We start from the raw sequence: 57,671 nt of genomic DNA, 5'->3' as shown, positions 1-57,671 counted from the left end.
CTGCGCGTCGCCCCGCCGGGTCGCGCCGCCGGCCGCTCGAAGTTGCGTGTGCGCCGCTCCTCGGCGTCGTCCTCGTCCAGATAGCTGTGGCGCGGCGCGTGGATCAGGGCCTCGGCCAGCGGCGAGGGCCGCGAGGTCTCGACCGCGTGGACGGCAATCTCGCCGGTCTCGATTCGCGCCAGCAGGCATTGCAGTCCACCTAGGTCCATGTAGTCATCCAGACAGTCGGAAAGCGCCTGCTGCACCAGGGGATGATCGGGTACTTCCCGCGCGCCGCTCAGGTTCTCCAGGCAGGCCAGTTGATCGGGAAACACGCAGGCGATCAGGTTCTCCGCCTGGCTGCGCTGGCGCTGCGAAGGCAGCGGCCCGTTCGGGCCGTTCTTGAGCAATACCAGGGCGTTGTTGGCGCACCAGCGAAAACGGGTGACGAACAGCGGCGTGTCGAGCATCGCCTGCGTGAGCACGTCGGCGACGTTGTGCGACTTTACGAAACCCGCCACCGCCGCCAGATCGAACTGGCTGGTCACGCCCAGCGAAATCAGCACGCCGTCGTCGGTGGCCGCGGCCTGCAGCTCGAAGTTGAACTGCCTGCAGAAGCGCTTGCGCAGCGCCAGGCCCCAGGCGCGGTTGATGCGCGCCCCGGCGAAGGTATGCAGCACGATATGCCGATCGCCGCCGGGGTCGGAAAACTGCTCGATCACCATGCGATCCGGCGCCGGCAGGGCCCCGAGCAACACGCGTGATTCATCCAGCAACGTCAGCGCCTGCGGATGCGGCGGCGAGCGCCCTTGCCCCGCAATCACGCGCAGCATGGCCTGTGCCATCTCGCTGCTGCGACCGGGCCCCTCCCCGAACCAGAACGGCAACTCGGCCGGCTCTTCCTCGGCCGGCTCCACTCGCACCAGTCCGGTCAGAACGCGCAGGATCCGCCAGGGACGATTGCCCAACTGCAGCACCTGTCCCGGCGAGGACTCGAAGGCCACCTCCTCGTCGAGCCTGCCCACCACATCGCCGGTATCGGCGCGCACCACCTCGTACTCGAACCACTCGGGAATGGTGCCGGCATTGGTCAGTACCAGGCGGTCGGCCTCGGCATGCGCGCGGTAGCCGCCGCGCTCGTCGGCGATCAGCAGGGGGTCGAGCTGCTCGTCGGGCATCAACCCGGGCCGGTCGGCCAGTGAGGCCAGCAGGGATTCCAGGTCCGCCTTTCCAATCCCGCGGTACGGCCAGGCCGAGCGCACCACCGCCAGCAATTCGTCGACTTTTCCAACCCCGTTGGCGACGAGGGCCACCAACTGCTGCGCCAGTACATCGAACGGCGCCTCCAGCGGCTCTACGGCATCGACGCCGCCGTCGGCGATCACATCGGCCAGTGCCCGCGTCTCGACCAGTTGATTGAGCGTGAGCGGAAACAGGTGCATGCACGGCCGCCGGCCCGGGCGATGCCCGCTGCGTCCGGCACGCTGGCGCACCAGGTTGGCCGATCCGGGCACGCCGATCTGGCAGACGCGGTCCACGTGCCCCAGGTCCAGCCCCAGTTCCAGCGAGGCGCTCGAAACCAGCACACGCAGTTCACCGGCCTTGAAGCGCGCCTCGATCGCCTCGCGATGCGCCGTATCCAGGCTGCCGTGGTGGGCGCCCACCTGCTTGGGCTGCCCGGCGGCTTCGAGCAGCTCGTCCAGCGTCGCGGCGGTGCGCTCGACCCGCGCGCGGGTCTGGCAGAACACCAGCAGAGAACGATCGGCCGCCGCCAGTTCGGCAATGCGGGCGTGGATCTGCTCCCAGTGCACGCTGTTGGGATACGGCCCCAGCGGCATTCCCGGCAGTTCGACTTCCAGCTTCACCGGTCCGGGCGCATCCGGGGCCACGATCTCGCACTCGGCCGACCCGGCCAGGAAACGGGCCTGGATTTCGGCCGGATGCGCCGTGGCCGACAACCCGACTCGCTGGACGGGCCGCCCCGCCAACCGGTCCAGGCGCGCCAGCGACAGCGCCAGGTGGGCCCCGCGCTTGTTGCCCGCCAGGGAATGCAGTTCGTCGACCACCACCGATTCCACTGTACGCAGCAAGGCTCGCCCGCCACGGCTCCCGAGCAGCACAAACAGGGATTCCGGCGTGGTGGAGAGAATCTCGGGTGGATTGCGTCGCTGCCGGTCGCGCTCGGCCCGCGGGGTATCGCCGCAGCGCAGTCCGATCCTCGGTGCATGCCCGCTGACCGGAACGACAGCCCCGAGCAAAGGCGCCAGGTTGTGCGTCATGTCCCGCGCCAGCGCCTTCAACGGCGCAATATGCAGCGCCCGAACCCCGCGGCCCGGCCGGCTCACCAACCCTTCCACCAGCGGCCGCCACGCCGCCAGGCTCTTGCCCTGCCCCGTCGAGGCAATCACCAGCGCATTGCGACCTTCCCGCAACACCGGCCAGGCCGAGCGCTGCACTGCCGTGGGCTCACCCACCGAGTTCGCGAACCAGGCATCGAGGGCTTGTTGGGCATCGAATAGGGACATGCGGTCATTATGGTCGCGGGGTCTTCTCAAAAGGTGATAAAAGGCTTAACTGGTTCGCTGGTTCGCTGGTTCGCTGGTTCGCTGGTTCGGCAAAGTATCGGCGGCCCGCCATCCTGCCGCGGCGAAGCCGCCCCGCAAAAACGGCCGGTTGCCGAACCAGATAACAAGCAAACAAGCCAACCAGCCAACAGTGTTCCGTAAAATTGCCCTCATGTTGTCCAAGCACCCCATCACTCCAATACCTCTGCACAATGGCCGACTGGGCCTTTGCGGCTGCCCGGGCGGTAGCGGTGCCTTCCTCGGTCGGCCCGAGCCGGATTCCGGGCTCGACGCGCTGGCAAAATGGCCGGCGGCCACCGTGGTCACATTGATGGAATCACGGGAACTCGAAACGCTGGGGCTCGACGACCTGCCGGCACGGTTACGCGAACGATTTCCGCTCTGGCTCCACCTGCCCATCCGCGACGGCGACATTCCGGGCAATCGCTGGATGGATCGCTGGCAATTCACCCGCCTGGTCATCGCCGCCCTGCTGGCGGAAGGTGACAACGTGGCGATCCACTGCCTGGCCGGTGTCGGACGCACGGGAACGGTGGCGGCGATGTGCCTGGTCGACGCCGGATTCGGTGACGGCCGAAAAGCCATCGACCACGTGCGCGCCGTTCACAATGTCCATGCCGCGGAGACGCCCGAACAGGAAGCCTTCGTCGAACACTATCGCCCGTCATCGATTCTGACGCCCGAAAAAGTCCACGAACAGCTCGCCGACTTTGTCGAACAAGCGGGTCTCGACCCGATCCTGGACGATAATGACCGGCTCGACCGAGGGCGAGCCGCAAGACTTCTCGGGTAACTGGATGGACGCGCATCCCCGCCGAAACCTGAGCCACGCCATCGGCATCGACGACGCGCCGTTTTCCCGCAGCCATCGAGGCGATGTGACCGTCATCGGTGCAATCTTCGCGGGCGACCGGCTCGAAGGCGTACTCAGTTCGAAAGTCCGCCGCGACGGTATCAACGCGACCGACCGCATCGCGACCATGATCGACGACAGCCGGTTCCGGACCCACCTCGGCGTGGTGCTGCTGCAGGGCATCGCCCTGGCGGGGTTCAATGTGGTCGACATCCATGCGCTCAACCGCAGGCTCGACTTGCCGGTGCTGGTGGTCGCCCGCCGTCCACCCGACATGGAAAGCATCCGTCGGGCGCTGCTGGAAAGGGTTCCCGGCGGACGCAGGAAATGGCGCCTGATCGAAAAGGCCGGACCGATGGAACCGGCCGGGGGGCTCCGGATTCAGCGCGCCGGCCTCGATCCCGGCCAGGCACGGGCCGTGCTGGACCGCTTCAGTCACAACAGCAAACTGCCGGAACCCATTCGCACCGCCCACCTCATCGCGGCCGGGGCCACTACCGGCGAGTCTAGGCACCGACCGTAAGGATCGTTTACACCTACGACGGACGAGTGGTTCGCTGGTTCGCTGGTTCGCTGGTTCGGCAATAGTGTCGGTTACTCGCGATCTCTTCGCGGCGTAGCCGCCCCGCAAGTTCAGCAGTTGCCGAACCAGCCAACAAGCTAACAAGCCAACCAGCCAACAGAACCCCTGCTAAAGTCACCCCCATGTCCGCCGACTCCACAGACGCCGAACCCAACCCAGCCGCCCGGTGGCAATTCTGGATCGACCGCGGCGGCACGTTCACCGACGTGATCGCCCGCACGCCCGACGGCGAGCTGCGGGCGGCCAAGCTGTTGTCGGAAAACCCCGACCATTACGACGACGCCGCCATCGAGGGTGTCCGGCGCATGCTGGAACTTGGTGCCGACGCGGCCATCCCGGACGAGCGCATCGAACACGTGCGCATGGGCACCACGGTGGCGACCAACGCCCTGCTCGAGCGCAAGGGAGAGGCGACGGCACTGATCACCACACGCGGCTTTCGCGATGCGCTCAGGATCGGCCACCAGAGCCGGCCCGACATCTTCGCCCTCGACATCCGCCGGCCCGAACAGCTTTGCGACGAAATCGTGGAAATCGAAGAGCGCATCGACGCCGAAGGCAATGTCCTGCTTGACCTCGACGGCGACCGGGTCCGCGAGCAACTGGCCGCTTTGCGCGAAGAGGGCATCCGCGCCCTGGCCGTGATCCTGATGCACGGCTACCGCCATTCCGACCACGAAAAACGCATCGGCGAAATCGCCGACGAGCTCGGCTTCGAACAGGTCAGCCTGTCGCACGAAGTAAGCCCGCTGATCCGCTTCATCGGCCGCGGCGACACCACCGTGGTCGACGCCTATCTCTCGCCGGTGCTGCGCCGCTACGCCGACCGCGTTGCCGCCGAACTGGGTAACGTGCGGTTGCAGTTCATGAAGTCCGACGGCGGGCTGACCGGCGCGGCCAGCTTCGCCGGCAAGGACGCCATTCTCTCGGGTCCGGCCGGCGGCATCGTCGGCAGCGTGCGAACCGCCGCCATGGCCGGTCTGGAACGCGTCATCGGCTTCGACATGGGCGGCACCTCCACCGACGTGTCGCACTACAGCGGCGAATTCGAGCGCAGCCTCGAGACCGTCATCGCCGGCGTACGATTGCGTGTACCCATGCTCGAGATTCACACCGTCGCCGCCGGTGGCGGTTCGAAGTTGCATTTCGACGGCTCGCGCTACCGCGTCGGCCCCGACTCGGCCGGGGCCGATCCAGGCCCGGCCTGTTATCGAAAAGGCGGCCCGCTGACGGTCACCGACTGCAACGTCATGCTCGGCAAGCTGCAGCCGGACTTCTTTCCCGGGACCTTCGGCCCCGACGCCGACCAGCCCCTGGATGCCGACATTGTCCGTGAGCAATTCGACGAGCTGTGCGGCGAAATCCGCGAGGCCACCGGCGACACGCGGCAGCCCGTCGAAGTGGCCGAAGGCTTTCTCAGTATCGCCGTGGCCAACATGGCCAACGCCATCAAGAAGGTCTCGGTACAGCGCGGCCACGATGTCACCCGCTACGCACTCAACTGCTTCGGCGGCGCCGGCGGCCAGCACGCCTGTCGGGTGGCCGACGAGCTGGGCATCGAAACCGTGCTGATCCATCCGCATGCCGGCGTGCTTTCGGCCTACGGCATGGGCCTGGCCGATGTCACCGCCCACCGCGAATTCGCCGTCAACGCGCCCCTCGACGAGGCCCTGGCCAAAAAGCTGGCATCAACCTTCGAAAAACGCGCCGAAGACGCCGTCACCGAACTGCACGAGCAGGATTTCGCCGATGAGGCCATCGAGGTCGAACGGACCTGCCGAGTGCGCTACGCCGGCACCGACACCAGCCTGCCCGTGGCCTTCGGATCGTTCCAGGCCATGACCCGCGCTTTCACCGACGCCCATCGGCAGCAATTCGGTTTCGCCATGGAAGAGCGCGACCTGGTGGTCGAGGCCGGACTGGTCGAAGCCGTCGGCCGGAGCCGTGCACTCGAGGGCGAAGCGGAGATCGACTCCGACCGGGCACCCGCCGAGCCGATCGATCGCGTCGAGACCTTCATGGACGGCGAACCCCGGTCGGACACACCGGTATACCGCAGGGACGAACTGGCCATGGATCAGGCCGTGGACGGCCCGGCCATCGTCATCGAGCCCAATTCCACCATCGTGGTCGAACCGGGCTGGCGCGCCGCGCTGAATCGCCACGGCCACCTGCTGCTCGAACGCCGCGAATCCAGGCGGGCCCTGCAGGCGGATACGGAAGCGGACCCGGTGCTGCTGGAAGTCTTCAACAACCTGTTCATGTCGATCGCCGAGCACATGGGCGCGACCCTGCAGCAGACCGCCTGGTCGGCCAACATCAAGGAGCGGCTGGACTTCTCCTGCGCCCTGTTCGACGAGCAGGGCCGACTGGTCGCCAACGCACCGCACGTGCCCGTGCACCTGGGCTCGATGGGCGAGAGCGTGCGCGCGGTTATCGAAGCATTCGCCGACGATATGCACCCCGGCGACGTCTTCCTGCTCAACGACCCCTACAACGGCGGCACCCACCTGCCCGATCTCACCGTGGTCAGCCCCTGCTTCGACAAGGACGGCAGCGAAATCCTGTTCTACACCGCCAGCCGCGCCCACCACGCCGACGTCGGCGGCATCACGCCCGGTTCCATGCCGCCCGAGAGCAGGACCATCTTTGATGAAGGCGTGCTGATCGGCCCGATGCGCGCCGTCAAGCGCGGCGAACTGTGCCGCGACGAACTCGAGACCCTGTTCACCAGCGGCGAGCATCCGGTACGCAACCTCGACCAGAACTTCAGCGACCTGCACGCCCAGATCGCCGCCAACAATCGCGGCCTGCGCGAGCTCAGCGGCATGATCGAACAACTCGGCCTCGCGGTTGTACGCGCGTACATGCATCACGTACAAGACAACGCCGCCGAACAGGTCGCCCGCGTTCTCGATCGCCTCGACGACGGCCACTGGATCAAGCGGATGGACAACGGTGCGCAGGTCGAGGTCACCGTCACCGTCGACCGGGCATCACGCCGCGCGAAGATCGACTTCACGGGAACCAGCGATCAGACCGGCGACAACTTCAACGCCCCGCGCGCCGTCACCCGCGCGGCCGTGCTCTACGTACTGCGCACCCTGGTGGCCGACGACATCCCGCTCAACGACGGCTGCATGGCGCCCATCGAGCTGGTCATCCCCGAAGGCAGCGTGCTCTCGCCCGTGCATCCGGCGGCGGTCGTGGCCGGCAATGTCGAGACAAGCCAGGTCGTCGCCGATGCCCTGTTCGCCGCCATGGGTGTGCTCGCCAACGGCCAGGGGACCATGAACAACCTCACCTTCGGCAATGATCGCTACCAGCACTACGAGACGCTCTGCGGCGGCGCCGGTGCAGGCGACGGTTTCGACGGCGCCGACGCCGTGCACATCCACATGACCAACTCGCGGCTGACCGATCCGGAAATCCTCGAAACCCGCTTCCCGGTCCGGCTCGAATCCTTCGGCATCCGCCCCCACTCCGGCGGCAAGGGAAAATGGCGCGGCGGCCACGGGGCCGAACGCCGCATCCGCTTTCTCGAACCCATGACCGTCGCCATCCTGGCCAACTCCAGACGAATCGCCCCCTCGGGCATCGAGGGCGGCGACGACGGGGCACTCGGAAAGGCATGGATCGAAAAGGCCGACGGCAACCGACAGGATCTCTCCGGAACGGATCGGACCGAAGTCGACTCGGACGACATGCTGGTCCTGCAAACGCCGGGCGGCGGCGGTTATGGCGAGGGGTGAATTGGCCCGCGGGTTTCGGCTTCTGTGGTCTGTGGTCTGTGGTCCGGAAACCGTAAACCGGAACCCGTTGTTTCCCCTGAAACCTGAAACCGCAATCACAATCGCATGCAGGCTGAATCAACCAGCGAACAAGCAAACAAGTCAGCGCCGCGCCAGCGGCCAGGCTACCCCCGCTCGACCGAAATCTCCTCGGCCTCGAGCAAATCCCGTAGTGGCTGGTCCAGATGCTCACGCAGCGTGACCGGCTCCACCCAGGAGGTAGGTCGCACGCGGCACCAGCCGTCACGGCCATCCTGCTTGATATCCAGCAACGCCTTGTCGGCCAGCGTGACGGTCTGGCTCCAGCTCAGCGCCGAGGGATGATCACGGAAGGGCGGATACTCGGCCACGCCCATCGAGGCCGTCAATCGGACGACCGTGCCGCTGTCGAGCAGGAATTCGTAGCCGCGAATTTCCTCGATGAGTCGAGCGGCCACGCGGTTGACTTCGCCGGCGAACATGGGCCGAAAGACGATCAGGAATTCCTCACCGCCCCAGCGCACCACGTAGTCACCGGTGCGCACCAACTGCACGAGCAGTCGTGAGAATTGCCGCAACACCTCGTCGCCGGCGTCGTGTCCGTAACGGTCGTTGACTTCCTTGAAGTGGTCGATATCGATGACGGCGAATGTCATCACCGATCGGCCCATCTCCGGCTTCGAGAGTTCACGATGGAAATGCGCCAGATCGGCAGGTAGTTGCGAAGCCAGGTAACGCCTGTTCCACAAGCCGGTGAGCGGATCGGTCATGCTCGCCGTCTCCAGCCGGGCGCTGTAGTCGCGGAGATGCTCGTTGGCCACGCGCAATTCATCGGTTCGCTCGGCAACGGTCGTCTCCAGCATGCGCTGCCGCCGTTGCATGCTCCGGAGACGATAGTTGAAACCCAGCCAGATCAACATCAACAAGACGATCAGCAGGAAGATCTGGAACCAGACGGTTTCCCAGAGATACGGTTGAATGCGAAATTCGAGTGATGCCGGCTTTTCCACCCAGATCCCCGCATTGTTGCTGGCACGCAGCTGCAGCGAATACCGACCGGACGGCAGGTTGGTGTAAAAAGCCTGGCGCTGCATCGGCTCGTCCAGTTTCTGCCATTCATCACGGAACCCCTCCAGGCGATACTCGACTCGCACGCTGGTCGGATCCTGGTAGCTCATCACGGCAAAACCGAACGCCAGGTCGCGCTTGTCGGCCGGCAGGTCGAGAGACGTTCCGGGCTCGAGCTCTCGCCACTGAGCATCGATCCGGATGCGGTCGACATGGACGCGGGGCGGCGCTGCATTTCTCTTGATTCGCTCGGGCACCAGATGGACGATGCCGCCACGCGTGGGCAACCAGAACTCGCCTTCGTGCATGAAACCCTTGGCATTGCCCGCACCGTTGCAGCAGTAACCCTTCTGGGCCCCGGTTACATCGCCACGCTCGTGCAGGACCATGCGTCCGGGCAGGGCCTCGATCTCGCCATCAAGATACGACTGGATGGAATCGAGCGGCAGTTCGTAGATACCCCGAATACCCGCCACCCAGAGTCGACCATCGGCTTCGCCGAAAGCAAAGGGACTGTTAACCGGCAACCCGTCTTCGACGCCGAACTCATGCCAGGTCGAACCCCGGCCGATGTAGAGTTTTTCGTCGAGCGTTCCCGCAGCCAGGCGCCCGTCGGACAGCTCCATGATCGCCGTGACGTCCCGTTCGCTTGCCACGCCCTCGACCCGCTCGAATCGATCGCCCTGCCAGTAGAGCAGGCCGCGCCGCGTTCCCACCAGTAACGTGCCATCCTCCGTCTTGTAGAGCAGGCGAACGTCGCGCCCGCCCAGGTCGCCGCTGGGCGCCATCCGGTGCATGCGCTCGCCGTCCCAGCGCCACACGCCCTCGGTGGTGGCCAACCAGTAGTCTCCCCGGAAACGAATGATGCCGTTGACCTGCGCACTGTCGAGCGGGCTGAATGCCGGCGGCTTGTCGATCCGGCCCTCCGCGCGGTTCCACCAGTACAACCCGGTCCGCGTGCCCACCCAGACGCGGTCTTCCTCCGGCAACACGGAGTAGGCATGCGGATGCGGCTGTTCGCTGCCCGCCGTGAGCTGTTCGAATCGCCCGTCCCGATAGACGGCCAGGCCATCCATCGTGCCGGTCCAGACATTGCCTTGTGCATCCCGCGCGACGGTCCAGACCAGGCTGTTATGCAGCCCTTCGGGCTTGTCGTAACGAAAGACCCAACCGTTCCACAGCCTTGCCAGGCCGTCCCAGCGAGACCCCAGCCACAGATTGCCTTCGTGATCCTCGGTCATGTCGAGCACGCTGCCGTGCGCATACGGCGCCTCGTCAGGTACCGACTCGATGAGTTCGCGACCCTGGATACGCACAAGCCGGCCGGCGGCGCCCAGCCACAGATTGCCGTCGCGGTCGGCATGCAGGGCCTCGATGACCGGGTCCTCGAGCCGCCCGGGCACTTCGAAGCGCTTCCAGGCATCGTCTTCCAGATACAGCAGGCCGCGCGTGGTTGCCGCCCAGATACGTCCGTCGTAATCGATGAACTCGTTGACCAGCGCGGGTTCGAGCTCTCCTTTCAACGGCATCGACTGCCAGGCGCCGTCGCGCTGGACATGAATGACGCCATAGCCACCGGCAAAAATCCGGTCGCGATGGGTGAAAACCGAGCGCAGCGCATCCTCGGGATCCCCGGAGAATTGCACGAAGGCATCGTCGGCCAGGCGCATCAGCCCCTGATCAGAAGCCAGCAACACTTCACCGTCGGCGGTCTCGGCGAACTGGAACGCATCGATCTCGCGCCCGAACCCGTCGTCCACGCCGTGGAATTCACCGTCCCGGAAAACGGCCGCGCCCTTGTAGGTGCCGGCCCAGATGCTGCCACGAGAATCAACGAACAGAGTCTGGATGAACATGCCCGGCATTTCGGGCGAAGTGCGCGGATCGAACACGGTAAAGCGAACGCCGTCGAAGCGGGCCACACCCGCCTGCGTGCCTGCCCAGATGTAGCCCCTGGGCCCCTGCACGACCGCGTTCACGGAAATCTGCGGCAGACCCTCCTCGAGGCTCCAGGTATCGCTGACGTACTGGTGAAAGGCCTTGTCGGGCGCCAGCGCATGCGCCGGCACGCCGGCCAGTGTCGCAACGAACAGGCCGAGCACAACAAGCGATTGCGTGCCGAAACGATCCAAGTCTGGCTCCCCTCCAGATCTCGGCCACCCAACCCCGGACGCCACGCCGAAGCGACGAGGATACCGCAAGCCGGAAAGGCACGCGAATGTGGGAGTTATCTGTGGTCTGTGGTCTGTGGTCTGTGGTCTGTGGTCTGTTATCTGTTGTCTGTGGTCTGCGGTCTGATTCAGATTACTGACCACAGACTACCGACAACAGACCACCGACCACCGATTCACAGTTTCCCTTCGAGCTCCGGCACGAGTTCAAACAGGTCGCCCACCAGCCCCAGGTCGGCCACCTCGAAGATCGGGGCTTCGGGGTCCTTGTTGATGGCGACGATGGTGCCGGCGTCCTTGATGCCGGTCAGGTGCTGGATCGCGCCCGAGATGCCGATGGCGAAATAAAGCTCCGGCGCGATGATCTTGCCGGTCTGGCCCACCTGCAGTTCGTTGGGGACGTAACCCGCATCGACCGCCGCGCGCGAGGCGCCCACGGCCGCGTTGAGCTTCTTGGCCAGGGAATAAATGATGTCGAAGCCCTCGCTCGAACCCATGGCGCGGCCGCCGGAAACCACCACCGATGCAGTGGCCAGGTCCGGACCCTCGCCTTCACCGCCTTCGACGCTCACGAAGCGGGTGTGGCCGGGATCCTCGGCCTGCGATTCACGCGACTCGATCTCGGCCGAGCCGCCCTCGCCGGCGGCGGCGAACGAGGCCGTACGGATTGTGGCCACCACCGGCTGGTCGTCGGCAACCTTGACCGTGACGACGGCGTTGCTGGCGTAGATCGGGCGCTTGAAAGTTCGCTCGTCGATCACTTCCTGGATATCGGAGACCTGGTTGACGCCGATCAGGGCGGCGGCACGCGGCAGCACGTCCTTGCCGTAGGTGGTCGACGGCATCAAAATGTGAGAGTAGCCTGCCCCGGACCCCGATCCGGGGTCGCCGGCCAGCGCCTTGATCTCCGGCGCCAGTCGTGCGGCCAGGAAATGCTCAAAGTCGGCGTGCCCGATCGTGAGCACGCGCGTCACACCCTCGAGCTTCGCGGCCTGCTCGGCCACGCCCGAGGGATCGACGGCAAATACCGCCACATCGATGTCGTCGATGCCCATGTCCCGGGCACCGGTCAGCGTCTTGGCCGTGGCGGCACTGAGTGTTTCGCCGTCGTGTTCGGCAATGATCAGAATTCTGGACATTACAGCAACCCCTTCGCCTTGAGTTCGGACACCAGCTCGTCGACGGATTCGACCTTCTTGCCGCCACCGCGCTTGGGCGGAGGCTCGTAGGAGACCGCCTCGATACCGCCGGCCCGCTCCACGTCCAGTTCCTCGAGCGAGAGCGTGTCGAGCGGCTTGCGCTTGGCCTTCATGATTTCCGGCAGCTTGACGAAGCGCGGCTCGTTGAGGCGCAAGTCGGAAGTCAGGACCGCCGGCAGGTCGACCTCGATGGTCTCCAGTCCGGCATCGACCTCGCGCGCCACCGTGGCCTTGCCGTCGGCCAGTTCGACCCGGGAGGCGAAGGTGGCCTGGGGCCGGTCCCACAGCGCGGCCAGCATCTGGCCGGTCTGGTTGGCGTCGTCGTCGATCGCCTGCTTGCCCAGGAAGACAATGCCCGGCTCTTCCTTCTCGACCAGCTTGAGGAAAGTGCGGGCGGCTGTCAGTGGCTGCACATCGCCGTCGGCCGACACCTGGATGGCGCGGTCGGCGCCCATGGCCAGGCCGGTGCGCAGCTGCTGCTGCACCTCGTCGCCGCCGATCGAGGCGACGATCACTTCCTCGGCTTCGCCGCGCTCCTTGATGCGCAGGGCTTCTTCCAGTGCAATCTCGTCGAACGGGTTGATCGACATCTTGACGCCGTCGGTCTCGACGCCGCTACCGTCGCTCTTGACCCGAACGCGCACGTTGTAATCCACCACCCGCTTGAGGGTGACCAGAATCTTCATGGGCGTCATTCCTGTGTCAGGCTGTGAGTGGAAAGCACTCTATTGTAACGGCTCGAACCGCCTGTGGTCTGTATTCTGTGGTCTGTGGTCGTCTGACTACGGGCTACAGACAACTGACCACCCACTACAGACCACTCATAATCGGCCTCCAGCTTCTGTACTCCGGCATCCTGATGTATCCTGTTTGCGGCAAAAGGGTGGTACATCAAGCAACCGGGGCAGACCGATGCAACACGAGCGTCTCTGGCGGGTGGTTTTCTGCAAGCCCGCCCAGGAAAGACGGGCAGAAGCGCAGCTCGAAAACCAGGGGTTCGAGGTTTTCCTGCCGCGCATCCGAGTACGCACCCGCTCGCGCGGAGGCACACGCATGCGTGTGCAACCCATGTTTCCTCGTTATCTGTTCGTCAACCTCTGCGCCCACGCCGAAGATTGGAGTACCATCCGCTCGACGCGCGGTGCGATCGGCCTGGTGCGTTTCGGCGATCGGGTACCCAGCGTTCCGGACGAGTTCATCGAAATGCTGCGGAATCGCCAGGGCAAGCTCGGTGCCGTGGACATGAGCGAGGCGATGGAAATCCGCCCCGATGACACCGTCGAAATCACCCACGGCGCAATGACCGGGCTGCGCGCCGTATTCCAGGCCCGCAGCGGCCAGGAGCGGGTAGTGGTTCTGCTGAAGCTGCTCGAACACGAAAGGAAGGTCGAACTGCCGGCCAACGCGATAAGAAAGGTCGTGTAACTTGTTGGCTGGTTGGCTGGTTGGCTGGTTAGCTGCCCAAGGTTATCCGGGTGCCGCGGAGACCGCACGGCGCAGCCGTCCCGCAAAGAATTGGAATGCCGAACTAGCAAACGAGCCAACGAGCCAACAAGCTAACCGACTCTAGAGACGCCTCATTTTGAAATAGGGCAACAACGCGAATCGAAGACAAAGAACTGGACTTGCCAACCCCATGTGCGGAATCGTAGGCGCCACGACAGCGCGCAACATCACCCCCATCCTGCTCGAAGGCCTGCGCCGCCTGGAATACCGCGGCTATGACTCGGCCGGCGTTGCGGTACTCGACGGCGACGCCATCGAGATCCGCCGCGCCGTCGGCAAGGTCGAAGCCCTGGCCGATTCCCTGGCCGCCGATCCGCTGGAATCGCACACCGGCATCGCCCACACCCGCTGGGCCACGCACGGCAAACCCACCGAGGCCAACGCCCATCCGCACCGCTCGGGCCATCGCCTGGCGGTGGTCCACAACGGCATCATCGAGAATTACGAGCAACTGCGCCACGAACTGCAGTCGGCCGGCTTTCAGTTCGCGTCCGAGACCGACACCGAGGTGATCGCCCATCTCATCGCCCGCGAAATGGATCAACAAGACGATTTCGTCACGGCCTTCTCGCGCGCGGTGGCTCGTCTGGAAGGCGCCTACGCCCTGGCCGCCGTCACGCCGCAGGACCCCGAAGCCATCTACCTGGCACGCATGGGCTCGCCGCTGGTCATCGGTGTTTCCACCGAAGAGAGCTACATCGCCTCCGATCCCCTGGCCCTGCTGCAGGTCACCGACCGCTTCATCCACCTCGAAAACGGCGACCTGGCCCGCGTCGACCGCCAGGGCGCGCGCCTGTTCGATCTCGAGGGCAACACCCTCGAACGCGAAGCCGAGCGCTACGCCCACGAGGACCAGGTGGCCAACAAGGGCGACTACCGCCACTTCATGCTCAAGGAAATCCACGAGCAGCCCGAAGCCGTGGCCAACTCCCTGGCCGACAAGCTGGGCAGTCACGGCGTGCTGACCGAATCGCTGGGCCCGGAAGCCAACGCCATCCTGCCGAAGATCGAGAACATCCACATCATCGCCTGCGGCACCAGCTATCACGCCGGCCTGGTGGCGCGTTACTGGATCGAGTCGATCGCCGGCATACCGGTCAACGTGGAAGTGGCCAGCGAATACCGCTACCGTGAGCCGGTGGCGCCGCCCAACACCCTGTTCATCGGCATCTCGCAATCCGGGGAGACGGCCGATACCCTGGCCGCCCTGCGCTTCGCCAAGGAAAACGACTACCTGCAGACCCTGGCACTGTGCAACATGCCCGGCTCCACCCTGGTGCGCGAATCGGGCCTGAGATTGCTCACCCATGCCGGCATCGAGATCGGCGTGGCCTCCACCAAGGCCTTTACCACCCAGCTCGCCGCCCTCTACTGGCTGGCGCTGGTGCTGGGCCGGGCCCGCGGCCGGCTCGACGCTGCCGACGAGGAAAAGGCCGTGGCCACACTGCGCGCGCTACCGCGCCTGATGGAAGACGCCCTCGAACTGGAAGAAGACGTCAAGCACGTCGCCGAGACTTTCGTCGACAAGCATCATGCCCTCTTTCTCGGTCGGGGAACGCACTTCCCCATCGCCCTGGAGGGCGCTCTGAAACTCAAGGAAATCAGCTATATCCATGCCGAAGCTTACCCGGCCGGCGAGCTCAAGCACGGCCCGCTGGCCCTGGTCGACGAAGACATGCCCGTGGTCACCGTCGCACCCGACGACCATCTGCTCGGCAAGCTCCGCTCCAACCTCGAGGAAGTCCGCGCCCGGGGCGGCCAGCTGATCAACTTCATCGCCGAAAACGTCGACATGCACGACGGTGAGGGCACGACGAACATCCAGGTTCCCGGCATGAACGACAGCACCAGCCCCATCATCGCCACCCTGCCGCTGCAACTGCTGGCCTATCACGTCGCCCTACTCAAGGGCACGGACGTGGACAAACCGCGCAACCTGGCGAAGTCGGTGACCGTCGAGTAGATCGGGGCCGCGCTCCCGACGTAAGAGCAGCAAACCAACCCCCCGCCAAGAAGCAGAAGAAATGACCGAAATCGATACCTCTGACGAAGCCAACACGGAACCCGATATCGACTGGTCGCTGACCGCCCAACAGCTCTGCGACCTGGAACTGCTCACCAACGGCGGCTTCGCACCGCTGACCGGCTTTCTCGATCGGGCCGACTACGAATCCGTACTGACCGACATGCGCCTGGCCTCGGGCACCCTGTGGCCCATGCCGATCATGCTCGACGTGCCAGAGAACACGGCCAGGCGCCTGGACAAGGGGCAGATCCTGGGCCTGCGCGACGCCGAAGGCGTACTGCTGGCGACAATGACCGTCGGCGATATCTGGCAACCCGACCGGCACGCCGAGGCCGAAGCGATCTTCGGCACCGACAACGTCAATCACCCCGGTGTGGCGCGACTGCTCGAACGCACGCACCCCTGGTACGTGGGCGGGCGGGTCGAACTGATCCAGCCGCCCATCCATTACGACTTTCCGCACCTGCGCCACACGCCGCAGGAACTCAGAATGCAGTTCGAAAAGCGCGGCTGGGAACGCGTCATCGCCTTCCAGACGCGCAATCCCATGCACCGCGTCCACCAGGAACTCACTTTCCGCGCCGCCCGCGAAATCGAGGCCAACCTGCTCATCCACCCGGTGGTCGGACTGACCCAGCCCAACGACGTCAACCACTACACCCGGGTGCGCTGCTACGAACACATCCTCAAGCGTTACCCGGAACAGACCACCGCCCTGTCACTGCTCAACCTGGCCATGCGCATGGCCGGCCCGCGCGAGGCGCTGTGGCATGCGCTGATCCGAAAGAACCACGGCTGCACCCACCTGATCGTCGGCCGAGACCACGCCGGCCCGCGCAACCCCGCCACGGGCACGGGTTTCTACGACCCGTATGCAGCGCAGGCGCTGATCGCCGAGCACGAGGACGAGATCGGCCTCCAGATGGTGCCCTTCCGCGAAATGAAATACGTCGAGTCCCGGGCCCAGTACGTGCCCGTCGACGAGATCCAGCCCGACGACCAGGTGCGCGAGATCTCCGGCACCGAGGTACGCCGTCGCCTGTCCGAGGGACTCGACATCCCGGAGTGGTTCAGCTACCCGGAAGTGGTCGCCGAACTGCGCCGCACTCATCCGCCACGCGCCCGGCAAGGCGTGACCATCTTCTTTACGGGCCTGTCGGGTTCGGGCAAGTCCACCCTGGCCAACGCCCTACAGGTCAAGCTGATGGAACTGGGCGGGCGCCAGATCACCCTCCTCGACGGCGACATCGTCAGAAAGCATCTCTCGAGCGAACTGGGCTTCTCGAAGGAGCACCGCAATCTCAACATCATGCGCATCGGCTTCGTCGCCAGCGAAATCACCAAGAACGGCGGCATTGCCCTGTGCGCACCCATCGCTCCATACGCGGCGACGCGCCGGGAAGTCCGCGACATGATCGAACCGCACGGCGGATTCATCGAAATCCACGTATCGACGCCGCTGGAAGTCTGCGAGCAGCGCGATCGCAAGGGACTGTACAAAAAGGCCCGCCAGGGCATCATCAAGGAATTCACCGGCATTTCCGATCCCTACGAGGAACCCGAAAACCCGGAACTCGAGATCGATACCACCGAGCTTCATCCGGAACGAGCCGTACAGCAGATCCTCCTGAAGCTCGAGCACCTGGGCTACCTGACCGGCGAGAGCCATTGACGGCAGGTACACTCTCTCGATGCCCCGACAATCAAACGATCCCAAAAACAGCAACGACAACCCTGTACTGGTCACCGGCACCGCGGGGTTCATCGGATCCCACGTGGCCCGAAACCTGCTGTCCAGCGGCCACCGCGTCATCGGTCTCGACAACCTCAACGACTACTACGACCCGGGCCTGAAGTCGGACCGTCTGGCCCTGTTTCGCGACGAGAAAAACTACACGCACATCACCGGCGACCTGGCCGACCGTGACCTGGTCGAGGCTGTTTTCTCGATACACCGCCCCAGGCAGGTCGTTCACCTGGCTGCCCAGGCCGGCGTGCGCTACGCCGCCGAGAATCCGCACGTCTACGTCGGCAGCAATGTCACCGGAACGCTGCACATTCTCGAAGGTTGCCGGCACCATGATGTCGAGCACCTGGTCTTCGCATCCACCAGCTCGGTCTACGGCGCCAACACGAAAATGCCGTTTTCCGAACACGACAGCACCGAACACCCGCTGACGCTGTACGCGGCCACCAAGAAGGCCAATGAAGCGATGGCCCATTCCTATGCCCATCTCTACGGCATTCCCTGCACTGGGCTTCGCTTCTTTACCGTCTACGGCCCCTGGGGGCGCCCCGACATGGCGCCGATTCTCTTCGCACGCGCCATCGCGGCCGGCGAGACCCTCAAGGTATTCAGCCACGGCCGGCACAGTCGAAGCTTCACCTACATAGACGACGTGGTCGAAGGCGTGGTCCGGATCCTCTCCAGGCCACCCACACGCGACGAGAACTGGGACGCACAAAACCCCGACCCGGCCACCAGCGGCGTGGCGCCTTACCGCATCTACAACATCGGCCATGAGCAACCCATCCAGCTGATGGATTTCATTCAGGCGCTCGAGCGCAGCCTGAAAAAGAAGGCGAAAATGGAAATGCTGCCGCCCCAGCCCGGCGACGTGCCCGACACGGCCGCCGATGTATCCGACCTCATGGCATCGATCGATTACAAACCGAAAGTCGGTATCGAGGAAGGCGTGGACCGATTCATCCGGTGGTTTCGGGACTACTACAACTCACGTTGAGGCCGAAAGAGGCCGGTTGCCTCAATCAGCCGCCATGTATGCGGGAAACGAGCGCCCCTCGTTCGACCAATGCCACACCGTCCCCGCCGTGCTCGAATTCCAGCCAGGTGAATTCGATACCGCGTTCGAGCAACAGTGTCTCGAGCCCTTCGGCGGCTTCGCCGACTTCGACGATCAGCACACCGTCTTCCTCGAGATGATCGGCCGCCGTGTCGAGCAGGCGGCGGACCAGGTCGAGGCCGTCTTCGCCGGCTTCCAGGCCCAGCGCAGGTTCCCAGCGGTACTCCTCGGGCAGTTCGGCCATCGAAGCCGTCGGAACGTAGGGCGGGTTGGCGAGGATGACGTCGTAGCGTCGTCCAGCCAGGGCATCGAGCAGGTCGGATTCGATCACTTCGACGCGATCGCTCACGCCATGGCGCTCGACGTTGCGCCGTGCCAATGCAATGGCCTCGGGGCTGATGTCGACCGCGTCCACCTTGACCTGGGGCCAGTACACCGCCGTGGCGATCGCCAGACAACCCGACCCCGTGCCGACGTCCACCACACGCCTTAGCTGGTTCGGCTCGACCCACGGTGCGAATCCCTCCACGATCAACTCGGCCAGCGGCGAGCGCGGCACGAGCACGTTCTCGTCGACCTCGAAGGCCAGCCCGGCGAACCAGGCCTCGCCGATCAGGTAGGCCAGCGGTTTGCGCGTTTCGATCCGCTCGGTCACCAGGGCTTCGAAACGTTCCCGCTCTTCTTCCGACACCTTGCGAGCCAGCGCTTCGTCGCCGAAATCCGGCGCGAGGCCGAACACGTGTGACGCCGCCCAGCAGGCCTCGTCGATCGCGTTGTCGGTACCGTGGCCGAAGAACAGGCCCGCCGATTCCATGTCGGTTGCGGCCTGGCGGATGAGGGTCTCGACGTTGTGTGCAGGCATTGTGACTTCTTGTTGGCTTGTTAGCTGGTTTGCTTGTTGGCTGGTTCGGCAACCGAAGGTGGTGCGGGGCGGCCAAGCCGAGTTCAATCAGGGGCAAGGCATCGGGCTTGTCCGGCGTATCGCAGCGTAGCTGCCCTCCATCCCGCGCAGATGCCGAACCAGCCAACCAGCAAACAAGCGAACCAGCGAACGAATTCAAGGTGAGAGCCGGCCTGTAAGCCGGGTTCTGTCGGGGACAGTCATTCATCTGGGGCGGCTGTCGCCAGCCGCCTCTAGCGGCCTACCCGGGTGCGGCGCGGGCCACGCCATGGCACCCCTATTTGGCCTTGCTTCGGGTGGGGTTTGCCCTGCCACGACTGTTGCCAGCCGCGCGGTGCGCTCTTACCGCACCATTTCACCCTTACCTGTGCCTTGCGGCCATCGGCGGTATATTTTCTGCGGCACTTTCCGTCGGCCCTTGCGGACCGCCCAGGCGTTACCTGGCACCCTGCCCTGTGAAGCCCGGACTTTCCTCCACGCCCAAAAGGCACAGCGACTGTCCGGCCGACTCTCAAGAGCGATTATGACACCGATGTCGGTATTCTGGTTTGCTGGTTGGCACGATTCATGTCGCCCCGGCCCCCGGATCAAGTCCGGGGCAAGCTCCGCGAAGCGAAGAGCCGGGGCCTCGCACATCGGACGATGGCAGGGCCCTGATCCATCAGCCGGCGTGCGAGATCCCGGATAACGCCTTCGGCGTTTCCGGGACGACAGAACCCCCTTCACTGTCCCCCGGTCGAAACGCCCCATCTGTCGTCCTAGTTCCCCCGCTGGATGCGGTCCTTGGTGAGATTGTCGGTGCCGATCAACTCCGCGCGGAAGGTGCCCAGGGGAATACCGCGGGTATAGCGATAGATTTCGCGGCGGCCGCGGTCGTCGTTCGCCGGCACGAGGTGAAGGCGTTCGACTTCTTCTTCGCGGCGGTAGCTGACGAGGTCGCTTAGATCAATGAAGGCACCGGGCCCCTGGAACTCGAATTCCTGCACGAGGGATTCCACATCTTCCTCGAAACGCATGTTCTCGATCGGCCAGCGCACCACATACTGGTTGTCGGTCGTAATAACGATCGGCAAGGCACAACCATCGGGATGGCCGCGAACTTCGCCTGGGTCGCCGTCTTCGTAATTAACCAGGAACAGCAGGTAGCGCGGCATCTCGGTGAACAACTCGACGTCCTCGAAGTAGCACTTGCCTTCGCCGAAGCCCTCCTCGACCACCTTCAGCCGTTCGATCGGCGCTGGCACCTTGTAAGGCACCAGGACGTCGAACCAGGAAGCACCCCCGACGGGGACCTCGCGCTTTTCCTCGTACTTGTAGATATCGAGCTGGGCCAGGGCGACGTAGTCGGACTCGGCCGCACGCTGCGACGGCGTGGTGACCGGCTCGGATTCGGACGTCTCATCGGATTCGGACGATTCCTGTGCCGCCAGCGGCGCCGCGAGCAACAGCAGGAAAGACAGGAATACAGTGGCGCTTGTCATGACGATTATGTTTTTCATGCAAGCTTTAACGCATGCAGCGCCTGATAAGTTCACCGCCATTGTGCCACTCTCGGAGAACCGCCGCCCCAGCCAATGCGTTTGGAGCATTAGAATTTCGGTCATTCGAATTTGTTTGGTACTTGGTGCTTCGGATTTGGAATTTTTCAAGGCGGGCCCAGCCCCTTGGGCCACGGAATCGCCAATCCGGATCCCTCGACTCACTTCATCAGGTCAGTGCCTGCCCCATGCGTACCCGCTGTTCGGGCAACAGATCGCTCCGCCAGCCTGGAAAGTCCTTCGGCGTGAGCACGATGACGGTCGAGCCCCAGTGGAAACGGCCCAGTTCGCCGCCGCGGGCAAGCTCGCATCCGTCTATGGCCCGTGTGCGGATGTCCGCGCCGGGGCGACGGTCTTCGGCGCCACCCCAGACGGTCTCGATGCCAGCCACCAGCATGGCGGCAACCATCACCACGGCCACCGGGCCGTGCTCGGTCTCGAGCATGGCCACCATGCGCTCGTTGCGGGCAAAAAGCCGCGGCACGACCCGGGTGGTGTTGGCCGAGACGCTGAACAGCCGCCCGGGCACGCGCACTTCCTCGACCACCTTTCCGGCAATCGGGGAGTGCACCCGGTGGTAATCGTTGGGGGAGAGATAGACGGTGACGAAGTGGCCGTCCCCGAACGGCCGCGCTCGCTCGGGCGAACCCAGTAATTCGGTGGCCGTATAGTCGATGTCCTTGGCCTGGAGAATGGTGTCGTCCGCCAGACGACCGAGCTGACTGACGGTGCCGTCGGCAGGACAGACCAGACGATGCGGCTCGTCGGCGATGGGTCGTGCGCTCTCGTCGAGCGAGCGGGTGAAGAAGTCATTGAAGCAGTCGTATTCGGCCGGGTCGCTGCGTTCGGCTTCCGCAAGATCCACGCCGAACAACTTCACGAACACGCGAATGAAGGGCTGGCTGAACCAGCGCCAGCGACACGACGACAGTCGCCAGGCGATGGCCGTGAGCAGTTTCTGCGGCAGAACGTATTGCGGCCACACCAGCAGCCGCACCGACAGCGGCCCCTTCATCGAGCCAGCGCGAACAGGTCTGCGGTGATGGCCTGGCGATCCAGGGGCGGCGCGAAGCGGCCATAGAGCCGGCCCCGGGGATCGACGATCAGGATCGATGCCGAGTGATCCACGGTGTAGAAACCGGACTCGGGATCGGGCTCGTCGAGGGCGTAGTAGATGCCGAGATTCTTCGTCAGGGACTTCAGCTCAGCTTCCGAACCCGTGGCGCCGATGAAGGACTCGTCGAACCAGCCCACATAGTCGCGCAGCGCCTCCGCGTCGTCCCGCTCGGGATCGACCGAGATGAACACCACCTGCGGCTTCGATTCCGCGCCCTTGGTGTCGAGGTCCTCGATCGCGGCATCCAGCACCGCCAGGGTATCCGGGCAGATATCCGGGCAGTTGGTGAAGCCGAAGAACAACAGCGACCACTGCCCCTTCAGACTCTCGGGGGTAAACGCCTCGCCGCCGCCGGTACGCAGCTCGAAGTCCGGCAGCGGCCGGGCTTCGGGGAAGGCCTGCGCGGCGCGCAATTCCTGCGTGCGATCGAACAGAATCGAGGAGACCACGATACCCGTGGCGATCGCCGCCAGGGCGATCACGATCATCAGGAAAATGCGGCCGGAGGCCGACCGGGCGGAAATGGTTGGGTACATGGGACGATTATATCGGACGGGTGGGTTATTAGGTTTCCGGGTTCCGGGTTCGGGGGTTCAGAGTTCGGGAAATTTTGTCGCCCCGGAAATCGCGTAGCGCAGGCAATGGAGGAAGGCCGGTTTTCGCCGTCAGGCGAAAGAAGGGCTTCCGGAATGCCGGTAGCGCGTGATTATCCGGGGCCTCGCGGCGTTCGGGTGGCATTGAGTCTGGCCGTGCCAGCGCAAGTGTGCGAGGTCCCGGATCGTTGTCCGGGACGACAAACCTGAGAAAGGCTAGTACCGCTCGACAAAGAAATCCGTGGTCTTCTTCAGCGCCTCGGCCCATTTTTCTTCCAGCGGCGGTGTGAGGCGGTCGTCATGTTCGCGCACGGCCTGCAGCAGGCTCTGCCGCCAGAAAGTGTAGAGTTCCGGCTTGACCGGCACGCGCCCCTTGCGGGAATGGACCTCGGCCATTTCCTCGAGCGAACGCTCCACGATCTTCGAGCCGCCGGCGTAAGTCAGCGCAATACTGATGCCGCGGCGCAGCGCCTTATTCTGCTTGGTCCAATCGGTGTGCGAGAACATCGGCTCCATTCGCGGGTCACTCTCGAGCAGCAGCCCGTAGAAGCGCGTGATGAACCCCTTTTTACGCGTGCAACGACCATAACTGGCCTGCACGTCCGCGTAGATGTCGGACATGTCGGTTTTCTTCCTGAATATTAGCCGGCGCGCATGCTAGGCAAGAAGGCCCTCGCGTTTATTGATCATGATCAAGGAAGAACTCCGAACGATCCCGCGGATGCCGAACCAGCCAACCAGCAAACCAGCGAACAAGCCAACGCGCGGGACGCGTTAGCGTCCAAGCAGTCTCATCCACCACCAGAAATTGACCACGCCGATCAACGCGCCGGCGACGTAGGTGAACGCGGCCGCGGTAAGGATGCGGCGGGCGGCCCAACGGTCTTCACGCTTGAGGTAATCGCCCTTGTCGAGCAACGGCAGGGCGCGGCGAAAGCTGGCGTCGAACTCGGTCGGCAGGGTAATCAGGTGCACGATCACACCCGATGCCAGCGAGGCGACCGCCATGGCCAGCAACAAGAGCCCCGCGCGCGGCAGGCGCAGGGCCAGCATGGCGACCGGGGCGAGTACGAGCAGCACCATGCCGAAGCGCTGGAAACGCTGCATCGTCTTGACCAGGCGGGTGCGCCACAACAGCGGCCGGTAGCCGTCGGCATGCTGAATGGCGTGGCCCACCTCGTGCGCCGAAACCGTCACGGCCGTCAGCGAAGCCCCGCCATAGTGCTCCGGGCTCAGCCGGACGGCGCGCGCATCGGGATCGTAGTGGTCACCCCCCGAATCGGTCTGCTCGACGGCCACCGACTCGAGTCCCAGCCGGTCGAGCAGATGCCGCGCCAGCTCGCCGCCGGTGCCCTCGTAACGGTCATCGGGCTTGCGGTACTTTGCCAGCACGCGCTTGACCCACCACTGGGGCAGGAACACGACGGCGGCGATCAGGATCAGGATGACGATGGGCATGGGGTGGCGGATGCGGCCGGTGGGTCCGAAGGTGGGGCGATTTTAGCAGGCAGGGGTGATTTGGTTGGCTGGTTCGCTTGTTGGCTGGTTCGGCGCGGATACCGTTGCGGGGCGGCTGCGCCGCGAAGTGACAGCAGAAACTGAAATCTCGTCCGTCAGGGTTTGACTCCGGCCTGCACGTTTATGAGTCGCGGTCGCGGCTGGGGTGGACAACGCTATAAGGCTGCACCATGGCCCTCGCGGCGAAGCCGCCCACCAATGCGTCCGGTTGCCGAACCAGCAAACAAGCCAACAAGCAAACCAACCAACGCGTGCTTATTTCCTGCGCGCTTCGATCAGCGCAAACGCCTCCTGGCGATTAAGACCCGTGAGCCGCGCCAACACCTTCGCGGCGCGGGACGGGGGCAACTCGCGGGCGAGTTCCTCGGCCAGGACGGCCGGATCGATGACGGGTTGCGCGTCTTCGCTGCCGGCGACGACCAGGACGGCTTCGCCGCGCTGCTGGTCGGTGTCGGCAACGAGCCAGTCGTGGAGCGGCTCCAGTTCGTCACGTCTGACGGTTTCGTGCAGTTTGGTCAGTTCACGCGCCAGCGTGGCGCGCCGCTTCGGGCCGAAGACCGTGATCATGTCCCGGAGAACATCCGGAAGGTCGCGGGCCGGCGTATAGAAGACGAGCGAGGCCGTCTGACCGGACAACGCCTGAAGCCGCTTGCGGCGGGCGCCGGGCTTCGCCGGCAGGAAGCCCTCGAACCAGAAGCGGTCGGTGGCCAGGCCGGCGATCGACAGCGCGGCGGTGGCCGCGCAGGGGCCCGGCACGGTGCGCACGGGAACACCGGCCTCATGCGCCGCGGAGACAAGCCGATAGCCGGGATCGGAAATCAGCGGCGTTCCGGCGTCACTGACCAGGGCGATGTCGGTACCCGACGCCAGACGCTCGATCAGGCGATCGACCACGCGCGCCTCGTTATACTCGTGCAGGCTGACCATCTCCGCACGCTCCGCGCGCCCGCCCAGCAGGCGTGAAGACACGCGCGTGTCCTCGGCGGCAATGACCGGCACCGATTCGAGCAGGGATTTCGCACGCGGCGAGAGATCATCGAGATTGCCGATGGGCGTGGCGACCACCCACAGCGTGCCGGCCTCGCTCATCAGTCGAAGCGCAGGTGCTTGACCGAACGCCCCTCGTCACGAATCTCCTTGAGCGCTTCGATACCGATGGCGATCTGCTTGTCGACGTAGTGCTGCGTGACGGCTCGATCCGAGGCGTCTGTCTTGACGCCGTCGGGCACCATCGGCTGGTCGGAAACCAACAGCAGCGCGCCGGTCGGAATGGAGTTGGCGAAGCCGGTGGTAAAGATCGTGGCCGTTTCCATGTCGATGGCCATGCAGCGCGTCTTGCGCAGGTACTTCTTGAAGTCCTTGTCGTGCTCCCACACCCGGCGGTTGGTCGTGTAGACCGTGCCCGTCCAGTAGTCGAGGCCGTGATCGCGGGTGGTCGAGGAGACCGCGCGCTGCAGTTTGAAAGCCGGCAGTGACGGGACTTCGGGCGGAAAATAGTCGGCCGAGGTCCCCTCGCCGCGAATCGCGGCGATCGGCAGGATCATGTCGCCGAGCTTGTTCTTCTTCTTGAGCCCGCCGCACTTGCCCAGGAACAGGCAGGCACGCGGATGAATGGCCGAAAGCAGGTCCATGATGGTTGCGGCATTGGCTGATCCCATGCCGAAGTTGATGATGGTGATGTCTTCGGCGGTTGCGGTGCGCATGGGCCGGTCCCTGCCCTGCACTTCCACCCCCATGGCGGCGGCGAACTTGTCGACGTAGTTGTCGAAGTTGGTCAGGAGGATGTGTCCGCCGAAACCATCCAGCTCGGTGCCGGTATAGCGCGGCAGCCAGTTTTCGACGATGCTTTGTTTTGTGTCCATTTAAATAGGGTTCAGGGTTCAGGATTCAGGGTTCAGGAAGAACTGGCTCCGGGTTTCGGGTTCCGAATCACGGTTCACCGACCACGGATCACCGACTTCGATTAACCTATCATGCCTTTGTTGTCGCGTTGTATCTCGCAAGTAATGGTTTCTTCGAACAAATGGCCCGGGTTGCTGATTGCCCTGGGCATTGCCGTCGGCGCCTGGGTGGTAGTGCGCCTGGTCGCCCTGTTGCCGCCGCCGGTGGGTTCGCTGCCGCTGAGCATGATGCTCGTGGCCATCCTCGCCGGGCTGGTGCTGGCCGGACCGACACATCGCCGCCCTGCCTGGAAACCGGGCCTGGATTTCGCTCGCGGACCGTTGCTGAAGATCGCCGTGGCCCTGATCGGGCTGCGGCTGAGCCTGGCCGATCTCGGGCAGCTCGGCGCCCAGGCTTTTCCGCTGGTGATCCTGGTCGTGCTGGTGGGGCTGGGCGTAACCCTGCTGCTCGCCCGCCTGGCGGGCACCGCGCCGCGGCTGGGGATCCTGCTGGCAGCCGGCACCTCCATTTGCGGCGCTTCGGCCATTGCCGCCACCGCACCCGGACTGAAGGCGAAAAGCGACGAAATCTGCTATGCCATCGCCTGCATCGCGCTGATCGGCCTGACCGCGACGCTGCTCTACCCCTGGGCACTGAATCACCTGTTCGATACGCCGCAGGAGATCGGATTCGTCATGGGCGTGGCCATCCATGACACCGCCCAGGTCACCGCCGCCGCCGCACTGCACGAACAGGCCTGGAATGCCGAGGGCACCCTGGTGGCGGCCACCGTGGCCAAGCTCATGCGCAACGCCGGCATGCTGGTCATGATCCCCGGCCTGGTGTGGTTGTATTCGCGCCGGCACGAAGGCGGCTCGGCGAAAGTCAGCCTGCCGCTGTTCATCGTCGCTTTCATCCTGCTCTCGGGTGTACGCAGCGGTGTCGATGCCCTGCTCGGCACCGAGCATGCCGTCTGGAACAGCTTTCTCGAAGTCGTCGCCCAGGCCTCGGTCTTCGCCTTCGCCATGGCCATGGCGGCCCTGGCGACGACCGTGCAGCCATCCGAGCTGAAGGCACATGGCTGGAAGCCGGCCGTGGCGGCCGTGACCGCTGCCGCGATCATGTTCGCTGTGGCGGTTTGGTGGGTCGGATTGGCCGGTTAGCACGAATCCGTGTCGCCCCGGCCGAAGCGCCGGGGCCTCGCACGCTAAGATTCAGCACGGACCGGCTGATTGCCGCCCGACAGTTGCGAGGTCCCGGATAACGCCTTCGGCGTTTCCGGGACGACAAAGGGGGCGTCCCTCGCGGATGCGACCCCAACCTGCCCCAAAATTGGGCGTTGTGGCTGATCCATCTTGGCGAAGCCGCCCCGCAATGCCATCCGCGCCAAACCAGCGAACAAGCAAACAAGCCAACCAGCGAACCGTCGAAAGAAATCGCGGAGCCAAAGCACGATGACAAACAATCGAACGGCAACGGAAACTGCAACCGCCCCTGCCTGCGTCGGCAATGTCGCCGTCGGCTTTGACCTGCTCGGGCACGCCATCGAAGGCCCCGGTGATCGCGTCACGGCGCGCCTTGTCGGCGAGCCTGGTGTGCGTATCGACGGGATCACCGGCGTAGCCACCGACCTGCCCACCGTCTGCGAAGAAAACACCGCCTCGCGCGCCGTGGCCGCGTTATTGGCCGACCACGCGCCGAATGCCGGCATCGAACTCGTCATCGACAAAGGTATCCCGCTGGCATCGGGCCTGGCCGGCTCGGCGGCCAGTGCCGTGGCGGCCGTGGTGGCGGCGAACGCGCTGCTCGACGAGCCGCTGGCGCATTCGGCGCTCTACCCCTACGCACTGGAAGGCGAACGGGTGGCTTCGGGCGCCGACTGCGGCGACAACGTGGGGCCGCAACTGCTTGGTGGGCTGGTACTGGCCGCAGGCGACGATCTGATTCGCATTCCCGTGCCCGATGGCCTGACGGCCGTCGTGGCTACACCGGAAATGACGATCGAAACGCGGGCAACCCGACAAGCGCTGGAAGCGCCGTTCGACCTGACCGACATCACCGCCGCCCAGGCCAACCTGGCGCGCGTTCTGGCGGGCTGCTACGGCAACGATCTCGACCTGATCCGCGCGGGCCTGACGGACGTGCTGGTCGAACCGCGCCGTGCCGGCCTGATTCCCGGCTTTGGTGCGGTCAAGCAAGCGGCGCTCGATCACCAGGCCCTGGGCGCCAGCCTGTCCGGCTCGGGACCGAGCATCTTCGCCTGGTTCGCCAGCGCCCCGGAAGCCCACACCGCCGCGCCGGCCATGGTCGAGGCCTTCGAAAAAGCCGAGTTGGCAGCCACCGCCATCATCTCGCCCATCGACGCACCGGGTGCTCGATTACTGTGACGCACAGATGCGTTTCGCTAGCGCTCCACGCATCCTACGGCCAACCACCGGGCACTGACCCCTTACCCTCCGCTTGAATGATGCGTTGCGCTGACGCTTCACGCATCCAACGGCCTGCGACCAGGCACTGATCCCGTAGGATGCGTGAAGGCCGAAGGCCGAAACGCATCTGTGCCCTCATTCGGCGTCAGCCCCGACGTTTACCACGCACCTGGCGAAACTCGTCACGCTCGCCATACGCCCCTTCGAACTCCCCGGTTACATGAGCCCATTCCGGTGGGTACAGACCAGCCTCGACACAACGATGGAAGGTCGAGTACGGCCATTCGGAGACATGTTCGACGTAGCCGTGCTTGACCGGATTGAAATGAATGTAATCCATGTAGCGCTCGAACTCCCGATCGTCCCGAACGAGGTGTTCCCAGAATCGGCGTTGCCAGATCGATCGCTCGCCACGCAGCCGTCTGCTCCCGGTACGAGGCTCGAACCCACCCAACCTGCGGGAAAAACGTGCCTTGATCAGCCGCCAGCGATTCGAGAAATCGCTGTCCCCATCCGGCAGAGACCACAATGCGTGCATGTGGTCAGGCAGGACGACCCACGCATGAATCTTGAACGGAAGTTCACGTCGTACCGCCTGAATAGAGCGCCTCAACTCTTCGATTCGATCGATGAGCAAGGTCGAACGTCGGTCCAGCAGATTGACGGTGAAGAAGTACGTGCCCCCGGGAATATAGACACGGCGATAGGAAGTCATCCAACACCCACAGCCAAAGCCCGAGGAGCAGTTTAGGAATCCAAACGATTCATCGCAACCCCCGTAGGATGCGTGAAGGCCGAAGGCCGTAACGCATCTGTTTCTGGCGGAGGGATGATGCGTTGCGCTGACGCTCCACGCATCCTACGGCTCGGCAGAAGACCCGATCAGATTTCCGCCGCCAGGCGGGTGCCTTCGTCGATGGCGCGCTTGGCGTCGAGTTCAGCGGCGATGTGGGCGCCGCCGATGACGTGGACGTTCATGCCTGCGGCTTCCAGGGGCTCGACCAGTTCGGTGCGTGAGAGCTGGCCGGCGCAGATGACGACGTTGTCGACTGCCAGCACCTGCGGTTCATCGTCGATGCGGATATGCAGGCCGTCGTCGTCGATAGATTCGTAGCTGACGCCGCCGAGCATGTTCACGCCGAAGTGCTTAAGTGACTTGCGGTGGATCCAGCCGGTGGTCTTGCCCAGGCCCTTGCCGTGCTTGGTGGTCTTGCGCTGCAGCAGGTAAATCTCTCGCGCCGGTTCGTGAAAGTCGGGCTCGAGTCCTTCGACACCGCCGCGGCGCTCGATCGACATGTCCACGCCCCATTGCTCGAAGAAATCCTCCGGGGTGGGTTCGTCCGGATCGGGTTCGTCCGGGACTTCGCCGTGGACCAGGAATTCGGAAACGTCGAAACCGATACCGCCGGCACCGATGACGGCCACGCGCTTGCCCACCGGCTTGTCGTGCAGCAGCACGTCAATATAGCCGAGCACCGAGGGATGATCCTGGCCGGGGATCTTCGGGTCGCGCGGAATCACCCCGGCGGCGACGATCACTTCGTCGAAGCCGTCTTCCTTGAGTCCGGCGACATCGACCTTCGTATTCAGGCGCAGGTCGACGTTCTTGAGCTCGATCTGTCGGCCGAAGTAGCGCAGCGTCTCGACGAACTCCTCCTTGCCGGGGATGCGCTGGGCCATGTTGAACTGCCCGCCGATGCGATCCATGGCTTCGAACAGCACCACGTCGTGTCCGCGCTCGGCCGCAGTGGTGGCCGCCGCCAGTCCGGCCGGGCCGGCGCCGACGACCGCCACACGCTTCTTCCGGGTGGCCGGCTGGATGACCAGCTCGGTCTCGTGCCCGGCGCGCGGATTGACCAGGCAGCTCGCCTTCTTGTTTTCGAACACATGATCCAGGCAGGCCTGGTTGCAGGCGATGCAGGTATTGATCTCGTCGGCACGCTTTGCACGGGCCTTGTTGACCCACTCCGGGTCGGCCAGGAAGGGCCGCGCCATCGACACCATGTCCGCATCACCGCGCCCGAGCACTTCCTCGGCGGTGTGCGGCATGTTGATGCGGTTGGTGGTCACCAGCGGAATCTTTACCGTGTCGCGGAACTTGCGCGTGACCCAGGCGTAACCGGCGCGCGGCACGGAGGTGGCGATGGTCGGGATCCGCGTCTCGTGCCAGCCGATGCCGGTGTTGATGATGCTCGCCCCGGCCGCCTCGATGGCCTTGCCCAGCTCGACCACCTCTTCCCAGCTGTTGCCGTCTTCGAGCATGTCGAGCATCGACAGGCGATAGATCAAGATGAAGTCGCTGCCGACCGCCTCGCGGGTGCGGCGCACGATTTCGACGGCAATGCGCATGCGGTTCTCGAACGAGCCGCCCCACTCGTCGGTCCGCTTGTTGGTGCGCGGCACCAGGAACTGGTTGATGAAGTAGCCTTCCGAGCCCATCACTTCCACGCCGTCGTAACCGGCGTGCTGCGCCAGCTTTGCCGCGCGTACGAAATGCCGGATCTGTTTCTCGATGCCGGCACCCGAGAGTGCCTTCGGCTTGAACGGATTGATCGGCGCCTGGATGGGCGAGGGTGCGAGCGAGAATGGATGATAGGCGTAGCGCCCGGCGTGCAGGATCTGCATGCAGATGCGCCCGCCGGCTTCGTGGACCGCGTCGGTCATGCGCCGGTGCCGGCGAGCTTCCAGCCGGTTGGTGAGCTTGGAGGCCAGCGGCGCCAGCGAGCCGCGCCGGTTGGGCGCGATACCGCCGGTGACCATCAGCCCCGCCCCGCCCTTCGCGCGTTCGACAAAATACGCGGTCAGTTTCGGCCAGTTCCACAGCCGGTCTTCCAGCCCGGTATGCATCGAACCCATCAGGATCCGGTTGGGCAGCGTCACGTGCCCGAGATCGAGCGGACGGAAGATGTTTGGGTAGGCGGCGGGGGTGGTTTCGGTCACGGCATACCTTGGCGTATGGAAGAAACCCCATTATGCCCGCGGCGAGGGTCTGAGATGAGTCAGGTTTCAGGAGCCAGGGCGACTCCAAACGGCGGCGGGTACTCGCTGCAACTAAGTGGGTTCGACCCCTAAACCTCCTTTCTCAAGCAGGACAATCAAGTGATCGAACCCAGAGACCGCGTCCTCGAAAGGAATTTTGGCTGATTCTTCTCCGTACCACGTGCCAGCCACGAACTGGTCGTACTCTTCACGCCACAACGGATCATCCTTCAGCTTTTCCCGCGCTTTCCTCATGCCCTCACCAATGCTCATGCCGATGCGGCGCTTGCGCGTGTCATTGTCAGCGTCGTGCGCCTTTCTGACATCTTCCAGAAAGCACTGATCAATTTCCAGAACGGGTAGCATCGCCTTCAGGTCGTGCAAATGCCGAATGACTGTGGGATCGTCATTGATCGCGTCCCGATTTCGGTGCAGTACGCGCCAGGTCAGAGCGCAAAGCTTGTCGGCCGCCGTTTCCTCGGGCACCAGGCAGGAAATCTCAAGTTCGGCCGTCGAGCCGGCAACCTCGCCGATCAAGGAAGAGACTTCGCGCAGTTTCGGCTCCCGTCGAGGGCCGCGGTAGCTGAACTCAAGCTGCAGGTGCGGACGCAATGACTCGGGAACGTCGAAAGTATTGCGGTATTGCACGGGAAGTTTGCAGAAACTGCTGCCCAACTCGAGCCCGCCGGTGTTCGGCTGCATGCCTTCGACATCGCCGACAATCTCAACCAGGCGGCGACGAAAACTACGCCAGAGCGAGCGATCACTTGCGTCCCTGGACGCGGGATCGAGACGAAAATCGAGGTCTTCGGAAAATCGTTTGATCAATCCATAGCCTTTTGAAAGGCTGGTTCCACCTGCAAAGACAGGGGTAGGTGGCGCTGCTATTCTTTGGCTGATGGCATCGAGTAGACGAACGGCGTGCCAGTCCTTTTCGACAAAAGCGGGCGCAACACCCAGTTCGGCCGCTACATCCTCGATGGTTTGTCGATCAGGCTGCACGCTCGACGGTCATGTACTTTCCGTCATAGCCGATCTTTCGGGAAACCCGCTCCCGAACCCCGATGTAGCGCCCCGTAGGCACCTGAGTAGTTTCGCTCCGGTTGTAGCGTCGCTCCAGCGAAGAAGGCGTCGGGGTCAGCCCCAGCCTGCGCAGTGCCTCGTCTGCCAGTCGAGGAAGATCCTTGACCGGAATCACGCGTCCGGACACCGAGGACCGCCGCGCCCTCGCATAAAGTCCCTGGCCGATTCGAATCAGTCGCCCTTCCCCGATCAATTCACGAAGCACCCGACCCACCTGGTCGCGATCAGACAAATCCAGAAAATCGCGGACCAGGAAGACATCCTGACGGCTTCGACTGACACGGTAGCGAATTCGGCTTTTCAAAGTGCGACAGGTCATGACAGCTGCAAAAGTACGACATCAATGTGGTGCAATTATACGACAGCCACTTTTTCCAATCAAATCTACAAGCACATGATTGAGATAACTTTTTTAGGATCCGAAAATCACTCGAACGAGATCCGATTCAAGACCGCGAACGACAGCCGTCGGTCGGGGACGTAGCCCTAAACTACATTTTTTCACGAACGTTCGTGCCACTTTCCTCAGCCAACTCCCGGTACAGCTCTCGCTCCCGGTCAGTCTTCGGCTTGGGAACATCGACCTTGAGATTGACGATCTGGTCACCGGCGGGTTTGCCGGGGAGGCCGCGGCCTTTCAGGCGCAGGCGCTTGCCGCTGGACGAGCCGGCGGGGATCTTCGTCGTGACCTTGCCGCCGAGCGTGGGTACGCGTACTTCCGCGCCCAGCGCGGCTTCCCACGGCGCGATGGGCAGGTCGATGTGAATATCGCGGCCCTCCAGGCGGAACAGCGGATGCGGCGCGATGTTCACTTCCATGTAGAGATCGCCGGAGGGGCCGCCGCCGATGCCGGGCTCGCCCTGGCCCGAGAGGCGAATCTTTCGTCCGGGCGTGACGCCCGCGGGGATGTTCACATCCAGGTTCTGGCGCTGCCCGTCGCGATCGAGGGTGATGCGGCGCTTGCCGCCGTGAAAGGCGGTATCCAGGTCGATCTCGACGCTGGCGGTGATATCGCGGCCCTTGGCGCGCGCCTGGCGACGGGCACCGGCGCCCCTGCCGCCGCCCATACCGCCGAGACCGCCGCCGAACAGCGTTTCGAAAAAATCGCTGAAATCGCCGAAGTCACTGAAACCCTGTCCACCACGGGCCTGCCTGCCGGCACCACGAACGCCGCCCGTCCAGCCCGGCGGCGGTTCGAAATTCTCGCCGCCGCGCCAGCCGCCGGCGCGTAACTGGTCGTACTGCTTGCGCTTTTCAGGGTCCTTGAGAACCTCGTAGGCCTCGCCGACTTCCTTGAACCGGTCTTCCGAACCCGATTCCTTGTTGCGGTCCGGATGGTACTTGCGCGCCAGCTTGCGATAGGCCTTTCTGATGTCATCGGCCGAGGCGTCGGGTTCGACGCCCAGCGTCTTGTAGTAATCCTTGAATTCCATGCCTGCAACTGCCTGAGGAAACTTGGTTTGCTGCCTATTGAATGAGGGTCACGCGCCGGAACTCAAGCGGAAACGATGCGTTGCGCTGTTGCTCCACGCATCCTACGGGTGCTGGGAGACGCTGCGCTGGGCCTATGGGGTCGGGCCGCCATGGAACCAGGTGACGGCCGGATGATCGGGATTCATTTCCTGCGCCAGGCGATCGACGAGCTGACCGGATGCCTCGACGTTGCGACCGTCGGACGATTCGGCCGCAGCAATCAACGCCCGGGCCTCTGTATTGCGCCAGCCGCCGAGGCCGAGTGTCTCGCGCAGTTCCAGGCACTGCCGGGCCTGCGCCAGGGCCGGCTCCCGTCGTCCGCGCTCCATCTCGAAACGGGCCCGATCACAGGCAATGGTGGAAAGTACCGAGCGGGCGGCGCCCCCGGCCGCCTCCGCATCGGCCGTAAGCGCTGCGTAGGCCTGCGGGTCGAAACCGTCATCGAGGCGGCGCTGCATATTGAGCACGGACAATCGCGTCTGCAGGCTGTAGGGATGTTGCGGCCCGAGCAATCCGGTCATGATCTCGCGCGAACGCGAGTAGTGCGAAAGCGCTTGTTCGAAGTCGCCGCGGGCTTGTGCGAGTTCACCCAGGCCGAGCTGGGCGGCGGCGTAATCCGGCGTTTCGTCGCCGATGAACCGTGCAAACACCTCGCTGGCGCGTCGCAGGTGGGTTTCGGCCTCGTCCAGGGCGCCGCGAACGACCAGCAGTCGGCCCAGATTGAGCCGGGCCGCGGCCATGGCACCGGACGGGCCGTATCGTTCTTCGCGCACTTCGATGACCCGCTTGAAGCGCTGCTCGGCTTCTTCGGTGCGGCCCAGGCGATCCAGCACCGAGGCGAGATTGGACGTCACCGACAGGGCGTCGCTGGCATCACCGCGGTCGAGGGCCAGCCATAATGCCTCGGCCGCCTCAAAATGCCGTGCGGCCGCTTCCAGCCGGCCGCCGATGAGCAGCGTCGTGGCCAGGTTGTTTTCCGCCCGCGCCATCAGCGGACGCGGGCCGGCCGAGACTTCCAGCGCGAGATCGCGCGCCCGCTCGAGATCCGCCAGCGCGCCCTCCCACTGGCCCAGGTCGCGCCGAATCCGGCCGCGGATCTGCAGCGCATCGGACATTCTCGCCGGATGCGTACCCGGCAGCGAATCCAGGATGCCTACCGCCTCATCGGCCGCTTCCAGTCCCGGTTGCACCCGACCCTTGCGATGATGCACCTGTGCCATATCCAGCAAGGCAATGGAGCGCAGCAGCGGATTGTTCGTGCCTTCGTCGCTTTCGGCAAAATCGGCCAGCAGCGGCTCGGCGGCGGCATAGTCGTTGAGCGCGATCATGATCTCGCCCAGCACGGCATTGACCTGCTGGCGCAGGTCCGGATCGTTGGCCAGCCACTCACCCGCGACGTCGGCGGTCCTGTCCAGCAGTTCACGCGCGGTCAGATTCTCGGTGTCCTCCGACAGGCTGCCGACTTCGCGAAACAGCAGGGTCAAATGCTCGCGCAGTGCATTGGAGCGCGCCGCCTCGGCACGCGCGAGATCGCGCTCGACCGCCGCCACCCGCGCCTGCCAGGCCACGGCCGATACCCCGCCGACCAGCAACACGATGGCCAGCACGCCCAGCGCCGCCCCCACCGTGTGACGCCGCGACCACAACGCCATACGCTCGAACAGGCCCGGGGCACGGGCCCGGACGGGCTGATCACTTTCCAGCCGCTCGATATCCAGCGAAAGGGCGTTGACCGTGGCATAGCGCATGGCCGGATCGGCGTGGGTGGCGCGCTCGATGATGGCATCCACATCGCGATGGCGCCGAAACGCATTGCCGCGCCGGCCGGCTCGTGACTGACCGGAAGCACCCGGCGGCTGGCCATGGACCAGCCAATGGAGAAGCGCGCCCAGGCCGTAGATATCCGCCGCGGTGGAGACCGATCGGCCCTCGAGCACCTCCGGCGCGGCGAAGCCCGGCGTCATCGCCGCGGGCAGATCGTGCTGCATGTCGCGATCGAGCAGCCGGGCCACGCCGAAATCCAGCAGGCAGACCCGTCCCGAATCGGTGACCTTGAGATTGGCGGGCTTGATGTCGCCATGGACGATGAGTTCGCGGTGGGCGGCGACCACCGCCTCGCAGGCTTCCTTGAATATCCGCAGGATCGTGGCCGGATCGGGGCGCTGGTTCTCGAGCCACTCGTCGAGCGTTTCGCCCTCAACCCAGTCCATGACCAGGTAAGGCCGGCCGTCTTCGGTCACCCCGCCGTCGAGCAGGCGCGCGATTCCGGGATGATTGAGCATCGCCAGGGTCTGGCGCTCGAAGGTCAGCAGGCGGGCCAGCTCCTCGCTGTGGCTGCGAATCAGCTTGACGGCCACCTGCATGTCGAAAGTCCCGTCGGCGCGTTCGGCCCGGTAAACCTCGCCCATGCCGCCGGTGCCAACCAGCTCGGTCAGCCGCCAGGGTCCCAGTCGCGTTCCCGGTTTCAAGGGCTGTTCGTCGCCGCGTGTCCTGGCCTCGAGGGCATCGGCCATGAGCGGGCGAGCGGATTCATCCAGCATGCCGCCGGGCTCCGTGCTGGCAGCCAGCAAACGCTCGAGCCAGGCACCCAGCCGCGGCGCCCGTTCGCGCAATTCGGCCAGCGCCTCGGCGCGTTCATCCTCGGAGCGATCGAAAAGGTCGTCGAGCAGACGGTCGAGCAACCGGCGGCGGGCCGGCGTCAGTCGCCCGGAGGGCTTGCGATTGGTCCCCTCGACCATACTTCAGTTCTGCATTTCCACCAGCAGCCAGGCACGGGCGCGTTCCCAGTCGCGCTGGACGGTGCGCACGGAAATATCCAGCATTTCGGCAATCTCGTCGGCCGTCTGGCCGCCGAAAAAGCGTGCGATGACCACCTCGGCCAGTCTGGGGTTGGCTTCCTCGAGCCGCGCCAGGGCCTCGTCGATCATCAGGACCGTCTCCTCGCTGCCATTGCCGGAATCCGCCAGTTCCTCGTTGAGACTCAGCGGTGTCTGGCCGGAGCCGCGCTTGGCCGCCAGCTTACTGCGGGCATGGTCGACGATGAGCTGGCGAATGGCCAGGGAGGAAAGGCGCTTGAGATGCATCCGGTTGCGGATGTTCTGATCGGCGCTGTTGCGCAGCTTGAGAAACGCCTCGTGCACCAGTTCCGTGGTCTGCAGGGTGGGGGTGGATCCGAACCGCGCCTGCTGGCAGCGCGCAACTTCGCGCAGGTCATCGTAGATCAACGGCAGGATACGATCGATGGTATCGGGCTGCTCACGCAGCTCGGAAAGCAGCCGGGTCACCTCCCCTTCCGAAATGACATCCTGCGAAGTCGACACGATCGCATCCAGTTTTTCGTTTGATTGAAGGTCAGCAGTTTGCCACACTCTGGCTTAATGAAGGCTGAAGGCCGCCTGTCGTCCCGGCAGGAGCCAATCTGTCGTCCCGGAAACGCCGCAGGCGTTATCCGGGACCTCCCACATATCTTCCAGCTCAGCCTCAGCCCACTGCCAACCGGTCCCTGCGAGATCCCGGATAACGCCTGCGGCGTTTCCGGGACGACAGCCGGTCGTAAGGCAGCGCCCTATCCTACAAGCCCGCCAGGGCCTTCTCGTCGAGCCGAAACACCGTCCATTCGGACATCGGCTTCGCCCCGAGGCTGTGATAGAAATCGATGGCCGGCTTGTTCCAGTCGAGCACGCTCCATTCCATGCGGCCGTAGTTGCGGGCCCGGGCGATACCGGCCAGGTGCAGCAAAAGCGCCTTGCCGATGCCCTTGCCGCGATGCGGCTCCTGCACGAACAGATCCTCCAGGTACAGGCCCGGCCGACCCACGAAGGTGGAGAAGTTGCGGAAGAAAAGTGCGAACCCCACCGGCTCACCGTCCCACTCGGCGATCACCGCCTCGGCTACTGCGCCGGCGCCAAACAGTGATTCGGCCAGGTCGTCGGGCGTGGCCTCGACTTCGTCGGCCAGTTCTTCGTAGACGGCCAGCTCGCGGATGAGATCGAGCAGGAGCAGTTCGTCACCGTGCCGGGCGGCGCGGATTTCCAGGGATTGGCTCATGGGATTGCCTTGGAAGTGTCTGTCGTTGGGCGAAATGCTACGCCAGACGACGGGCGCGGTCATCCACGAATCATCGCCAGGCCATCGGGCAATAGCCTTGTGCTATTGAAACAATCCCGATAATCATTTGTCCCAATGAGCGAGAATCGTTATTGTTTCAATTCGAATCACAGGAATCCCGGAAATGGCCAGTCGGAAAACCGTCACATTCGCAATCATGCACATGAGCGTGGCCTTCGCCGTCGTCTACCTGCTGACCGGCAGCCTGGCGCTGGGCGGCGCCGTGGCCATGATCGAGCCGGCCGTCAACACCATCGCCTATTTCTTCCACGAGAAAGTCTGGGAGCGCTTCGGCTTCCGCACCTCGAACAATCCCGGCAGGAGCGCACCGCCGGCCGAATCGCCCATGAACGACCAGGCCCCGCGCCCCGTCGATCCCATCGCCCGCTGCCTGCAGTGCCAGTGGCGGGCGCGAAACGTACCCGGATCCCGGGGCGGAGCACCAGCGTAGAGTCCCCTATCTGTCGTCCCGGAATTCGCGTAGCTAATATCCGGGACCCCGCACTTATCTTCCGCCACGGCCTCAACTCACTGCCAACCGATCCGTGCGGGATCCCGGATAACGCCTGCGGCGTTTCCGGGATGACAGCGCCACGGGACGCGGGAGCGCCAGCGTAGACCCCCCTATGTGTCGTCCCGGAAACGCCGCAGGCGTTATCCGGGACCTCCACTTATCTTCCGGCACGGCCTCCGGAAATTCCATTTTTCCATTCTGTGAAACCCGTCATGGTCTGCCCTCGGCATTCCTGCTAATGTTCGCTGCAAGATCGGTCGTTGCGGACCGGTCGCGAGAGGAAGGGGACTCGTCGTCCGGCCGCTTCCCATCGGTTCCAACCGGACCGATCGACTTCGAAACCACATAATCGAGGACGACATGATGAAATCCCCAACCCCCTTTCAATTGCTAATAGGAATCGTCGGCCTGTCCATGTTGCTGGCCGGCAGCCCCATTAACGCCCAGCCCGGCGGACCGCCTGGCGGACCACCCGGGGACCCACCCGGGGGCGGAGGCCCGCCACCCTGGGCAGGGGACGACGGCGACGACGATGACGACGAAGGCGGCGACGACGACCCCGACAAGGGCCCACCCTGGGGCGGAGGCCCGCCACCCTGGGCGGGGGACGACGGCGACGACGATGACGACGAAGAAGGTAACGATGACGAAGGTGGCGTCCCGGACTTCTGCCGCGGCGGCCCGCAGCCCGGTGGCCCGGACGGGCAGGCCGGCATGTCCAGCATCGCCCATCTGGACTTCTCCCAACAGGATCCGGACACCGGCGAAGCCGTCGAAGACGGCGCCAACGCACGCATCATGTATCGCTGGATGGCGCCGCTGTTCGATTTCGTCTTCAACGCTCACGGCCTGGAGCCCGGCGATGAACACACGCTGACGTACCAGCCCCAGCCGCTACCCTCGACGGGCGTGATCTGCCTGTCCACGGGCATCGTGAACGAAGAAGGCGACCTGCATCTCGAAGACGCCTTCGAGCTCGATACCGACCTGCCTGCCGAGTACGACGAAAACGAGGACGAAGCCATCCTGGCCCTCGTCGATACCGTCGACGTCGACTGCGAAGCCGGCGAAATGACCGCCTGGTTGCCGGAAAACTACCTGTTCGGTGACGAAGGCATGTTCTACGTCGATTCCGACCTCGAAGACGAGGAGGACGACGAAGAAGGTGACGAGGAAGACGGCGAAGGCTGACACCCGTTAAAAGGCGGTGGCAGCCCCGCGATCAAAAAACCCCGGCCACTGCGCCGGGGTTTTTTGTCTTTGCCGTAGCTGTCGCTTGACAATTCACGGCCACCCTATATCATAAATGGTATGTGGCAGATTCTGGAACACCGAAAGGTCGACAGAAAATTGGCCAAGGCGAAGGTGCCGCTGGAAGTATTAAAGCGCTATGAAAAATGGAAAGATATCGCCCGACTTACCGGCCCGCAGGGACTCGAACGTATCAAGGGCTTTCGCGACGAGACCTTGAAGGGCGAATGGAAAGGATACCGCTCGAGTCGCCTTGGCCTTCAATGGCGAATTATCTATCGCGTAGAAGGTAACCGCCTCCTCATCAAGGTTATAGACATCAATCCGCGTGACTATGCAAAGAAATGAACACTCACAATTCGTCCAGGCCAGGACCCACGTCGAGGTTTCGCCGGGTGAATCCCTGAGGATTGTCCGCGAGCTCCAGGAACTCAGTCAGAATCATCTGGCTGATATGACCGGTATCGCGCAATCCACGATTTCCGCCATCGAGAACGGTCGCATTAACCTCGGCGTCGAGCGCGCCAAGATCCTGGCGCGAGCACTCGATTGCCACCCTGCCGTCCTGGTATTTCCCGGCTGGGAGATCGATGACGCGGCTTGAGTCGCCACCCTAAAACTCAAGGCTGCGGATAATGCCTCACGGCGCTTCTGAAGCGACAGACTCAGCTAACCGGCGAACCAGCGAACCAGCGAACTAGCGAACCAGCCAACAAGCCAACCAAATTACTCCACCAGATCCGGCCGCCCGTAATACCAGCCCTGGGCATAATCGCAGCCCACGCTGCGCACGAATTCCGCCTCGTTGGCCGTTTCCACCCCCTCGGCGGTGACTTCCATGCCCAGGTCGTGGGCCAGGCTGGTCACCGCACGGACGATGGCCGCGCTGGCGGGGTCGTTTTCGATCTGTCGCACGAACATGCGGTCGATCTTCAGACGCTGGGCCGGCAGCCGTCTCAGGTAACCCAGCGAGGAGAAACCCGATCCGAAGTCATCGATCGACACGTTGATTCCGGCATATCGCAGCCGATCGATCTGGTCGAGCGCTAGGGTGCCGTCACCCAGAAAGGCGCGCTCGGTCAATTCGACTTCGATGCGTTCCGCACCCAGGCCGCAGTCCTGGGCCAGATCGACGAGACGCCTGGCGAATGACGAATCCTGTAACTGGCCGGGCGCCACATTGAGCGCGAGCGTGATGCCGGGCATATCGGCGACGGCCTGCATGGCCCTGCGATAGACCTGCTCACCCAGCGCGCCGATCAACCCCCGCTTTTCGGCCATGGCGACAAAGCGGTCCGGGGACAGCCAGCCGTCCTCCCAGTGATACCAGCGTGCGAGCGCTTCCACGGCGACCGTCTTGCCGTCTTCCAGGGACACGATCGGCTGCAGCGCCACCTGTATCTGCTCACCTTCGATGGCGGTGCGCAGTTCCGTTTCGAGATATCGACGGGCGCGGGCGGCCTCGGTCAGTTCGCGCGAATAGCGCCCGACGCGTCCCGGCCCCTGGGACTTGGCGTTGTAGACCGCCGCATCGGCATGGCGAATCAGGTCCTCCGCCGTTTCGGCATCGCAGGGGAACATGCTGATGCCGATCGACATGGTCATGCGAACCTGGCGATCACCCAGGTGCATCGGCGCATTCATGGTGTCGCAAATGGCCTCGCCAAGCGCCTCGGCCTGTTCGCGGACCCGCTGCCCGCGAAGAATGACCAGGAACTCGTCGCCACCGATGCGACCCAGCATGCCCTCGCCATCGACCAGCGACTTGAGCCGCTCGCCCACTTCCTTTAGCAGGCGATCGCCCGCGGCATGGCTCCAGGCGTCGTTGATGTCGTTGAAATTGTCGAGATCGAGATAGAGAACGGCCAGGCCTTCCCGGGCAGATACGGCGGCCGTCAATTCATCGCGCAGCGTGGATTGCAGATTCGCCCGGTTGGGCAAACCGGTCAGTTCATCGAAGTAGGCCAGTTGCGTCAACTTTCGTTCGAGCTGGCGCCGATGCGTAACCAGCCGCGCAAATCCGTGCCAGACGACGCTGCCGTCGGACAGCTTTTCCGGCCCGGAATCGATTTCGATCCATTCGATGGCATCGTCGGTGCGCGCACGGCCGACGGGATACATCCGCAGTTCCTGGAAGAAGGGCTTCATGGTCTCGGCGCTGCGCTCGAGCGCCTGCATCACGCGATCCGAGTCGGCCCCGTGGATGCGATCGATCAGCGGGCTGGCGTCCTCGGCCACGTCCGCGTAATCCATCCCGAAAACCTGGTGGAACTTGGCGCTGGCGTAGGGGAACCACAGCCGGCCGGTATCGTGGTCGCGCTGGAGCTGATAGACGGTACCCGGCACATGGCTTGCCAGGCGTTCGAGCTGGACGCGCTGCCGGGCGTGCTCGGCCTCGACTTCCTTCAGCCGCGAGACGTCCATGGCCACGCAGGCGATCATCTGTTCGCCGTCGAGCTCGACCAGCTGATTCTGGAAATGGTGCAGCGGACTCGAGCCTTCTTCGATCACCACCGAAGTATCGACCGTCGACTGCTCTTCGATCAGGCATTTTTCCAGGGCCAGTTCCATCTCCACACGATCGGAGTCATCGAACAGATCCAGCACGGACATGCGGATGATCTTCTCGGACTTGAAACCGGTGAGCTTCTGCAGCCGGCGATTCCACAGGCGGATTCGATACCGGGTATCGACCAGGAAAAAGATACCCGGGATGGCATCGAGCAGCATGCCCGCAATTTCGCGGTCCTGGACGCGGTCCCACACGGCTTCGACCGAGCTGAACAGATTGTCCCCGATCGGCTTTTCCGACGGGTTCGCTCGGCGGGCAAAACGTGCGAGATCTTCTACATTGCTCATGCCCCGGTCTCCCTCGATTGGCGGGCTTTGGACAGAAAATACCAGATTGTGACCACAATCACAAAACTTTTTCGCCCTTTTTTTGTGCAGGCTCAGCAGCCTATGAATCAAACTGAAAGCGGAATCTTTGCATCTGTCCGAGCAGGCCCTGCCCACGGACAACCCCGGTCCTGCCGCCCGGGAAGTTCTGGCATACTCCATTCCAGCCCTCGCAGCCACAAGCGATCGTCGGATGAACACCGAACTTCCCAGCCCCGAACAAGCCCGCATCGCCGTCATCGGCCTGGGCTACGTCGGCCTGCCACTGGCCATCGCCTTCGGCGAACGCCAGCCCACCCTGGGCTACGACATCGACGCCCGCCGCGTCAGCGAGCTCCAGGCGGGCGCGGACGCCACGCGCGAAGTCACCCCGGAACTGCTGGCCGGCGCCACGCAGCTGACCTTCAGCGCCGACGCCGACGACCTGGCCGACTGCCAGGTCTACATCGTCGCCGTCCCCACGCCGGTCGACCGCCAGAAACGACCCGATCTGGCGCCGCTGAAAAACGCCTGCAAGACAATCGCACCCCACCTGCAGCCCGGCAACATCGTCATCTTCGAAGCCACCGTCTACCCCGGCTGCACCCAGGAAGTCTGCGTCCCCATCCTGGAAAACGAAAGCGGCCTCCAATGCGCCTGGGACACTCCTGTCGTCCCGGCCGAAGCGCAGCGAAGAGCCGGGACCTCGCACGCCCAAACCCAGCACGGCCCGACGAACAGAAGCGAGATCCCGGATAACGCCTCCGGCGTTTCCGGGACGACAGAACCCGACCATCGTGTCGTCCCGGCCTCCGAGCCGGGACCTCGCACCCCCGAACCCTCTGTCGTCCCGGCCGAAGCGCAGCGAAGAGCCGGGACCTCCCACGCCGAAACCCAGCACGGCCCAACTAACGAAACCGGCAAAGCCGCAGGCGAGCCAACTTCAAAACGACCAAACGACGAAACGACCAAACGACAATTCCACGTCGGCTACAGCCCCGAACGCATCAACCCCGGCGACACGGCCCACAGCCTGCGCAACGTGGTCAAGATCACCGCCGGCAGCACCCCCGAAGCCGCCGAATTCGTCGACGCGCTCTACAACAGCGTCGTCCAGGCCGGCACCCACCGCGTCAGCTCCATCGCCGTGGCCGAGGCCGCCAAGGTCATCGAAAACACCCAGCGCGATCTCAACATCGCCCTGGTCAACGAACTGGCGCTGATCTTCAACCGGCTGAACCTCGACACCAGCGAAATCCTGGAAGCCGCCGGCACCAAGTGGAACTTCCTGCCCTTTCGCCCCGGCCTGGTCGGCGGCCACTGCATCGGCGTCGACCCCTATTACCTGACCTACAAAGCCGAGGCCGTCGATTACCACCCCGAGGTCATCCTGGCCGGCCGCCGCATCAACGACGGCATGGGTCGCTACATCGCCGGCGAGCTGGTCAAGCACATGATCCGCAAGGACATCGACACCCGCGACGCCCGCGTGCTGGTCATGGGCCTGGCCTTCAAGGAAAACTGCGCCGACATCCGCAACACGCGCGTGGTCGACATCGTCCACGAACTCCAGACCTACGGCATCGATGTCGACCTCCACGATCCCTGGGTCGACGCCGAATTCGCCCGGAACGAGTACGGCATGGAACTGGTCGACACACCACAGGCGGGCACCTACGGCGGCATCGTCATCGCCGTCGCCCACGACTGCTTCATCGAGAAAGGCATCCAGGCCATCAAAGCACTGGCCCAGCCGCGCCATGTCATCTACGATGTCAAAGCCGCGTTCCCGAGCGACGCCACTCAGGCAAGACTGTAGTCACCTGCGAATCTGATCACCCTCCTGGCCGGCGATCACGCACCCAAGCCTCATTCACGCTGATCCAGCCAGGCAAGGAGCAGCGAGCGAGCGAAGCCATACTCGCCGGTAGCCTCTACCTGAGCACCGAACTCCTTCTCGATTTCTGCAGCTTCGCTGTATCGTTCCTGCCCGATCAGGCCGAGCTGCAGACTGGCAAAGGCATAGGCGTCGAACTGTCGCAAAGACTCAGGCAGAGCTTCCAGCTCCTCCAGCCAATGCCTTCCCAGCTGCACCATGGCCTCGGCGTCACGTCGGGCGTTTGCGTCCAGTAGGGCCAGTACCCGATCAATGCCCGGCGGAAGCGATTCGCAATTCAGCCAGACGGGTTCGATCAGAAGCCCGGACAAGCCCTCACGATCAAGGTAAGGCAAGGTCAGCTCGGCCAGACTCTGCAAACGCCGGACCAGCCACTCACCGGCCACCGCATCGTTCCCATCCTGCTCGCAAATGGATCCGATCGCACGGAGCTCCATCATCCAGGCTTGCATTCCCGTTTCCAGGCCGGCAAGCGCTTCCATGTCATCGTGAACGAGAAAGCTTCGAATGAGCCGGGCATCATTGGAGAGTGTATCAGCAGAAAAATGATCATGGTCAGGCATTGTTACACCCAAACTCGGCACTTCACGGACCCCAAGCCATTCCAATAAGGGAAGATTATGAGTAGGCAGGCCGATAAGTTGCTGGGCATTGAGGCCCCGAAATCGAGTACGGGGCGCCTCCAGACTCAGAACCGGGTGATAATCGCTATTGGCCCGATACCCATAGAGCCTTGCAAACGCCGCCAGCAATTTTTTATCAGCTACTCGGCGAAACGCGAGATGTTCAGCACTCGTTACTCCGACATGACTCAACTCTTCTGCCAGCTCCCCCTCAAACAATCGGGAGTAATCCAACCGGTCGTCAAGCGGCCGTTGGCTGGCCACTAGCAACAAATCACCATTGTTTGACAAGTAGCCGTTGATATCCGCAAAAGCCGGCACCATGGCATTCAACACTGAACTGACCAGTCGGTCATCAATTTCATAGAGTTGCAACCATTGCAGGAAAATACCGTCATCCGAAAGATAGTGCGGGATAAACTGGTAGAATTCCTTCGAAAATAGCGTCCCGACTCCACTGATCCAGGGGTTGGAAGGCTCGGAGATGATGAGGTCATAGCGCTTTTTCTGACCGGCAAAATAGCTCTTGGCATCATCGATGATAACGTTCGAGCGCGGATCCTCGTAGGCGCGGGCGACACGTTCGCCGAACCACCGGGCGCCGTTGATCACCTCCCGCTCGATCTCGATGGTATCAACCCGCTCGAGCCCTGAATCGGCCAACAGGGTGTGCGTTGTCATGCCCGACCCAAATCCTATGACTGCTGCTGAATCTGGATGAGGGAGGTAAGCCAGCGGTAACGCACCTAAGGCAATCATCGTCGGCTCATCGATCGTCGGCGAACGCTCATCGTTAAATTGCAGCGAGGCATCCGGTTTCCCATTGGTGGCGATGATCGCCGTTCCCCCAGGATTCAGATACGTCGAAATACTGGCTGTCTTTCCATCACGGTAGAACAGCAGTTCGGTCTCTTCATCGAGCTGCACGTTTCCGGTCCGATATACCCCGGAACTCAGCCGCAGCGGATCGAAAGTCACCAGGGTGACAGCAAACAAGATGGAAAGCAGGGCTACAGCGACTCCCGCGCCAACACCAGCCAGGTCCCTGTCTCGGACTGCCGTAATCCTCAGGATTACGACACCGATCGCCATATCAACCAAGGCTGCCAGCACCAGAGCCAGTTTCAGCCCGAGCACAGGAATCAGGAGGTGCATTGCGGCGAACACGCCGACAATCGCCCCGATGGTATTAAAGGCGTAAACGCGGCCGATTGAAGCCTCGCCCTGCCCGTCGCGAAGCAAGGCGACCGTGAACAACGGCAGCGTGGTGCCGGCAAAAAATGCCGTCGGCAGCATGATGAGAATGGCGATTGCCGCCGTGCCCAGGTTGAAAAGACTGTAGCCGCCATCAGTCCGCGCCAGCGACTCCATCAGAAAGCCAACCCAGGCAAAGGCGCCCGCATAGAACGCCAGCGCCATCAGAGCGGTCAGCCCCATCAGGATTTGCAGGAGAGCCACGAGCTTCAGCGGTGCATCGGTACGATCCGCACGACCCCGGATCCACAGCGCGCCCAGCGCGATACCGGCGATAAAAGACCCCAGCATCAGTTCGAAGGCGTGCAGCGTGCTGCCCAGCGCTAGGCTGAGCATTCGCACGAAAATAATTTCGTAGGCAAACGACGCCGCGCTGGATAATAAAGTTGCTCCGAGAACCAGGTAGAGAAGTTGCCGGCTGCCGTCAGAGCGTTCCTGCCCCCCCCGCGGAAATAGCCGGCCGGGGCGTCTCTTTCCCGGCGCCGAGCCACCAGGCCAGAATCGCGACAATGATATTGATGCCGCCGGCAGTGACCATCGCGCCGGGCAGTCCGAATCGGGGCAGAAGGAAGAACGCGGCCACCACAACGCCCACTGCGGCACCGATGCTGTTGGTGAAATAAAGCCCTCCCAGGGCATTTCCGTCGTGGTCCGGATAGCGCCGAAGTAATCCCCCGCTCATCAGCGGGAAGGTCATCCCGAGCAAGATGGTCTGGGGCAATATCATGCTTGCCGCAAGCAACCACTTCCAGGCACTAACCAGCCAGGGCTCGCTCAGACTCGGCATGATTACCTCATAACTCAGGCCTAACACACCTACGAACACCCAGTGGAAGGCGAGCCCGAACACGCCAATGATCAGTTCGACTAGCGCATAAACGCGGAGCAGGTTTCTCCAGCTTATACCCCACTTGGCCACCAATCCCGCACCGACCGCCATGCCGCCCATGAACAGCGCGAGCACTAGAACCTGGGCATACGCGGCATGCCCCAGGAAGAGGCCCAGGTAATGAGTCCAGATCGATTGGTAGACCAGCCCGGCAAAGCCCGAAAGGACGAAAATGGCCAGCAACAGCCCGAAACGGCGTCGCAGAACGGCAGAATGCATACCTCTGGCCCCTGCTTGGAATTGTGCAGTCCCGCAGCTTATCTCGGAAGCTTTCGGATCACAATCCAACTGCCTTCAAAGCTGGCCTGAATCGCAGTTATTTGCGATACTCGGTGCTAGCTGAAATCAACTCCGCCCTAGCTAAAGTGCCAGACTTCACTACTGCCCCAATATGTCCTCCATGAAAAACTTATCAATCATCATCCCGGCCAAAAACGAAGAAGCCGCCATCGGGCAGGTAGTCGAAGGCGTACGCCAGCACTTGCCAGACGCCGAAATCATTGTCGTCGACGATGGTTCCACCGACCGAACAGCGGAAATTGCCAGCGAAGCCGGCGCCACGGTGGAGCGCCACCCACATGCGCTAGGCAACGGCGCAGCGGTCAAACGCGGCGCCCGCAGTGCTGCAGGCGAAATCCTGGTCTTCCTCGACGGCGATGGGCAGCACAACCCGGCCGATATCCCGCGCCTGATTGAGAGAATGGAAGCCGGCTACGACATGGTCGTTGGTGCGCGCGCGGGTCGAAAGTCACACGCCAACTCGGCCCGCCTGGCGGCCAATGGCGCCTACAACATCATCGCATCAATCGTTACGGGTCACACGATTCCCGACTTGACCTCTGGATTCCGGGCAGTAAACGCCACGAAATTCAGGAAATACTTGTACCTGCTGCCCAACGGGTTCTCCTACCCGACGACCATCACCATGGCCTTTATGCGTTCCGGGTTTCCAGTAGAGTTCATCTATATCGAGGCTACGAAAAGAAAGGGCCAGAGTCATATCCAGCCGCTACACGACGGACTGCGCTTTTTGGTGATCATCTTTAAAGTTGCGACGTTATATGCGCCACTTAAACTGTTTTTACCAACCAGCTTCTGCTTCTTTGCTGTTGCAATCAGCTACTACCTATACACCTACACGACCAGAGGACAGTTCACCAACATGAGCCTACTGATGTTTAGCGCAGCGGTTATCATCTTCCTGATAGGGCTCATATCAGAGCAGATAACAGCACTGAATTATAAAGATCAGGACAAGACCTGAATCCCAATGCCCACGCCGATCAAATCCGAAAAAGATCTCGTGTTTATAGTATCAGGGGGCCGCACCGGTACACGCTTTCTCGGCGATAAGATATCTTCAGCAATCGAAGGCAGCTTTTCCGAGCACGAACCTGACCTTATTGATCCCCTAGACTTTCGCTCGTTAAGGCGCCTCAAAGACCTTGGGATATGGCATGGAATCTTTGGAAAGCTGACAGGCTATACGGGAATCAGAGCGATTGGCACGCTACGCTTGAAGGGGAAACTCTCGCGCTCTGCTTCAACTAGTCGTATCGCCAAAATCCGCAAGCGCTATCACGCGAAGATCAATCAGGCGCTTATTATTGAATCAAATTATCAGTGGCACCTGGCATGTGATGAGATATGCGATATCTGGCCGTCAGCCAAGATTGCATTAATTATTAGAGATCCCAGAACCTGGATCTCATCATGGCTTAACAAGGGAACTCGCTGGACACTCACCGATTTTCCCCGATGGATACCCCCAGGACGACCAACCCCGCGATCGATAGGGGATGAAGAATGGAGATACGCCTGGAAACAATTTGATACATTCGGACGACTTGCGTGGGAATGGCGTTTCGTCTACTCGAGACTCGATAGATATGCACAACAACTAAACAATGCCAGAATGTTTAGATTTGAAGATCTATTTGGCCGAGAGAGCCAGACACATATAGCAGGCCTATTACGTTTTTGCGCAGAACACTCCCAGAATACCTATTACGTAAACATTCCCGAGCGATTCACATTAGAAAAACGCAACGAGAGTTACGGCTCAGAATCTGGATGGCACACATGGAGCGAAAGTCGGCGTCACCTCGTCAATGCCTTATGTGGACCACTGATGCAGAAATATGGATACGGGAATGAACCCGAGTGGACTCTGGATAAGTAGAAGTGAAACCACCATTGCTCTATCAACATTTATACTTCAACTAATTGATGCTCACTGTTGATAATAGCGGCATCAATAACCGCGGCAGAAAATGAATAACTTTACAAAACGATAGACTTCCGAATCACTTTTAGGAGCCAAGGCTATAGATATTATATCCAAGAAGCTATCCACCGCTTTCTATGGAAAGGGCAGATCGCCAGAACATAATCCGGTCTTCATTGGACTTCAAGCTTCAGTTCCCAAGAAGAGCCAGAACTTTAAGCAGTATTCCGATTAGCAAGTATCGAATACCTCACCCGATCTACGCTTTCCAACACATCAAATTCGCCGTCATGAATATTGCACAGCTTTCCCCACCAATCGCCTCAACTAACATAAGGAGCTCGGAAAGTCGCTTGCCAGCGAACGACCGGGTAGTCTGTAGTAGTCTTGTATCCGACATACGATACTTTCTGGTATAGCGCGATGCACCGAACTTCAGGTCAGGGCCGAATAGATGCTTTTAATCCCCGAAATCAGCCAGAGATGATCCCGACTCCCTGGAAGATTGCTCTCACTTTTGTCTTTACCGCCGCCACGATTTTCCTGGCGGTCCGCTCCGGCGCATTTGGCATGCTCGAGGCGGCCTTTACTCGGATCACATGGGTGGAACTGTCGGCCCTCTTTGCCATTTTCGTCGTAATTCGAATCATTCAAGCCTATTCGCTTATACAGTCACTGAAAGTTGTCAATACCGCCCTCACGCTTCGAACTAGCCTTGAACTGGCAGCTCTAAAAGGTTTTTACAATCTCGGCCTTGGCGGTGCCGGCTTCATAGCTCAAGCTATTCACGTGCGTTCAAGAAATCTATTTTCGATCACCCAGCTAGCATGGGCGACAGCTACGCAATCAATTCTCCTCATTGCTGCTTTGGGAGCGTTTCTTCTAGCCGTGGCTCCGGCCCTATTCGATCACGCCAAGGCGTTTTGGGCGGTGATATTGCTCGGAGGTTTAGGCACACTGATCCCATTTATGGCGCTCCCAGCACTTCGTTATTCCAGACGACTGACTAATAGACTACCCGTAAGGCTACAATCCAAACTCAAAGAGCTCCAATACCACTTCCCAGCCCCTAGAATGAATCAGTTAGTTCCACTCTGGCTTCTACAGGTCAGTCTGGTGGGACTTAGACTAGGTCGAATTATCTTTATTGCTGTACTCCTCGACCCGCTCACCCCGATTGGGGAACTAGCTGCCACAACGCTATTTGCCGACCTGGCCACTGTTGTTCCTCTAACCCCCGGTGGCATTGGCATCCGAGAATTCCTGATCGGCGCAGGAGGCTCCCTAGGCAGACAGCCGGATCTCTTTATAATCGCGGCCATCATTGATCGCGGGATCGCAATTACGGGCAACCTAGTCCACGGCACAGTCACTCTCACTGCGAATCACTTCAATCGAATAAACTGACAATGCCGTAACGTATTTTCCCAAAATTACGCTACGTTGTTATCTGCTCCTTGCTGCACTTGCTCTTTCGCATGTCGATACCCTGGTTACCACCGCCATCATGCCGCAACTTAAGATATTCGTGGCGGGATTGCAAGAAAGGGAGACAAACCGACCTAGATATAGTCGAGACATCAGCAGTACGGTCCACTTTATAAACAGCGCCCCGGCTTCTACCCCAACATAACGGACGCATCCATATAGCCCCATAATAGTGCTGGAGGTGCGTCATGTCGAAACGAAGAAAGTTCAGCAGCGAGTTCAAGCAGGAAGCGGTCCGCTTGACCGAAGAGCCAGGTGTCAGTTGCTCCCAAGTCGCCCGCGAGCTGGGGATTGGGGGTAATTTGCTAGCGCGATGGCGCCGGGAGTTGGCCAAAGACGGCCAGCAGGCTCTCCCAGGCCGTGTCCAGTCTCGTGATGAAGAGCTAGCGGCCATGCGTTGCGAGCTAGGCCGGATGAAGAAGGAACGTGATTTTTAAAAGAAGCGGCGGTGTTCTTCGCGAAAGCGTCGAAATGAGATACCGAATGATCGAGCGCTGCCGCGGCGCCTACCCGATCCGAATGATGTGCCGATGCCTGCGCGTGTCGCCCAGCGGCTTCTACGGCTGGCATGAGCGGCCTTTGAGCCGGCTGGCGCAGGCTAATGTGGTCCTGACCGACCGGATCCGGATTCTGCACGAAGAAAGTGACGGCGTAATGGGAAGCCCGAGAATGCACGATGAACTTCGCTTTGAGGGCCGTAAGTGCAGCAAGAACCGTGTAGCCCGACTGATGAAGGTCGACGGGCTCCAGGGTATCCCGCAGAAGCGACGGTGGAACAAGAAGCCTTCTGGACAACGCCCTGACGGTATCAGCAACCACCTTGGCCGGGACTTCCACACGGAAGAAGCCAACACCAAGTGGGTGACTGACATTACCTATATCCGAATGGCGGAAGGCTGGCTGTACCTTTGCGTCGTGCTCGATCTGCATCGAAAAGACATTGTCGGCTTGTCGATGAGTAAGATCCAGGATCGTCAGTTGGTGCTTCAAGCCGTGTTGATGGCGCTGTGGCAGCGCAAGGACAACTCGAAAGTCGTATTGCATTCTGACCGAGGTTGTCAGTTCACCAGTGCTGAATATCAACGGTTCCTTGCTGGTCACAACCTGGTCTACAGCATGAGTGCCGTTGGTAGTTGTGCCGATAATGCGGCCTGCGAAGGCTTCTTCGGAATGCTCAAACGCGAACGGGTTAATCGCCGTTACTACATGACACGCGCCGATGCTCGCTCTGATATCTTTGACTACATTGAACGATGGCATAATCCGCGGCGTAGGCGATCTAAGCCCGTGCCAGGGACAGAGGAAAAGTCTTACCGAAAGCGTCCGTGCTGTCGGGGTAGAACCCCCCCGGAATTCCGCTCACCGAGATTGGGCTGAGTTACTGGAGAGCTTACAGAGAAAGTGTATTTGATACTGCCATTTAATAGGCCAAATTATCAGCATGAAGGCCTGCAATAGCCTGGCAGGAATCATCCAAGCGGGCTTTCTAGTAATCCAATGGCGGTTAAATATATGTAAGTCTCTCCAACGACCGACCACCTTTAAACCCACCGAATCAAACAGACGCTCCCATTCAGCTATTGGCCTAATTGTTTCCTGAACCTCCCGCTGCTGGGTCCCCTTGAATAAACCTAATCGATAGGTCAAAAAATCTGCATTCGGAACTAGAATGAGAATCCTTCCGTTTGGTTTTGCAACCCGATGCATCTCCTGCAATGCATCCCTTTGGTTGAGAAAGTGCTCCAGTGAACCGAGACAAGTAATTATATCAAAGGAATTGTTCTCAAAAGGCAGTTTTTCTGCAGGCCCACAATGGAAGTCACCATCAGGCATTAAGGATCTGCAATACTCAATGGCCTTCTCAGAAATGTCCAAACCCACAACCTTTGCTCCACGACCTTTGGCCACGCGTAGCCATTTTCCATCCCCGCAAGCAACGTCCAGCAAAGCTTGGCCGGGAAAAATATTCAGTTTCGTTGCCAGCCGTTTCAGATGCCAAGAGACCTTTCTGCTGATAACTGATCTAATGTCACTGTAGTAGACCTCATTATAAAATTTTGCGACTGTTCGGTGGTCGGTTTTCATGTCAAGGCCTTCCTGATAGGAGGGATAGCGCGCAATGACTTACCGAATTCGCGCCACTCGAATTGCTTTGAAAACTGCCGGCATTGCTTCCTAGCCAATACATCGCCCGACTGGGCCAACCATTGGCAACAGTGACGGGCGAACTGATCGTACTCACCCGGCGGGATCAGACTGCCCGATACACCATCACGAACGGAATCCGAAACTCCTCCGGTTTGAAAGGCGATTGTTGGCAATCCGTGCGCGGCTGCTTCAATAGCCACCATTCCGAAGCCTTCCATATCCCCTGATAGCTCAAGGACTGGAAAGACATGGATGCTAGATGCGCAGTAGGCCATTCTAAGAGCCTCATCATCGATCTTGCCAAGGAAAACCACGTTTCGGGAAACCCCACTTGCAGCTGCCGCATCTCGCAACTCCGCTGTGCCAACCGCATCCTTTTTTAGTGCCCCACTCGGCTCACTTCCTACGATAACCAGCATTGCGCGGGGATACTGGGTCAGTATCGCCGGAAAGGCGTTGCTGATAAACTCCCGCAATCCTTTACGACGCATGAGCCTGCCAACGGAAAGGATCAGCGGGCGATCACCAACATTAATTGATTGGCGCCATTCCAAGACAGCCTCGGAAGATGGGATTTCCTCAGGAAACGTCACCCCTGGGTGCAGTATGTGAATGAGCTCGCCGGAAATCCCCGCCTTTTGAGCGACCTCGGCCGTTGCCCTGCTGTTTGCAAGGAAAAAATCGGCCTTTCGAATAATCGGGAGCATGACCCGTTGATACCAGTAATTTTCAGTCAGGACATCGAGACCATGCAGATAAACGCCCCACGGCACATTACTTAATTTGGCAGCCAGCCAAGCCGGCACCGAATTGGCCCCACTTCCGGCCAGTATTAGTACTGGATGGTGACGACGAGCCGAGCGGACCGCCTTCACACTGGCGCAGGCCAAGAAAAGTGAAACGGGAGTTACCGGACAAGTCTGGACACGTCGAGCATCGCGAAGATACCGTTTAGCACCTCTAGGGCCAATAATAGAGACATCGCAGGCTTGTCTGAGCTCGAGAAAGACATGCTGATTCAAACGTTCCATACCGCCTTGAAGCGGAGGGAGGTTACGACTAACCAGCATGGCCACTGGTTTGGACATAGACATTTACGGCTCGACAGAATTTTAAATGTTGTCAGAATAGCCTCTAAAGCCACGACCTGGCAATAGCTGCCTTATAGCTTGCCGCCACGCGACCGGGAACTGCAGCTAGCCTAGAACTATCCATTTCACTAGGACATGATCATCATTAACAGGCAAGAACGAATAACAGGCTTCTATAAATAGACTCAATCAGACAGATCAGTTAAGGCGAAGGCCTTCTCTGGAAACGTAAATATTAGATTCTTGCCATTCTGATTCGAAGTGACTTCCTTGGATAGTGTATTCAACAATTGGTTGGGTAAAATCGTTCTCCCATTCATCTCGATGCCATAGATAAAACATATGCTTTCGCGTCGGCGGATCCTGTTCTCTGATATTGAATACAGAATCATGGCCAAAGCTAACATCAAACTTCATAACTTCACTAATGGTATCTGGAATATTTATAAGTGAGGTTAGATTATTAGATGTCTCTAAGGAGCCTTGTGCGCCTGGGGGTTTTACCATTAGTAGCGCCGACGCCAGGGATGCTGCAGAATCAGGAGCCTGGCCATCACCCAAAGGAATTTTATAGCCATCACGTAGGGTTGGAACCCATCCACCGTGATCTGAATGGATGACAATTAGAGATGACTCATAAATACCAACTTGCCTCAAGCGATCAAGAAATTCAATTACTCTGTCCATGGTGCATGCAGACTGAATGGCCAGTGTAACGCGAGTGTCAGGCAGTATCCTACCGGCATATTCACACCGTTGATTTAGGATCATAGGGCGATGTGTGTGTCCTACGTGTATGAGTTTATAGACCGGCCTGCCGCTCTCCACCACTACTGATTTAGACAGCCTATTTAGAAATTCCGTATGAAGAAAGTAGTCAAACTTATTTCGAACATCGTCAAAGGTAAAGCGATAAAACAGCCACTTCTGTTGGTTATGAATCAAGGGCTTCACAAAGTGCGGAACCGACCTAAAAAGTGACATATCCCAAGTGAGGGTCAGATCTCGTAATAAACTGTTACCTAAGGCAACTTCATCGATATCCACAATATTGTCATGTGGAAGAGCCGAGTGTCGCTTGGTAAAATACGGCCCATTAACAGCGAGATCCACTTTAAATCCATTCTTTTTCGCCTCTGATATAATTGTATTACCTGACAGTGCGCCATCAATGAACTGTTCTTTTTGCTGCTTGTTGCGATAAATCTCCGTTGAAAGGTATGTTGGAACTGAAAACTGCGTATAAGGAAAAACACTAATGTTCTCACGGAAGAATGTAAACCCCTGAAACTTCTCAGCATATCTCGAGCCATAGGGTTCATTCTCGAGAAGCTCCTCGAGGATATCTGACTGGAATCCGTCGATTATCAAGTGAATAACGTTCTGATCCTGAGAAAACTCCCTGATCGACTCCAGCCCCTTATCTTTCGAAAGTGAATTGCTGCGACTCAGTATATCTCCAGTAATGCTGTACAAGCTGACAACAAACTGTAGAAGCGCAATCGCAGTCGCCAGGCGAAATAGATTTGACCTGATACGACTTCGCAGCAGAAAAACAGTGAGAACCACTGCTATCCATATCACGGCATCTACCAACCCTCGCCATGAAGAGCCCCTCCAATCAATTGATGCCCCTGTAAGGCCTCCGTAATCCCACACTAATAACTGACTCTGGATCCAAAGAAGGAAGAATCCTGCAGGCAGTACGAACCAAATCATATTTTCTTGATCTTCATCAACCAATGCTCTGGAAATCAGGTAAAGAGCCGTTGATACAACAAGAAAAGGCAGAAAAGACCCCCCTACAAGTCCTGGAAGCGACGAACTCAGGTACTGTTCATTTCCCACCACGATCGTTGTGATATTGAATATAAAGAGCTGCGCCGGAATCAATGTGGAGGCCATCAGCAGCCGGATCTTTAATTTTCCCTTGGAAAACATAATTTAACTATCGCTATAAACCGGAGTCACAAGTAAAAGTTACTTACGATGTAAAAACCTATAATTGGCACAACATGCGACGGACAGTCCCCCCAATTCACGTACGATTTGGATAAGACTTTTCCTCTACCGCTGTCAAGCACTTAGATTCCCTATACAGAAGATTATACCATTTTCCAATATAACTTCCGAAACCGCTGAATTCTGCAGAGCCGGTTGTGACCCGACGAGAGATCGCTAATAGTCGGCGCTTGCACACCGCCACTCTCGATCAGAATGCAATGCGACCTTTGGGTTATGCTTCCGCTGACACAGCACCATCAAAACAGCCTGAAGCCCCAGTTGGCGATCCTGTGTCTTTCTCATGGACCTGCCGACACAGTCTTTTCGATGCGGACCAAGCACAACACATAGGCACAGCTAAACTTCTGCGGTGCGAATATAGGTAATGTTAGATCCCAATTAGAGTTGGCTTATTCCGTGTGCAAGAACCCGCCAAGGTGGCTGCTGAAACCATCTGTGCGTTGCCCAGAAGGCTATTTGCCCCAACGGGCCATCTGAAGAATACCCTGGAGGCGCTTGAGGCGCATGCATCCAGACTCGAGCCAGCTCCCGGTGCTGTAGCTGCTAGCCCCTCATCACGCGACTGGCCGTAGCCCGGGATGGCTCACTCGCCGTCTTTGGCCTGCTCGCGGCGACACTGCGCCAGCAAACTGGGGCCAATCTGCAGCTCGCAGGCATCCTGGGTGCAGCTAACGCCCGCCTCTTCGGTCAGACGGACCGCCTCTTGCTTGAATTTATTGCTGAACTTTCTCTTTTCGACATGGCGCACCATCAGTACTATTATGGCCTATGTGTATGCATTCGTTATGTCGGGGGTAGAACACCACCACGTTCACATTGGGTCAAAATAATTGCTAAACTCGCTCACCAATACAACGATGCAGCCCCAAATTAAACTGAGGTTGACTTAGCTCTTCATCTGCACGTGCTTCATAGTACCGTCAGAACTTCACTTTTGTTCTACGCCGCATCAAACTTGGAATAACCTACACGCATCGATCAAACTTCCATTCTCGGCCCGTATATGACAAAACACCCGACACTGCTAGTACTGTATATTTTTTTTGGCGTGGGCGTCGCTTTGATTTTCTCCATATACAGCTTAGCTTGGAGCGGCACCCTTCATTTTGACGATAAAGTTAACCTCAACGGTTTGCAAAGTATTGCAGACTGGACCGGTGTGCTGCAGTTCATTTTCTCAGGTGAGTCCGGCCCAACCGGCCGGCCGCTATCACTGGCAACTTT

At 61.4% G+C, this 57,671-nt stretch carries 45 protein-coding genes, 1 other RNA gene and 1 pseudogene (1 of these 47 running past the window's edge); 19 read left to right on the top strand and 28 right to left on the bottom strand.

Features of this window, described 5'->3' with window-relative positions:
• Positions 1-2,504, bottom strand: partial view of a DEAD/DEAH box helicase gene (locus tag DZK26_RS02510; protein ID WP_116897960.1) — the 5' portion only. 535 nt of this gene lie to the left of the window's left edge; only the first 2,504 of its 3,039 coding nucleotides appear in the window; the start codon lies at positions 2,502-2,504; its stop codon lies beyond the left edge, outside the window.
• Positions 2,505-2,715: 211 nt separating this feature from the next.
• Here DZK26_RS02510 and DZK26_RS02505 point away from each other — a divergent pair, with 211 nt between their 5' ends.
• The 3 genes from DZK26_RS02505 to DZK26_RS02495 all read left to right on the top strand — a co-directional run bounded on the left by DZK26_RS02505 (position 2,716) and on the right by DZK26_RS02495 (position 7,752).
• Entirely contained in the window at positions 2,716-3,357 is a 642-nt protein-coding gene (locus tag DZK26_RS02505; RefSeq protein ID WP_116897959.1) for a dual specificity protein phosphatase family protein, read from the top strand.
• A gap of 4 nt (positions 3,358-3,361) precedes the next feature.
• Entirely contained in the window at positions 3,362-3,940 is a 579-nt protein-coding gene (locus DZK26_RS02500) for a DUF99 family protein (RefSeq protein WP_116897958.1), read from the top strand.
• 182 nt (positions 3,941-4,122) lie between these two features.
• Positions 4,123-7,752 (top strand): hydantoinase B/oxoprolinase family protein, encoded by a 3,630-nt coding sequence (locus DZK26_RS02495; RefSeq protein WP_116897957.1) that lies wholly within the window; start codon positions 4,123-4,125, stop codon positions 7,750-7,752.
• A 164-nt stretch (positions 7,753-7,916) separates the two neighbouring features.
• Here the strand turns inward: DZK26_RS02495 and DZK26_RS02490 are convergent, their stop codons facing one another.
• The 3 genes from DZK26_RS02490 to DZK26_RS02480 form a co-directional block, all read right to left on the bottom strand.
• Positions 7,917-10,970: a diguanylate cyclase gene (locus DZK26_RS02490; protein WP_116897956.1), complete on the bottom strand. Its 3,054-nt coding sequence runs from the start codon at positions 10,968-10,970 to the stop codon at positions 7,917-7,919.
• A 215-nt stretch (positions 10,971-11,185) separates the two neighbouring features.
• Entirely contained in the window at positions 11,186-12,148 is a 963-nt protein-coding gene (locus tag DZK26_RS02485) for an electron transfer flavoprotein subunit alpha/FixB family protein (protein ID WP_116897955.1), read from the bottom strand.
• Positions 12,148-12,894, bottom strand: coding sequence for an electron transfer flavoprotein subunit beta/FixA family protein (locus DZK26_RS02480; RefSeq protein ID WP_116897954.1), 747 nt, complete (start codon positions 12,892-12,894; stop codon positions 12,148-12,150). The genes DZK26_RS02485 and DZK26_RS02480 overlap by 1 nt, the downstream gene beginning before the upstream one ends.
• Positions 12,895-13,120: 226 nt before the next feature.
• On the opposite strand from DZK26_RS02480, the gene rfaH reads away from it, so the two are divergent.
• The 4 genes from rfaH (at position 13,121) to DZK26_RS02460 (ending at position 18,484) form a co-directional block, all read left to right on the top strand.
• Positions 13,121-13,633, top strand: coding sequence for a transcription/translation regulatory transformer protein RfaH (rfaH, locus tag DZK26_RS02475; RefSeq protein ID WP_116897953.1), 513 nt, complete (start codon positions 13,121-13,123; stop codon positions 13,631-13,633).
• Positions 13,634-13,844: 211 nt separating this feature from the next.
• Positions 13,845-15,677, top strand: a complete 1,833-nt coding sequence (gene glmS / locus DZK26_RS02470) for a glutamine--fructose-6-phosphate transaminase (isomerizing) (protein WP_116897952.1) — start codon at positions 13,845-13,847, stop codon at positions 15,675-15,677.
• Between the two features lie 61 nt (positions 15,678-15,738).
• Positions 15,739-17,412, top strand: a complete 1,674-nt coding sequence (locus DZK26_RS02465; RefSeq protein ID WP_116897951.1) for a bifunctional sulfate adenylyltransferase/adenylylsulfate kinase — start codon at positions 15,739-15,741, stop codon at positions 17,410-17,412.
• Between the two features lie 19 nt (positions 17,413-17,431).
• On the top strand, positions 17,432-18,484 hold the full coding sequence (locus tag DZK26_RS02460) for an NAD-dependent epimerase (protein ID WP_116897950.1): 1,053 nt from the start codon (positions 17,432-17,434) through the stop codon (positions 18,482-18,484).
• A gap of 25 nt (positions 18,485-18,509) precedes the next feature.
• On the opposite strand, the gene prmB is transcribed toward DZK26_RS02460, so the two are convergent.
• The 9 genes from prmB to DZK26_RS02415 all read right to left on the bottom strand — a co-directional run bounded on the left by prmB (position 18,510) and on the right by DZK26_RS02415 (position 26,073).
• The gene (prmB, locus tag DZK26_RS02455; protein ID WP_116897949.1) at positions 18,510-19,406 is read right to left on the bottom strand and encodes a 50S ribosomal protein L3 N(5)-glutamine methyltransferase; all 897 of its coding nucleotides are present in this window, start codon (positions 19,404-19,406) and stop codon (positions 18,510-18,512) included.
• A gap of 199 nt (positions 19,407-19,605) precedes the next feature.
• Positions 19,606-19,957, bottom strand: an RNA gene (rnpB, locus tag DZK26_RS02450) — RNase P RNA component class A.
• A gap of 246 nt (positions 19,958-20,203) precedes the next feature.
• Positions 20,204-20,944, bottom strand: coding sequence for a hypothetical protein (locus DZK26_RS02445; protein WP_116897948.1), 741 nt, complete (start codon positions 20,942-20,944; stop codon positions 20,204-20,206).
• A gap of 208 nt (positions 20,945-21,152) precedes the next feature.
• Positions 21,153-21,998 carry an archaetidylserine decarboxylase gene (gene asd / locus DZK26_RS02440; protein ID WP_116897947.1) on the bottom strand — a complete coding sequence of 282 codons (846 nt, stop codon included), beginning with the start codon at positions 21,996-21,998 and terminating at the stop codon, positions 21,153-21,155.
• Positions 21,995-22,636, bottom strand: coding sequence for an SCO family protein (locus tag DZK26_RS02435; protein WP_116897946.1), 642 nt, complete (start codon positions 22,634-22,636; stop codon positions 21,995-21,997). Before DZK26_RS02435 ends, asd begins: the two co-directional genes overlap by 4 nt.
• Before the next feature lie 273 nt (positions 22,637-22,909).
• Entirely contained in the window at positions 22,910-23,314 is a 405-nt protein-coding gene (locus DZK26_RS02430; protein ID WP_116897945.1) for a globin, read from the bottom strand.
• Positions 23,315-23,467: 153 nt separating this feature from the next.
• Positions 23,468-24,151, bottom strand: a complete 684-nt coding sequence (locus DZK26_RS02425; protein WP_116897944.1) for a zinc metallopeptidase — start codon at positions 24,149-24,151, stop codon at positions 23,468-23,470.
• Positions 24,152-24,466: 315 nt separating this feature from the next.
• The gene (gene rsmI, locus DZK26_RS02420; protein WP_116897943.1) at positions 24,467-25,300 is read right to left on the bottom strand and encodes a 16S rRNA (cytidine(1402)-2'-O)-methyltransferase; all 834 of its coding nucleotides are present in this window, start codon (positions 25,298-25,300) and stop codon (positions 24,467-24,469) included.
• A complete protein-coding gene (locus DZK26_RS02415) occupies positions 25,300-26,073 on the bottom strand; it encodes an AMP nucleosidase (RefSeq protein ID WP_116897942.1) in 774 nt (257 codons plus the stop codon). Before DZK26_RS02415 ends, rsmI begins: the two co-directional genes overlap by 1 nt.
• Positions 26,074-26,217: 144 nt before the next feature.
• On the opposite strand from DZK26_RS02415, the gene DZK26_RS02410 reads away from it, so the two are divergent.
• Positions 26,218-27,255 carry a YeiH family protein gene (locus DZK26_RS02410; protein WP_181918360.1) on the top strand — a complete coding sequence of 346 codons (1,038 nt, stop codon included), beginning with the start codon at positions 26,218-26,220 and terminating at the stop codon, positions 27,253-27,255.
• Positions 27,256-27,546: 291 nt separating this feature from the next.
• The gene (locus DZK26_RS02405; RefSeq protein WP_116897940.1) at positions 27,547-28,479 is read left to right on the top strand and encodes a homoserine kinase; all 933 of its coding nucleotides are present in this window, start codon (positions 27,547-27,549) and stop codon (positions 28,477-28,479) included.
• Positions 28,480-28,666: 187 nt separating this feature from the next.
• Here DZK26_RS02405 and DZK26_RS02400 read toward each other — a convergent pair whose 3' ends face one another.
• The 8 genes from DZK26_RS02400 to DZK26_RS02365 form a co-directional block, all read right to left on the bottom strand.
• On the bottom strand, positions 28,667-29,236 hold the full coding sequence (locus tag DZK26_RS02400) for an REP-associated tyrosine transposase (RefSeq protein ID WP_258870851.1): 570 nt from the start codon (positions 29,234-29,236) through the stop codon (positions 28,667-28,669).
• A 167-nt stretch (positions 29,237-29,403) separates the two neighbouring features.
• Positions 29,404-31,461, bottom strand: coding sequence for an NADPH-dependent 2,4-dienoyl-CoA reductase (locus tag DZK26_RS02395; RefSeq protein ID WP_181918359.1), 2,058 nt, complete (start codon positions 31,459-31,461; stop codon positions 29,404-29,406).
• A gap of 111 nt (positions 31,462-31,572) precedes the next feature.
• Complete coding sequence (locus DZK26_RS02390) at positions 31,573-32,502, bottom strand: nucleotidyl transferase AbiEii/AbiGii toxin family protein (RefSeq protein WP_116897939.1); 930 nt, start codon at positions 32,500-32,502, stop codon at positions 31,573-31,575.
• Positions 32,492-32,902, bottom strand: a complete 411-nt coding sequence (locus tag DZK26_RS02385) for a DUF6088 family protein (RefSeq protein WP_116897938.1) — start codon at positions 32,900-32,902, stop codon at positions 32,492-32,494. Before DZK26_RS02385 ends, DZK26_RS02390 begins: the two co-directional genes overlap by 11 nt.
• Before the next feature lie 172 nt (positions 32,903-33,074).
• Positions 33,075-34,016, bottom strand: coding sequence for a DnaJ C-terminal domain-containing protein (locus DZK26_RS02380; RefSeq protein ID WP_116897937.1), 942 nt, complete (start codon positions 34,014-34,016; stop codon positions 33,075-33,077).
• Between the two features lie 132 nt (positions 34,017-34,148).
• Entirely contained in the window at positions 34,149-36,794 is a 2,646-nt protein-coding gene (locus DZK26_RS02375) for a serine/threonine-protein kinase (protein ID WP_116897936.1), read from the bottom strand.
• Between the two features lie 3 nt (positions 36,795-36,797).
• Complete coding sequence (locus DZK26_RS02370) at positions 36,798-37,376, bottom strand: ECF-type sigma factor (RefSeq protein WP_181918358.1); 579 nt, start codon at positions 37,374-37,376, stop codon at positions 36,798-36,800.
• A 250-nt stretch (positions 37,377-37,626) separates the two neighbouring features.
• Positions 37,627-38,103 (bottom strand): GNAT family N-acetyltransferase, encoded by a 477-nt coding sequence (locus DZK26_RS02365; protein WP_116898002.1) that lies wholly within the window; start codon positions 38,101-38,103, stop codon positions 37,627-37,629.
• A gap of 184 nt (positions 38,104-38,287) precedes the next feature.
• Between DZK26_RS02365 and DZK26_RS14480 the strand changes: the two are divergent.
• From DZK26_RS14480 to DZK26_RS02345, 4 genes and pseudogenes are all read left to right on the top strand, one after another.
• Positions 38,288-38,464 (top strand): annotated as a pseudogene (locus DZK26_RS14480) (DUF2061 domain-containing protein); the annotation flags it as partial.
• Positions 38,465-39,040: 576 nt separating this feature from the next.
• Positions 39,041-39,868: a hypothetical protein gene (locus DZK26_RS02355; RefSeq protein WP_147316848.1), complete on the top strand. Its 828-nt coding sequence runs from the start codon at positions 39,041-39,043 to the stop codon at positions 39,866-39,868.
• Between the two features lie 120 nt (positions 39,869-39,988).
• On the top strand, positions 39,989-40,276 hold the full coding sequence (locus DZK26_RS02350; protein WP_116897932.1) for a type II toxin-antitoxin system mRNA interferase toxin, RelE/StbE family: 288 nt from the start codon (positions 39,989-39,991) through the stop codon (positions 40,274-40,276).
• A complete protein-coding gene (locus DZK26_RS02345) occupies positions 40,263-40,532 on the top strand; it encodes a helix-turn-helix transcriptional regulator (RefSeq protein ID WP_116897931.1) in 270 nt (89 codons plus the stop codon). Before DZK26_RS02350 ends, DZK26_RS02345 begins: the two co-directional genes overlap by 14 nt.
• A 122-nt stretch (positions 40,533-40,654) precedes the next feature.
• Here the strand turns inward: DZK26_RS02345 and DZK26_RS02340 are convergent, their stop codons facing one another.
• Positions 40,655-42,787, bottom strand: a complete 2,133-nt coding sequence (locus tag DZK26_RS02340; protein WP_181918357.1) for an EAL domain-containing protein — start codon at positions 42,785-42,787, stop codon at positions 40,655-40,657.
• A gap of 232 nt (positions 42,788-43,019) precedes the next feature.
• On the opposite strand from DZK26_RS02340, the gene DZK26_RS02330 reads away from it, so the two are divergent.
• Positions 43,020-44,624 (top strand): nucleotide sugar dehydrogenase, encoded by a 1,605-nt coding sequence (locus tag DZK26_RS02330; RefSeq protein WP_181918356.1) that lies wholly within the window; start codon positions 43,020-43,022, stop codon positions 44,622-44,624.
• A 50-nt stretch (positions 44,625-44,674) separates the two neighbouring features.
• Here the strand turns inward: DZK26_RS02330 and DZK26_RS02325 are convergent, their stop codons facing one another.
• Both DZK26_RS02325 and DZK26_RS14235 read right to left on the bottom strand, forming a co-directional pair.
• Positions 44,675-47,089: a spermidine synthase gene (locus tag DZK26_RS02325; protein WP_258870850.1), complete on the bottom strand. Its 2,415-nt coding sequence runs from the start codon at positions 47,087-47,089 to the stop codon at positions 44,675-44,677.
• Positions 47,004-47,687 carry a hypothetical protein gene (locus DZK26_RS14235; protein ID WP_181918354.1) on the bottom strand — a complete coding sequence of 228 codons (684 nt, stop codon included), beginning with the start codon at positions 47,685-47,687 and terminating at the stop codon, positions 47,004-47,006. Before DZK26_RS14235 ends, DZK26_RS02325 begins: the two co-directional genes overlap by 86 nt.
• A 172-nt stretch (positions 47,688-47,859) precedes the next feature.
• On the opposite strand from DZK26_RS14235, the gene DZK26_RS02320 reads away from it, so the two are divergent.
• The 4 genes from DZK26_RS02320 (at position 47,860) to DZK26_RS02310 (ending at position 52,560) form a co-directional block, all read left to right on the top strand.
• Positions 47,860-48,732 (top strand): glycosyltransferase family 2 protein, encoded by an 873-nt coding sequence (locus DZK26_RS02320; protein ID WP_258870849.1) that lies wholly within the window; start codon positions 47,860-47,862, stop codon positions 48,730-48,732.
• Between the two features lie 6 nt (positions 48,733-48,738).
• Complete coding sequence (locus DZK26_RS14100) at positions 48,739-49,650, top strand: hypothetical protein (protein WP_147306640.1); 912 nt, start codon at positions 48,739-48,741, stop codon at positions 49,648-49,650.
• Positions 49,651-50,118: 468 nt separating this feature from the next.
• Positions 50,119-51,102 carry a lysylphosphatidylglycerol synthase transmembrane domain-containing protein gene (locus DZK26_RS02315; RefSeq protein ID WP_116897928.1) on the top strand — a complete coding sequence of 328 codons (984 nt, stop codon included), beginning with the start codon at positions 50,119-50,121 and terminating at the stop codon, positions 51,100-51,102.
• A 269-nt stretch (positions 51,103-51,371) separates the two neighbouring features.
• Positions 51,372-52,560, top strand: a protein-coding gene (locus tag DZK26_RS02310) for an IS3 family transposase (protein ID WP_258870848.1) whose coding sequence is annotated in 2 segments (ribosomal slippage) — positions 51,372-51,616 and positions 51,615-52,560 — 1,191 coding nt in all. Because the reading frame shifts where the segments join, the coding sequence is not laid out codon by codon here.
• On the opposite strand, the gene DZK26_RS02305 is transcribed toward DZK26_RS02310, so the two are convergent.
• From DZK26_RS02305 to DZK26_RS02290, 4 genes are all read right to left on the bottom strand, one after another.
• Positions 52,543-53,268, bottom strand: coding sequence for a class I SAM-dependent methyltransferase (locus DZK26_RS02305; protein ID WP_116897927.1), 726 nt, complete (start codon positions 53,266-53,268; stop codon positions 52,543-52,545). The genes DZK26_RS02310 and DZK26_RS02305 overlap by 18 nt on opposite strands.
• Entirely contained in the window at positions 53,265-54,425 is a 1,161-nt protein-coding gene (locus tag DZK26_RS02300) for a glycosyltransferase family 4 protein (RefSeq protein WP_116897926.1), read from the bottom strand. The genes DZK26_RS02305 and DZK26_RS02300 overlap by 4 nt, the downstream gene beginning before the upstream one ends.
• A 195-nt stretch (positions 54,426-54,620) precedes the next feature.
• The gene (locus DZK26_RS14095; RefSeq protein ID WP_147306638.1) at positions 54,621-56,363 is read right to left on the bottom strand and encodes a hypothetical protein; all 1,743 of its coding nucleotides are present in this window, start codon (positions 56,361-56,363) and stop codon (positions 54,621-54,623) included.
• 667 nt (positions 56,364-57,030) lie between these two features.
• Positions 57,031-57,198 carry a transposase gene (locus DZK26_RS02290; protein WP_116897924.1) on the bottom strand — a complete coding sequence of 56 codons (168 nt, stop codon included), beginning with the start codon at positions 57,196-57,198 and terminating at the stop codon, positions 57,031-57,033.
• A 252-nt stretch (positions 57,199-57,450) separates the two neighbouring features.
• Here DZK26_RS02290 and DZK26_RS14390 point away from each other — a divergent pair.
• Positions 57,451-57,671: hypothetical protein (locus tag DZK26_RS14390; RefSeq protein WP_220337104.1), on the top strand; the 221-nt coding region annotated here is incomplete at its 3' end.

Source organism: Wenzhouxiangella sp. 15190, assembly GCF_003417465.1.
In the GTDB taxonomy this organism is placed as follows: Bacteria; Pseudomonadota; Gammaproteobacteria; order Xanthomonadales; family Wenzhouxiangellaceae; genus Wenzhouxiangella.
This window is presented reverse-complemented; position numbering and strand designations above follow the sequence as displayed.

What these genes read in the sequence shown, in the direction of transcription:
- DZK26_RS14100 (WP_147306640.1), top strand. Translation starts at nt 48,739, where the DNA reads ATGCCCACGCCGATCAAATCCGAAAAAGATCTCGTGTTTATAGTATCA.
- DZK26_RS02330 (WP_181918356.1), top strand. Translation starts at nt 43,020, where the DNA reads ATGAACACCGAACTTCCCAGCCCCGAACAAGCCCGCATCGCCGTCATC.
- DZK26_RS02375 (WP_116897936.1), bottom strand. Translation starts at nt 36,794, where the DNA reads ATGGTCGAGGGGACCAATCGCAAGCCCTCCGGGCGACTGACGCCGGCC.
- DZK26_RS02340 (WP_181918357.1), bottom strand. Translation starts at nt 42,787, where the DNA reads ATGAGCAATGTAGAAGATCTCGCACGTTTTGCCCGCCGAGCGAACCCG.
- DZK26_RS02290 (WP_116897924.1), bottom strand. Translation starts at nt 57,198, where the DNA reads ATGGTGCGCCATGTCGAAAAGAGAAAGTTCAGCAATAAATTCAAGCAA.
- DZK26_RS02425 (WP_116897944.1), bottom strand. Translation starts at nt 24,151, where the DNA reads ATGCCCATCGTCATCCTGATCCTGATCGCCGCCGTCGTGTTCCTGCCC.
- DZK26_RS02480 (WP_116897954.1), bottom strand. Translation starts at nt 12,894, where the DNA reads ATGAAGATTCTGGTCACCCTCAAGCGGGTGGTGGATTACAACGTGCGC.
- DZK26_RS02355 (WP_147316848.1), top strand. Translation starts at nt 39,041, where the DNA reads ATGAAATCCCCAACCCCCTTTCAATTGCTAATAGGAATCGTCGGCCTG.
- DZK26_RS02365 (WP_116898002.1), bottom strand. Translation starts at nt 38,103, where the DNA reads ATGAGCCAATCCCTGGAAATCCGCGCCGCCCGGCACGGTGACGAACTG.
- DZK26_RS02460 (WP_116897950.1), top strand. Translation starts at nt 17,432, where the DNA reads ATGCCCCGACAATCAAACGATCCCAAAAACAGCAACGACAACCCTGTA.
- DZK26_RS02345 (WP_116897931.1), top strand. Translation starts at nt 40,263, where the DNA reads ATGCAAAGAAATGAACACTCACAATTCGTCCAGGCCAGGACCCACGTC.
- DZK26_RS14095 (WP_147306638.1), bottom strand. Translation starts at nt 56,363, where the DNA reads ATGTTTTCCAAGGGAAAATTAAAGATCCGGCTGCTGATGGCCTCCACA.
- glmS (WP_116897952.1), top strand. Translation starts at nt 13,845, where the DNA reads ATGTGCGGAATCGTAGGCGCCACGACAGCGCGCAACATCACCCCCATC.
- DZK26_RS02485 (WP_116897955.1), bottom strand. Translation starts at nt 12,148, where the DNA reads ATGTCCAGAATTCTGATCATTGCCGAACACGACGGCGAAACACTCAGT.
- DZK26_RS02300 (WP_116897926.1), bottom strand. Translation starts at nt 54,425, where the DNA reads ATGTCTATGTCCAAACCAGTGGCCATGCTGGTTAGTCGTAACCTCCCT.
- DZK26_RS02385 (WP_116897938.1), bottom strand. Translation starts at nt 32,902, where the DNA reads ATGACCTGTCGCACTTTGAAAAGCCGAATTCGCTACCGTGTCAGTCGA.
- prmB (WP_116897949.1), bottom strand. Translation starts at nt 19,406, where the DNA reads ATGCCTGCACACAACGTCGAGACCCTCATCCGCCAGGCCGCAACCGAC.
- rfaH (WP_116897953.1), top strand. Translation starts at nt 13,121, where the DNA reads ATGCAACACGAGCGTCTCTGGCGGGTGGTTTTCTGCAAGCCCGCCCAG.
- DZK26_RS02350 (WP_116897932.1), top strand. Translation starts at nt 39,989, where the DNA reads ATGTGGCAGATTCTGGAACACCGAAAGGTCGACAGAAAATTGGCCAAG.
- DZK26_RS02430 (WP_116897945.1), bottom strand. Translation starts at nt 23,314, where the DNA reads ATGTCCGACATCTACGCGGACGTGCAGGCCAGTTATGGTCGTTGCACG.
- DZK26_RS02315 (WP_116897928.1), top strand. Translation starts at nt 50,119, where the DNA reads ATGCACCGAACTTCAGGTCAGGGCCGAATAGATGCTTTTAATCCCCGA.
- DZK26_RS02405 (WP_116897940.1), top strand. Translation starts at nt 27,547, where the DNA reads ATGACAAACAATCGAACGGCAACGGAAACTGCAACCGCCCCTGCCTGC.
- DZK26_RS02505 (WP_116897959.1), top strand. Translation starts at nt 2,716, where the DNA reads ATGTTGTCCAAGCACCCCATCACTCCAATACCTCTGCACAATGGCCGA.
- DZK26_RS02435 (WP_116897946.1), bottom strand. Translation starts at nt 22,636, where the DNA reads ATGTACCCAACCATTTCCGCCCGGTCGGCCTCCGGCCGCATTTTCCTG.
- DZK26_RS02380 (WP_116897937.1), bottom strand. Translation starts at nt 34,016, where the DNA reads ATGGAATTCAAGGATTACTACAAGACGCTGGGCGTCGAACCCGACGCC.
- DZK26_RS02305 (WP_116897927.1), bottom strand. Translation starts at nt 53,268, where the DNA reads ATGAAAACCGACCACCGAACAGTCGCAAAATTTTATAATGAGGTCTAC.
- DZK26_RS02320 (WP_258870849.1), top strand. Translation starts at nt 47,860, where the DNA reads ATGTCCTCCATGAAAAACTTATCAATCATCATCCCGGCCAAAAACGAA.
- DZK26_RS02415 (WP_116897942.1), bottom strand. Translation starts at nt 26,073, where the DNA reads ATGGACACAAAACAAAGCATCGTCGAAAACTGGCTGCCGCGCTATACC.
- DZK26_RS02500 (WP_116897958.1), top strand. Translation starts at nt 3,362, where the DNA reads ATGGACGCGCATCCCCGCCGAAACCTGAGCCACGCCATCGGCATCGAC.
- DZK26_RS14235 (WP_181918354.1), bottom strand. Translation starts at nt 47,687, where the DNA reads ATGCATTCTGCCGTTCTGCGACGCCGTTTCGGGCTGTTGCTGGCCATT.
- DZK26_RS02495 (WP_116897957.1), top strand. Translation starts at nt 4,123, where the DNA reads ATGTCCGCCGACTCCACAGACGCCGAACCCAACCCAGCCGCCCGGTGG.
- DZK26_RS02465 (WP_116897951.1), top strand. Translation starts at nt 15,739, where the DNA reads ATGACCGAAATCGATACCTCTGACGAAGCCAACACGGAACCCGATATC.
- DZK26_RS02410 (WP_181918360.1), top strand. Translation starts at nt 26,218, where the DNA reads ATGGTTTCTTCGAACAAATGGCCCGGGTTGCTGATTGCCCTGGGCATT.
- rsmI (WP_116897943.1), bottom strand. Translation starts at nt 25,300, where the DNA reads ATGAGCGAGGCCGGCACGCTGTGGGTGGTCGCCACGCCCATCGGCAAT.
- DZK26_RS02445 (WP_116897948.1), bottom strand. Translation starts at nt 20,944, where the DNA reads ATGAAAAACATAATCGTCATGACAAGCGCCACTGTATTCCTGTCTTTC.
- asd (WP_116897947.1), bottom strand. Translation starts at nt 21,998, where the DNA reads ATGAAGGGGCCGCTGTCGGTGCGGCTGCTGGTGTGGCCGCAATACGTT.
- DZK26_RS02400 (WP_258870851.1), bottom strand. Translation starts at nt 29,236, where the DNA reads ATGACTTCCTATCGCCGTGTCTATATTCCCGGGGGCACGTACTTCTTC.